Below are 41028 nucleotides of genomic sequence, written 5' to 3' on the forward strand. Positions count from 1 at the left end.
CCGGCGTGATCGCGGGCATCGGCCGCGTCCAGGGGCAGGACGTGATGGTGGTGGCCAATGACGCGACCGTCAAGGGCGGCACCTATTACCCGATGAGCGTGAAGAAACACCTTCGCGCCCAGGAAATCGCCGAGGAATGTCATCTGCCATGCCTCTATCTCGTCGATTCGGGCGGTGCCAACCTGCCCAACCAGGACGAGGTCTTTCCCGACCGCGACCATTTCGGCCGCATCTTCTACAACCAGGCCAGGATGAGCGCGAAGGGCATCGCCCAGATCGCGGTGGTCATGGGTTCCTGCACGGCGGGCGGGGCCTATGTGCCCGCCATGTCCGACGTGACGATCATCGTCCGCGATCAGGGCACGATCTTTCTGGCCGGTCCGCCCCTGGTGAAGGCCGCGACCGGCGAGGTCGTCAGCGCCGAGGATCTGGGCGGCGGCGATGTCCATACCCGGCTGTCCGGCGTGGCCGACTACCTGGCCGAGGATGACGCCCACGCGCTGGCCATGGCCCGTCGCGCCGTGGCCAACCTGAACCGCAGGCTGCCCGATGACGTGGCCTGGCAATCGGCCGAACCGCCCGCCTTCGACCCCGACGAGATCCTTGGCGTGGTTCCGGCCGATCTGCGAACCCCCTATGACATCCGCGAGGTGATCGCGCGCATCGTGGACGGATCGCGCTTTGACGAGTTCAAGGCCCGCTTCGGCGAGACGCTGGTCACGGGCTTTGCCCATGTCGAGGGCTGCCCGGTCGGCATCGTCGCCAATAACGGGGTGCTGTTTTCGGAAGCCGCCCAGAAGGGCGCGCATTTCATCGAATTGTGTTCACAGCGCTTGATCCCTCTGGTCTTCCTGCAGAACATCACCGGTTTCATGGTCGGCCGCAAATATGAAAGCGAGGGTATCGCGCGTCACGGCGCCAAGATGGTCACGGCGGTGGCCACGACCTCGGTTCCAAAGATCACGATGCTGGTCGGCGGCAGTTTCGGCGCCGGCAATTACGGCATGGCAGGCCGCGCCTACAGCCCGCGCTTTCTGTGGACCTGGCCCAACAGCCGCATCTCGGTCATGGGCGGCGAACAGGCGGCGGGGGTGCTGGCCACGGTCCGGCGCGAGGGCGTGGAACGGCAAGGCGGCACCTGGTCGGCCGAGGACGAGGCCGAATTCAAGCGCCCCACGATCGAGATGTTCGAGCGTCAGTCGCATCCGCTTTACGCATCCGCGCGACTGTGGGACGACGGCATCATCGATCCGCGCAAGACCCGCGACGTGCTGGCGCTGTCGTTGCGCGCAGCGCTGAACGCGCCCATCCAGCCGACGCGCTTTGGCGTCTTCCGGATGTAGGGGGCGATGATGGGTGCCTCCGGCGGGGATATATGGGGACCGAAGACGGGCAGGAGGGCAGGATGATCAGGGTCTGGCAGGGCGATATCACGACGCTCGACGTCGATGCGATCGTGAACGCCGCCAACCAATCGCTGCTGGGCGGCGGCGGTGTGGACGGCGCCATCCATCGCGCGGCGGGGCCCGACCTGCTGGACGAATGCCGCAAGATCGGCGGCTGTCCGACGGGCGAGGCGCGGATCACCGGCGGCTACCGTCTGCCCGCGAGGCATGTCATCCACGCCGTCGGACCGGTCTGGCGCGGCGGCGATGCGAGCGAGGACGATCTGCTGGCCTCGGCCTATCGCAGCGCGCTGCTGCTGGCGCGGCGGCACGATCTGGCCAGCATCGCCTTTCCGGCGATCTCGACCGGCGTTTACGGCTTTCCGGCCGATCGCGCCGCCAGGATCGCCGTGCAGACGATCCGTTCGCATCGCGGCGGGCTGGCGGTGACGCTGGTCGCGTTCGATCCCCGCTCGGCCGGTCCGCTTGAAAGGGCGCTGGCATGAACGGTTCCTCCTTGTCCGGAAACCCTGCGGCAGTCCGGGGGCGCAAGGTCCCAAGCCGCGCTGCCACAGAACAAGGCCAGCCATGTTCCAGAAGATCCTGATCGCCAATCGCGGCGAGATTGCCTGCCGCATCATTGATACCTGCCAGCGCATGGGCGTCTCGACCATCGCCGTCTTTTCGGATGCCGACCGCGCCGCGCGCCATGTCTCGATGGCCGACGAGGCGGTGCATCTGGGCGGGCCGGCGCCCGCCGACAGCTATCTGCGCGGCGAGGCGATCATCGCCGCCGCCGCGGCGACCGGCGCCCAGGCGATCCATCCGGGCTACGGCTTTCTCAGCGAGAATCCCGATTTCGTCGAGGCTGTCGAGGCGGCGGGGCTGGTCTTCATCGGGCCGTCCTCCCGCGCCATCCGGGCGATGGGATTGAAGGACGCGGCCAAGCGGGTGATGGAAGAAGCGAGCGTTCCGGTCGTGCCCGGCTATCACGGTGCCAATCAGGATCCCGGCCATCTGGCCCAGCAGGCGGAGCGGATCGGCTATCCGGTTCTGATCAAGGCCGTGGCGGGCGGCGGCGGCAAGGGAATGCGCCGTGTCGACGATCCGAAGGATTTCGCCGATGCGCTGGCCTCGGCCCGGTCCGAGGCGCGGACCGCCTTTGGCAATCCCGACGTGCTGATCGAGAAATACGTGCTGCAACCGCGCCATATCGAGGTGCAGGTCTTCGGCGACGGCCACCGCGCGGTGCATCTGTTCGAACGCGATTGTTCGCTGCAACGGCGCCACCAGAAGGTCATCGAGGAAGCACCGGCCCCCGGCATGACGCCCGAGATCCGCAAGGTGATGGGCGCTGCGGCGGTTCGTGCCGCCGAAGCCATTGGCTATGCCGGGGCGGGCACGATCGAATTCATCGTCGATGGCTCGGAAGGGCTGCGCGAGGACAGGTTCTGGTTCATGGAGATGAACACCCGGCTTCAGGTCGAACATCCCGTGACCGAGGCGATCACCGGCATCGATCTGGTCGAATGGCAGTTGCGCGTCGCCAGCGGAGAGCCCTTGCCCGCCAGGCAGGACGCGCTGACCATTTCGGGCCACGCCTTCGAGGCGCGGCTCTACGCCGAGGATGTGCCGGCGGGTTTTCTGCCGGCCACGGGGCGGCTGGCGCGGCTGGCCTTTCCTCAGGGCGCGCGGATCGAGACCGGCGTCAGGCAGGGCGATACGATCAGCCCCTATTACGACCCGATGATCGCCAAGATCGTCACCCACGGGCCCACGCGGGCGGTGGCGTTGCGGGCGCTGGAATCGGCCCTGGTCGATACCGAGGTGGCGGGATCCGTCACCAATCTGGATTTCCTCATCGCGCTGACCCGGCATGACGGCTTTCGCGCGGGCCAGGTCGATACCGGGCTGATCGCCCGCGACCTGGATGATCTGGTCGCCGCCGCGGAACCCGATCCGGCGGCCCGCGTGCTGGCCGTGATCGGCCTTGCCGGGCTGGCCGATCCGCAGGCGCGGGGCGGCGCGACGCTGTGGCAGCCGCTGCGCCGCACCATTGCCTGGGATGGCGGCCAGGCCGTGCTCGAGGTTCTGGGACCGGGCCGCGCGCGCGTGTCGCTGGACAATCAGCCCCACGAGGTGCGCTGGCAGGGCGACCGCTGGTGGGTCGATGATGCGTTGCGGCGCAACCGCATCGTCACCCATGATGCCGGCGTCAGCGTCTTTGGCGGCCGGACGGTGCATCTGGTGCCGCGCGATCCGCTGGCGCGCGACGCGGCCGCGGCCGGCGGCGACGCGCTGACCCTGTCGCCGATGCCGGGATTGGTGAAATCGGTCCATGTCTCGGTCGGTCAGCCGGTCAGGACCGGCGACCGGCTGGCGGTGCTGGAAGCGATGAAGATGGAACATGCGCTGACCGCCGCCCGTGACGGCATCGTGGCCGAGGTGCTGGCAGCCGAAGGCCAGCAGGTCGAGGCCGGCGCCGCGCTGATCCGGCTGGAAGAGGAGGCGTCGTGATCCGGCTGCATCATGTGCCCGGCTCGCGTTCGATGCGGGTGCTGTGGCTGATCGAGGAACTGGGGCTTGATTGCCAGATCGTCGTCTGGTCGCTGACCGACGGATCCCTGCGCAGTCCGGAGTTTCTGGCGCTGTCGCCCGCCGGTCGGATCCCTGCCTTGCAGATCGACGGGCGCGCGATCTTCGAATCCGGCGCCATCGTGCAATACCTGACCGAGCGCGAGGGACGGCTGGCGCCGAAACCGGGCGAGTTCGCGCGCGCGGATTTCCTGGAATGGGTCAGTTTCGCCGAGACCCAGGCCAATATTCTTCAGGCGCTGAACATCCAGCATATCTTCCTGCGCCCAGACAGCGCGCGGTCGTTGCCGCTGATGAAGCTGGACACCAGGCGGCTGGCGGTGACGGCGCGGGCGCTGGAAGGGCATCTGTCGCGTCAGGACATGCTGCTGGCAGGTGGCTTTTCGGCGGCTGACTGCATGATGGGTTTCAATATCGAAGCCGTGTTCCGGTTTCTGCCAAAGGCCGAATTCCCGGCACTGGCGGCCTATCGCGACCGGATGACGGCGCGGCCCGCCTATCGCCGTGCGTTGGACAGGGCGGGCGGCGACAGCATCTATCAACGCGAATTCTACGAGCTGCCCGATGCCTGATCACGCCGAGATCTTCGAGATGGGACCGCGAGACGGGTTGCAGAACGAAAAGCGGCTGATCCCGGCGGCGCGGAAGATCGCGCTGGTCGATCTGCTGTCGCTGGCGGGATTCCGGCGCATCGAGGTGACCAGCTTCGTCAGCCCGAAATGGGTGCCGCAGCTGGGCGACGCGGCGCAGGTGATGGCAGGCATCGCGCGGCGGCCGGGGGTCCGCTATGCCGCGCTGACCCCGAACATGAAGGGCTATGAGGCCGCGCGCGAGGCAGGCGCCAGCGAGGTCGCGATCTTCGCCAGCGCCTCGGAGGGGTTCAGCCGCGCCAATCTGAACGCCGGCATCGCCGAAAGCCTGGACCGTTTCGCGCCGGTCGCGCGGGCCGCGCGCGATGACGGGATCCCGGTCCGCGGCTATGTCAGCGTCGTGACCGATTGTCCCTTCGACGGCCCGACGCCGCCGGGCAATGCGGCACGGGTCGCGGCGGCGCTGCGCGAGATGGGCTGCTACGAGATCAGCCTTGGCGACACGATCGGCCAGGGACGCCCCGAGACCATCGACGCGATGCTGTCGGCGGTGCTGGACGAGGTTCCGGCAAACCGGCTGGCCGGACATTATCACGATACTGCCGGTCGGGCGCTGATGAATATCGACGCCAGCCTCGCGCGCGGGCTGCGGGTCTTCGACGCGGCGGTGGGCGGCCTTGGCGGCTGCCCCTATGCGCCCGGCGCCAAGGGCAATGTCGCGACCGAAAAGGTGGCGCGGCATCTTGAGGCCCTGGGCCATGCGACCGGGCTCGACATGGCGGTCATCGACAGGGCCGCGGCGATGGCGCGCGACATGCGAAAGGAAGCCGATGTCTGAAACGATCCGGATCGAAACCGATTCGCGCGGTGTGGCGACGCTGTCGCTGGCGCGACCGAACAAGCATAACGCCCTGTCACAGGCGATGATGGAGGATCTGACCCGCGCCGCGGCCGGGCTGGGCGCCGATCCGGCAGTGCGCGTGGTGGTGCTGGCCGGAGACGGGGCCAGCTTCTGCGCTGGCGGCGATCTGGCCTGGATGAAGGCGCAGATCGCCGCCGAGGCGGAAACCCGGCGCGCTGGCGCAAGACTGCTGGCGGGAATGCTGTCGGCGCTGAACACGCTGCCGAAGCCGCTGATCGGGCGGGTTCACGGCAATGCCTTCGGCGGCGGGGTGGGGATGATGTCGGTCTGTGACATCGCCATCGCCTCGCTGGAGGCGAAATTCGGTCTGACCGAGGTGAAGCTGGGGCTGATCCCGGCGACCATCGGTCCCTATGTCCTGGCGCGGATGGGCGAGGACAAGGCCCGTCGCGTGTTCTTCTCGGGCCGGATCTTCGGGGCCGAGGAGGCGGTGACGCTGAACCTCGCGGCCCGCGCCGTGCCCGCCGGCGATCTTGACGCCGCGGTCGAGGCCGAGGTGGCGCCGTTCCTGCTGGGCGCGCCGGGCGCCATTGCGGCGGCCAAGGCGCAATGCCGCGCGCTTGGCCCGCGCATCGACGCCGCCGCGATCGAGGACAGCGTCGAGCGGCTGGTGGCGGTGTGGGAGGAAAGGGAGGCGGCCGAGGGGATCGCCGCCTTCTTCGACAAGCGCAAGCCCGACTGGCAAGTGCCGACTTCGCCCGCGTCCTGACACGGTGCCGCGCCGCGCCGGCTCGCCTCCGGGCGCCTGTCAGGCCCTGCGCAGACTTTCGGTCAGCGGTTGCCGGAGATGGGGCGATCTTCACGCCGGGAAGAAGGCTCAGCCGCCGGTATGGCTCATGTGGCGGGGCATCTGGCCCGCCACGTGCTGGCGGGAATAGTCGAAATCGTGGCCCTTGGGCTTGCGGGCGATGGCGCCGCGGATGGCCTCGCGCAGGGGGGCGTCCTCTGCGCTGGCGCGCAGCGGCGCGCGCAGATCGGCACGATCCTCCTGGCCCAGGCACATGTAAAGCTCGCCCGTGCAGGTCACGCGGACACGGTTGCAGCTTTCGCAGAAATTATGCGTCAGCGGCGTGATGAAGCCGATCTTCTGCCCGGTTTCGCGCAGCCGGACATAACGGGCCGGACCCCCCGTGCGTTCGGCCAGATCGACCAGTGTGAAACATTCGGCCAGACGGGCGCGCAGATCGGTCAGCGGCCAATACTGGTCCAGGCGGTCCTCGTTGCCCAGATCGCCCATCGGCATGACCTCGATGAAGGTCAGGTCATGGCCCTCATCGCCACACCAGCGGACCAGATCGAACAATTCGTCGTCGTTCACGCCCTTCAGCGCGACGGCGTTGATCTTGACCCGCAGCCCGGCCGCGCGGGCGGCGCGGATGCCCTCCAGCACCTGCGGCAGCCGGCCCCAGCGGGTGATGGCGGAGAACTTGTCGGCATCCAGCGTGTCCAGCGAGACGTTGACCCGGCGAACCCCGCAATCCACCAGTTCCGGGGCGAAACGGGCCAGCTGGCTGCCGTTGGTGGTCAGCGTCAATTCGTCCAGGCCCGCGCCCAGATGGCGCGACATGGCGCCGAAAAAGCCCATGATCCCGCGCCGGACCAGCGGTTCGCCCCCGGTGATGCGCAACTTGCGCACGCCAAGATCCACGAAGGCGGAACAAAGCCGGTCCAGTTCCTCCAATGTCAGCAATTCGACCTTAGGCAGGAACTGCATATGTTCGGACATGCAATAGACACAGCGGAAATCGCAACGATCCGTCACCGATACCCGAAGATAGGTGATCGGACGGGCAAAAGGGTCGATGAGAGGCGCGGCTTGCATGTCGTCCATGAGCTTCAATCTAGGCGTCTCGGCGCCGGTGCACAAGCATCCGCCGATCACGCAACCGCCGGTGGACGCAGGCGGCGGGGCTGGTCTAACCTGCCCGCGCCACGCCATCCAAGGAACGTCCCGATGCGAATGACAACCCCCGCGATCCTGTCCGTCATGGTCCTTGCCGCCTGCCAGCCCCTGGCGACGACGACAGGTGATCGGCCGTCAAACACGGTGCAACCGGCCAGGATCGAAAGCGATCTTTCACCACAGCAGGTGGCCGCAGCGACCGCGATCACGCGCGCACCGCCACCGCCGCCCTCGGCGCGCGCCTCGGCCCGGCAGCTGGATACGACGACTGCCGAACAAAAGGCCGCCGCCGCCGGGGCGCCCGAGGCGGCCGAGACCAGGCTGGGCAGCACCGTCGCCTCGCTGGGCGATCCGACGCAGGGCGGGTTCTGGATCAAGACACCGCTGGTCAAGGCGCGCGGCATCGGGCGGATCGTGAATCCCGCCAACGGCAAATCGGCCAAGGTCGATCTGATCCCGCTGGCGGGCGGTGGGTCGGGCAGTCAGGTCTCGCTACCGGCGCTGCAACTGATCGGCGTGTCGCTGACCGAACTGCCGACGATCGAGGTCTACAAATCCTGACAAGCCGCCCGGTGCGCCTGTAATTCGGGTCCCTCGGGCGCGACACGCGACATCGGTTGCCGCGGGATCACATCTTCCATGACCGGGCGTTCCGCTCCGGCCGCGAGAAAACCCTGGCTGCGACGGCAAGAAGGCGGTGGCAGCGGGCTTGCCCGGCGGCTAAAAGGCCCTCGCAACGAACAGGTGTCCCATGTCCCATACCGCCGAACCGTGTCCCATGACCTCGCGTCGCAGCGGCCCGCTGAAGGGCGTGGCGCAGGTGCCTGGCGACAAGTCGATCAGTCACCGGGCGCTGATCCTGGGGGCGTTGTCGGTGGGCGAGACGCGGGTAACCGGCCTTCTGGAAGGGCAGGACGTGCTGGATACGGCAAGGGCGATGGCGGCTTTCGGCGCGCAGGTCGAACGGCTGGGCGCGGGCGAATGGTCGGTGCATGGCGTGGGCGTGGGTGGCTTTGCCGAACCCGAAGGCATCATAGATTGCGGCAATTCCGGCACCGGGGTGCGGCTGATCATGGGGGCGATGGCCACGACCCCGATCACCGCGACCTTCACCGGCGATGCCAGCCTGTCGCGGCGCCCGATGGCGCGGGTCACCGATCCGCTGTCGGCCTTTGGCGCGCAGATCACGGCGCGCGAGGGCGGACGGCTGCCGATCACCATCCAGGGCGCCGCCGATCCGGTTCCGCTGCGCTATCGCACGCCGGTCGCCAGTGCGCAGATCAAGTCGGCCATCCTTTTGGCCGGCCTGAATTCGCCCGGCGAGACGGTGGTGATCGAGGCCGAACCCACGCGCGATCATTCCGAACGGATGCTGGCGGGGTTCGGCGCCCAGATCCGGACCGAAACGACGGATCAGGGCCACGTCGTCACGCTGGCGGGCCGGCCCGAGTTGCGGGCGCAGCCGGTCGCCGTGCCACGCGACCCATCCAGCGCGGCCTTTCCGGTGGCGGCGGCGCTGATCGTGCCGGGATCGCAGGTCCGGGTGCCCGGTGTCAGCCGCAATCGGACGCGCGACGGGCTGTATGTGACGCTGCTGGAAATGGGCGCCGACATCGCCTTCGAGAACGAACGCGAAGAGGGCGGCGAGCCGGTGGCCGATCTGGTCGTGCGCCACGGGCCGCTGACGGGCGTGACCGTCCCGGCGGACCGCGCCGCCAGCATGATCGATGAATTTCCGATCCTGTCGGTCATCGCCGCTTTCGCGGAAGGCAGGACGGTCATGAACGGGGTTGCGGAATTGCGGGTCAAGGAAAGCGACCGAATCGACGCGATGGCGCGGGGACTTGCGGCAAACGGCGTCGAGGTCGAGGAAACCCGCGACACGATGGTCGTGCACGGCATGGCGACGGTGCCCGGAGGCGCCAGCGTGGTCACGCATCTGGACCACCGGATCGCGATGTCCTTCCTGATCCTCGGGCTTGCGGCCCAGGCCCCGGTCAGCATCGACGATGCCAGCCCCATCGCCACGTCCTTCCCCGATTTCCTGCCGCTGATACAGGGCCTCGGCGGCGATCTGGGCTAGGTCTGCTCGTCAAGCTTGGCTTCGATATTGTTGCCGTCGGGATCCAGCAGAAAGGCCGCGTAATAGCCCGGATGATAATCGCGCAGGCCGGGCGCGCCGTTGTCGCGTCCGCCCGCGGCAAGCCCGGCTGAATGAAAGGCCGCGACCTCTTCGCGCGAACGGGCGCGAAAGCACAGATGAAGGCGGCTGGGGGGTGTGATGTTGTCGGACTGATCCAGATAAAGCGGGCCGATCTCCAGCCAGTCGCGACCGCGGCGGATGTCCGCGCCCCGGCCCAGGGCGTTCAGGATGGCCACATAGAACGAAACGCCCCGGTCGAAATCGGACAGGCGCAGATGGATATGGTCGATCAGGTCGCTGTCGTCGTGCATGAATGGCTCCGGTCGGCAAAACGCATGACCGGGACAAAGGTTCAGCACCGAATCCTGTCCGCAAAAGCGTCATCCTGTTTCGGCGCGTCCCATCACATATGGCAGGCGGCGTTCGTCCCGGACTGCGCCAGGTCGCGCCGCCAAAAGAGAACAGCCCGTCCTTGATTCTGCCGCTTCCACGGGCGGGCCTGGAGGGATGGGATGCTGGTAGGCCCGGAGGGACTTGAACCCCCAACCAAGGCGTTATGAGCGCCCTGCTCTGACCAATTGAGCTACAGGCCCGTAGCGCGCGATCTGACTAAAGCGGCCGGCAGGCGCGGTCAAGCGCGTTGGCCCGTTGCCCAGAGCCCCGCCATCCGCTATCGGGGGGCGCGACATTCCAGCCGGGGACGGGCCGATGACGAAGAACGGGATCAGCTATCGCGATGCAGGCGTGGATATCGACGCGGGAAACGCGCTGGTTGATCGGATCAAACCCGCGGCAGCCGCCACCGCGCGGGCCGGTGTGATGGACGCGCTTGGCGGCTTTGGCGCCCTGTTCGACCCGGCCGCCGCGGGCTATGACGATCCGGTCCTGGTGGCCGCGACCGATGGCGTCGGCACCAAGCTGCGGATTGCCATCGACACCGGGCATCTGGATGCGATCGGCCAGGATCTGGTCGCGATGTGCGTGAACGATCTGGTCTGTCAGGGTGCCGAGCCGCTGTTCTTTCTTGATTATTTTGCGACCGGCCGGCTTTCGGTCGATCAGGCCGCGCGGGTCGTCGAAAGTATCGCGCGGGGATGCCGGATGGCCGGCTGTGCCCTGATTGGTGGCGAGACGGCGGAAATGCCCGGCATGTATCACGATGGCGATTTCGACCTGGCCGGTTTCGCCGTCGGCGCGATGCGGCGTGGCACCGCCTTGCCCGCCGATGTGGGATTGGGCGATGTGCTGCTGGGCCTGTCCTCGGACGGGGTTCATTCCAACGGCTATTCGCTGGTTCGCAAGGTCGCAAAGCGCGCCGGCCTCGGCTGGGACGATGCCGCGCCTTTCGCCCGGGGCTCGCTGGGTCAGGCGCTGCTGGTGCCGACGCGGCTTTATGTCAAACCCGCGCTGGCCGCGATCCGCGCAGGCGGGGTTCACGGGCTGGCCCATATCACCGGCGGCGGCATCACCGAAAATCTGCCGCGCATCCTGCCCCGGGGCCTGGGCGCCCAGATCGACCTTGGCGCATGGCCCTTGCCGCCGGTCTTCGGCTGGCTGGCACAGGCGGGTGGCATCGGGCGGGACGAGATGCTGAAAACCTTCAACAGCGGAGTGGGCATGGTCCTGTCGGTCGCCGCCGACCGCGCCGACGCGCTGACCGCGGTGCTGGCCGATCAGGGCGAGCGCGTCCACCGGATCGGCCGCGTGACGGAGGGCGAGGGGGTGCGCTACAGCGGAACGCCTGCGTGAAGCGCGTTGCGATCCTGATCTCTGGCGGCGGATCGAACATGGTCCGGCTGGCCGAGGACATGACGGGCGATCATCCTGCGCGGCCGGTTCTGGTCGTCTCGAACGATCCCGCCGCCTCGGGCTTGGCCAGGGCCGCCGCGATGGGCATCCCGACCGCCGCGATCGACCACCGCGCCTATCCCGGCGACCGCGCGAGGTTCGAGGCCGCGCTGCTTCGCCCGCTGCTTCGGGCGCGGCCCGACATCATCTGCCTCGCCGGCTTCATGCGCGTTCTGACCCCTGATTTCGTGCAGCTTTTCGCCGGTCGGATGCTGAACATCCATCCTTCTCTGTTGCCAAAATACCCCGGCCTGCACACCCATGCCCGCGCCATCGCTGCCGGCGATGCCGAAGCCGGCGCGAGCGTGCACGAGGTGATCGCCGATCTGGATGCGGGTCCGGTTCTGGGGCAGGCACGGGTGCGTGTCGAGCCCGGCGACACGCCCCGCAGCCTTGCCGCGCGGGTGCTGGCGCAGGAACATCGCCTCTATCCGGCCGTGCTGCGCCGTTTCGCCGCAGGCGACCGGACTCCGCTGATGCTCTAGCGTCGCGGGCGCAGCCGGTTCATCAGCCCGTCCTTCAGAACGAAGTGATGATAGAGCGCGGCGGCCACATGCAGTCCCGCCAGTACCAGCAGCAGGTCCGTCAGCAACACGTGCAGGTCGCCCGCGCGGCCGATTCCGCCGAACCAGGCGGCCAGCCCGGCCAGCGGGATCGCGATCAGCACGATATGGAGCAGGGCGTGAATCAGCACCGCGACCCTGTCCAGCCCGGCACGGCCGTGCGGAGCGGCCGGCGCGCGGCGGCGCAGGGCCAGCCGCCAGATCGTGATGGCCAGGATCGTCACGCCGACGACCAGATGGGCCAGGGCGACCGGCCCCAGAACCTTATCACCGCCGCGCATGAGCCGGCCGAAGGCCTGTCCCATCGGCCCGTTCCACAGATATTGAAAGATCACCAGCAGCACGATCGTCCAGTGCAGCACGATCTGTTGCGTCGTATATCGGAACATCGGTGTTTTCCTTTTTCGTCAGGATCGAGATGGCGGTCAGGCCGGGTTCTCCAACGGAACGCAAAAGCCGGACGTCATGGCAGCCACAGGGCCGACAGGGCGGTGAGGGGATCGTTCTCGGACCAGATTTCCGCGCCGATGCCGATGAAATCCGTCACCGGCGACAGATCCGCGATCAGGGCGCGATCAATCGCGCCCTCGGCAACGACCGGCACCTCGATCATCTCGGACCACCACTGGAACAGGTCCAGCGGGGCGGGGCCGCCGCGCCCAAGCGCGGTGTCGCCGACCGGGCCGAAGCTGACGTAATCCGCCCCCGCCTCGGCCGCGTTCATCCCCTCGTGTCGCGAGGTTCCGCAGAAGGCGCCGACGATGGCGTCGGCGCCCAGATCCTTGCGTGCGGCGCGGACGCCGCGCGCGCCGTCGGTCAGGTGCACCCCGTCAAGCCCGTGCCGCTGGGCCAGCCTGACATGATCTTCGATCACCACCGCCACGTCACGGTTATGGGCGATCTCGCGCGCCAGATCGGCGAGGCGGCCCAGTTCGTCCTCTTCCGCGCCCGCGCGGATGCGCAGACAGGCGGGGGGAAAGCGGTCCATCACCTCGGTCAGCAGCGGCCCCAGGGCCGAGGCCTGCGCGCCGGCGGGGGTCATCAGGTAAAGCTGCGGCGTGTCGGTCATGGGAAACTCCATCGGTTCCCCTGCAGATAGCGCAGCTTGCCGCCCGCTGCCAGACGGACTATGCGGACGGCCATGCAGCACGATCCGCGCCAGCCCGTCATCATCCTGGTTCGCCCGCAGATGGGCGAGAATATCGGCGCCGCGGCGCGCGCCATGCTGAATTTCGGCCTGACCGAGATGCGGCTGGTCGATCCGCGCGACGGCTGGCCCAACCCCAGGGCCATTGCCATGGCCTCGGGGGCGGCAGGGCAGGTGCTGGATCATGCCCGGATCCATCCGACCCTGGCCGAGGCGATGGAAGGGATCGATTATGCTTTCGCCACCACCGCCCGCGGCCGCGAACTGTCGAAGCCGGTCTTCACCCCCGCCGCCGCGATGGACAAGGCGCGCCGTCATGACGGCCGCAGCGCGATCGTCTTCGGCCCCGAACGCGCCGGGCTGGAAAACGACGACGTGGCGCGTGCCAATGCCATCGTCACCGTGCCGGTCAATCCGGCTTTTCCGTCGCTTAACCTGGCGCAGGCGGTGCTGCTGATGGGCTATGAATGGGGCCGCGACACTTTGCCGCCCGAGCCCGCGCCGCATCGGCGCAAGGCCGATGCCGAGTGGCTTGCGGATCGGGTCGAGATCGAACGGCTGGGCGATCACTACGAGGAAAAGCTGGCCCAAGCGGGGTTCTTCTTTCCCGAAACCAAGGCCGCGGCGATGCGGCTGAACCTGCGCAACATGTGGTCGCGGCTGGTGCTGACGCGCGGCGATGTCCGCATCCTGCACGGCGTCCTGCGCCAATTGACCCGCCGCTAGGCGCGACCTAACCTCCGCCCCAGTTGAAGGAGCCGATCATGGCCAAGCGCCCCGTTTTCGAGGAAGTCTCGGACCCAGGTGCCAGCACCCGCCCGGTGACGCGGACCGGCATCATCGACGCCGCGCCGCGCGGCGCGCGCCGGGCGATCCGGGTCTGGCTGATGGTGTTGTTCGTCATGGTCGCCGCGATGATCGCGCTTGGCGGCGCGACGCGGCTGACCGGATCGGGCCTTTCGATCACCGAATGGGCGCCCGTCACCGGCGCGCTGCCGCCGATGGACGCGGCCCGGTGGCAATCCGAATTCCAGGCCTACCAGCAGATCCCGCAATATCGCGAGGTCAATCCCGACATGGATCTGGCTGGCTTCAAGCGAATCTATTGGTGGGAATGGTCCCATCGCCTGCTGGGCCGCACCGTGGGACTGATCTGGGCGCTCGGCTTCTTCGGCTTTCTGCTGACCCGCCGCATACCGGCGGGCTGGACGCAGCGATTGCTGGGAATCGGCCTTCTGGGCGGGCTTCAGGGGGCGATCGGCTGGTGGATGGTCAGTTCCGGTCTGGCCGAGGGGATGGTGCGCGTGGCCTCTTACCGGCTGGCGACGCATCTGGGGATCGCCTTCATCATCCTGGGTCTGATTGCCTGGTATGTGCTGATGCTGGGCCGGTCCGAAGCGGACCTGCTGCGAGCAAGGCGCGCGGGCGAGCGCAGGCTGTTCGGCATGGCCACCGGCCTGATGCATCTGGCCTTCGTGCAGATCCTGATCGGCGCGCTGGTCGCGGGCATCGATGCGGGCCGCCAATATACCGGCTGGCCGACCATGGGCGGCGAATGGATCCCCTCTGCGATCTGGGATTCCTCGCTGGGTTGGCGCAATCTGTTCGAAAACCCGGCCCTGGTGCAGTTCGTCCACCGCATGACCGGCTATCTGCTGGCGATCTTCGCGGTGGTGGTCTGGCTGCGCGCGCGGCGTTCGCCCCATCCGGTGACGCGCGGGGCCTTTACCGCGATGATCGTCATGGTGGCGGTGCAGGTGGGCCTGGGCATCATGAACGTGATCAACGCCTCGCCCCTGTCGCTGGCCCTGACCCACCAGCTGGGCGCGGTGGCGCTGTTCGTGCTGATCATCCGGGCCCGCCACCACGCCCGCTACCCGCATCAAACCTCGCTGAGGGGGAAAACCCGATGAGCGCCCTGGACGAATTGCTGAGCTTTCAGCGTCAGACCGAAGCCCTGTCCTCGGTCGCCGAGCGGCTGGGCTGGGATCAGGAAACCGTCATGCCGCGCGGCGCGGTGGAACAGCGGGCCGAGGAAATGGCCGCGATGGAATCGGTGCTGCACGAACGCCGCACCGATCCGCGCCTTGGCGAATGGCTGGACGCGGCCCGCCCACAGACCGGGCCCGACATCCGCATCGTCGAGTTGATCGGTCGCGACTATGCCCGCAGGATCCGCATCCCGGCCCGCCTCGCGACCGAACTGGCGCGCGTGACCTCGCTGGCGCAAGGCATCTGGGCCGAGGCGCGTGCCAATGACGCGCCCGAGGACTTTCTGCCGACGCTGGATCAGGTGCTGCTGCTGAAACGCGAGGAGGCCGCGGCGCTGGCCGATGGCGGCGATCTCTATGATGCGCTGCTGGAGGATTACGAGCCCGGCACGACCGGGGCCGAAATCGCCGGCCTGTTCGACGCGATGCGGCCGCGCCTGGTCGCGCTGCGCGAGGATGTGCTGGGCGCCGAGCGCCAGCCCCAGACGCTGCAGGGGCATTTCCCGCAGGAAACCCAGCTTCGGCTGGCCCGCACCTGCGCGACGGCCTTCGGCTATGACTGGACGCGGGGGCGGATGGACATGGCGGTCCATCCCTTCAGCAGCGGCCGCTGGCAGGACAGCCGCATCACCACGCGCGTGGTCGAGCCCGAGCCGTTCAACTGCATCTATTCCACCATCCACGAGGTCGGCCATTCCAGTTATGAGCTTGGGATCGACCCCGACTATGCCTTCACGCCGCTGGGACGCGGCGTCTCGATGGGGGTCCACGAAAGCCAGAGCCGCATCTACGAGAACCAGATGGGGCGCGGCCGGGCCTTTGCAGGCTGGCTGTTCAACCGCATGTCGGATGCCTTCGACGGGTTGAACATCCAGGATGCCGATGCCTTCCACGCGACCGTCAACAAGGTCACACCGGGCTATATCCGCACCGAATCCGACGAAATCCAGTATAACCTGCACATCATGCTGCGCTTCGACCTGGAACGCGACCTGATTTCCGGGCGGCTGGACACGCGCGATCTGGTCGAGGCGTGGAACGCCCGTTTTCTCGGGGATTTTGGCGTTGCGGTGAACCGGCCCGCCAATGGCCTTTTGCAGGACGTTCATTGGTCGGTTGGCCTGTTCGGCTATTTCCCGACCTATGCGCTTGGCAATGTCTATGCGGGCTGCCTGAACGCCGCGATGCGCGAGGCCGTCCCGGATCTGGACGCTGCACTGGCCCAGGGCGACGCGGCGCCGGGGGTCGAATGGATGCGCGAGAACGTGCAGCGCCATGGCGGTTTGTATCCGCCGCGCCACTTGATCGAACAGGCAACCGGCCGACCCGTCACGCCCGAACCGCTGCTGGATTATCTGGAAGAAAAATTCGGTCGTATCTACGGGCTTTGACGGGCGCCATCCCGTCCGCGCGGAAATGGGGCCGCCACGCCTGGCGGTTGCGTCCGGCCGCGTGATCTGTCAGGCCCTGTTCCATCACGGTGTTTTTACCAAAGAAGGGGCGAAGCCATGGCAACCGGAGTCTGGATCAGCCTGATCCTCTATTTTCTGCTGATGCTGGCCATCGGCGTCTACGCTTGGCGGAAATCGACCTCCAGCTCCGAGGAATACATGCTGGGCGGACGCAACCTGCCACCGGCGGTCGCGGCGCTGTCTGCCGGCGCCTCGGACATGAGTGGATGGCTGCTGCTGGGCCTGCCCGGCGCGCTTTATGCCGCCGGGCTTGTCGAATCCTGGATCGGGATCGGGCTTTTCGTCGGCGCGCTGGTCAACTGGATCGTGGTGGCGCCGCGACTGCGCGAACAGACCGAACGCTACGACAATTCGCTGACCATTCCCGGATTTCTCGCCAACCGCTTCCCGACGCAAGCCCTGACGCTTCGCGTCATCTCGGCCGTGGTGATCGTGGTGTTCTTCGCCGTCTATACCGCATCGGGCCTGGTCGGCGGCGGCAAGCTGTTCCAATCGGCCTTCGGCGGCAATTATCAGGCGGGCGTGTGGCTGACGCTGGGGGTCGTGCTGGCCTATACGGTGATCGGCGGCTTCCTTGCCGTCAGCCTGACCGATTTCGTCCAGGGCTGCATCATGATGCTGGCGCTGATCATCATGCCGCTGGTGGTGCTGATGGGCCCTGGCGGCGGCGGCTTCGATCAGGCGCGCGAGACCCTGGCGGGGGTCGATCCCGAATTTCTTTCGCTGACCCGGGGGCTGACCGTGGTGGGCTTTCTGTCGGCGGTGACCTGGGGGCTGGGCTATTTCGGCCAGCCCCACATCATCGTCCGCTTCATGGCGGTGCGCAGCGTCCGCGAGGTGCCGATGGCCCGCAATATCGGAATGGGCTGGATGGCGATTTCGCTGCTGGGTGCGGTCGGTCTGGGCATTTTCGGTCGCGCCTATGTGGTGCGCAACGGCCTGACCGTCGAAGACCCCGAGACGATCTTCATTCTGCTGGCCGATCTGCTGTTCCATCCGCTGGTTACGGGCTTTCTGTTCGCCGCCCTGCTGGCCGCGATCATGAGCACCGTCAGCAGCCAGCTTCTGGTCTCGTCCAGTTCGCTGACGGAAGATTTCTACCGGCTGTTCTTCGATCGCGACGCGGACGAGAAGATGCTGGTCATGGTCGGTCGCATCGCGGTGCTGGCGGTCGGCATTGTCGCGGCCTTCATCGCCCGCGATCCGAATTCAAGCGTGCTGTCGCTGGTTTCGAATGCCTGGGCCGGGTTCGGCGCCGCCTTCGGACCGCTGATCATCCTGTCGCTGACATGGTCGCGCATGACCGGACTGGGCGCGGTGGCCGGGCTGGTCGTGGGCGCGGTGACGGTCATGATCTGGATATGGGCGGGCCTCAATTCCAGCTTCCTCGGCGGACCGGGCGTCTACGAGATCATTCCGGGTTTCCTGCTGGCGGGACTTGCCATTATCGGCGTCAGCCTGATGACCGAGGCCAGGGGCGAATTCCGGCCCTTGACCGGAGGCTGAGCGCGCGATCGCGCCGCCGCCGGTGCGATTCCTGTCCCAGGCGGACGGCCGGGTGCTACTCGGCCGCCTTCGCCATCGGATTGTTCGGATGCGTCGTCCAGTTGGCATAGTCGGCGCGCCGGATGCCCGTGCGCCTGTCCAGCTCGCCCGGCTCCAGTTCGCGCATGGTGATGCAATCCTCGACCGGGCAGACATCGACGCAGAGGTTGCAGGCGACGCATTCTTCCTCGATCACCTCGAAGATGCGACCGGGCTTCATCGCGATGGCCTGGTGGCTGGTATCCTCGCAGGCGGCATAGCAGCGCCCGCATTTGATGCAGGCGTCCTGGTCGATCACCGCCTTGGTGACATAGTTCAGGTTCAGGTAGCGCCAGTCGGTGACATTGGGGACCGCCCGTCCGATCAGGTCCGGCAGGCCCATTTCGTGGCTGTCCAGATAATCGCGCAGCCCGCTGATCATGTCCTGCACCACCTTGAAGCCATAGGTCATCGCCGCCGTGCAGACCTGCACATTTCCCGCCCCGAGCGCCATGAATTCGGCCGCGTCGCGCCAGGTCGTGATACCGCCGATGCCGCTGATCGGCAGCCCGCGCGTGTCCGCGCCGCGCGCGATTTCCGACACCATGCTCAGCGCGATCGGCTTGACTGCCGGCCCGCAATACCCGCCATGCGCACCCTTGCCGTCGATCGTGGGCTGCGGCGCGAACAGATCCAGATCGACCGAGGTGATGCTGTTGATCGTGTTGATCAGACTGACCGCGTCGGCCCCGCCGCGCCGGGCAGCCTCGGCCGGTTTGCAGATATCGGTGATGTTCGGCGTCAGCTTCACGATGCAGGGCATCCGCGAATATTGCTTGACCCAGCGTGTCACCATCTCGATATAGTCCGGCACCTGTCCGACCGCGCTGCCCATGCCGCGTTCGGACATCCCGTGCGGGCAGCCGAAATTCAGTTCGACCCCGTCGGCGCCGGTATCCTCGATCTGGCTCAGGATCCTGCGCCAGCTATCCTCGTCGCAGGGCACCATCAGGCTGATGACCAGTGCCCGATCGGGATAGTCGCGCTTGACCTGCTTGATCTCGCGCAGGTTCACCTCCAGCGGGCGGTCGGTGATGAGTTCGATGTTGTTCAGGCCCAGAACCCGCCGGTCATTGCCATGGATCACGCCGTATCGCGGGCCGTTGACGTTCACGACGGGCGGTCCCTCGCTGCCCAATGTCTTCCACACGACCCCGCCCCATCCGGCCTGAAAGGCCCGTCGGACGTTGTATTCCTTGTCGGTGGGCGGGGCCGAGGCCAGCCAGAACGGATTGGGAGACTTGATCCCGATAAAGTCGCTGCGCAGATCAGCCATCGCTTGTCCTTCCTTCCAACGGGCCAGACGGGCCGGGCCTATTTCAGCTATTTGCGGTCGATGGGGCAATCCTTGTCTTGGCCGCGCGGTCCGGCAGCAGCCGGATCATCGTGACCCCACCCCGCAGCAGGCCATAGACGAAAAGACGGTTTCTCGATCATGGCCGGTCCTTCCGTCATGGCGACAGGCTCAGGTGAATATCTTCCGCGGCATCGCGGCCCTGGGCCACCGCCGTCACCGTCAGGTCGTCGCCGCCGGCCGCGCAGTCGCCGCCCGCCCAGACCTTGTCGAGGCTGGTCCGGCCGGGGCCGGTGACGGCGATCTTGCCGCCCTCCAGCGCCGGCGATCCGGGCGCCTCGTCCAGCCGCTGTCCGATGGCGCGAAACAATTGGTCGGCCTTCAGCCGGAATCGCTGGTCGGTCATGACCAGACCTTCGGGACTGTCCTCGGTATAGCAGAATTCCACCTCTGCGACAGCGCCGTCGCCATGGATTGCCACCGGCGCGGCGTTGTGGATGATGCGCACGCCGGATGCGCTGGCATGATCCTGTTCGTGCCGGCTGGCGGTCATCCGGTCCTGCCCGCGCCGATAGACCATGGTCACGTTTTCGGCCCCCAGCAGTTTCGACTGCACGGCGGCATCGATCGCGGTCATTCCGCCGCCGATCACCACGACATCCCGGCCGACGGCCAGGCCGGCCAGATCCGCGGCCTGCCGCAGTTCGGCGATGAAATCCACCGCGTCGCCGACATTGCCGATTCCTTCATCGCCGGTCCGCAGGGCGTTCGTGGCGCCAAGGCCGATCGCCAGGAAAACCGCGTCGTAGTCCGCCGTCAGACCTTCCAGTGTCAGATCGCGGCCAAGGGCCTTGCCGGTCTCGATGGTGATCCCGCCAATGCCCAGCAGCCATTCGATTTCCGCCTGGGCAAAGCCGTCCACGGTCTTGTAGCTGGCGATGCCGTATTCGTTCAGACCGCCGGGCTTGTCGCGCGCCTCGAAGATCACGACCTCATGGCCCTTGGCCGCCAGCCGATGCGCGCAGGACAGGCCCGCAGGTCCCGCGCCGACGACGGCGATCCGCCTGCCGGTCGGCGCGCCCCGCCGGAACGGATGGCCCGGCCTGGCCATCAGCCCATCGGTGGCGTGGCGCTGCAGCGCGCCGATCTCGACCGGTCTGCCCTCGGCCTCCATCCTGACGCAGGCGCCCTCGCACAGGTTTTCGGTCGGGCAGACGCGGGCGCACATACCGCCCAGGATATTGGCGTGGAAGATGGTCATCGCCGCCGCATCCGGCGTTCCGGTCGCGATCTGGCGGATGAACAGCGGAATGTCGATGGCGGTGGGACAGGCCGTTATACAGGGCGCGTCGTGACAGAAATAACAGCGATCGGCGGCGACCTGTGCCTCGTGCGCGGTCAGAGGCGGGGCAATGTCGCGGAAATTCAGCGCCAGATCCTCGGGCGCAAGACGGCCCGGGACGATGCCTGGCGACAACCTGGCTTGGGACATTCGTGTCTCCTGGCTCACCTGTTGGTCAGGTTCAGGCTGGCACAGATGCGTTTTTTTATCAAATGGTAAAATCAACCCGCCCGAGTCGCGTCCCGGATCGAGCCCGGAAGGTCCAGGATGGCCGCCAATCCGCCCGTCGGCGCCCGTTCAAGCCGCAACTCGCCGCCGTGCAGCGCGGCCAGGTCGGCGACGATGGCAAGGCCCAGGCCGGCGCCGGGAGGGCCTGTTTCGTCCAGTCGCGCACCGCGGATCAACGCGCGCGGCGCGTCGGTTTCGGCCAGGCCGGGGCCGTCATCCTCGATGGCGATCAGAACCCGCCCTTGTCCTGCGCTGATGCGAAAGACCAGACATGAGCGGCCCCATTTCACCGCGTTCTCGGCCAGGTTGCCGATCATCTCTTCCAGATCCTGCCGTTCGCCGAAGAAGTCGGCAGCGGCAGCGGCAGGGTCCAGGATCCGCGCGGTCATGCCCTTGTCGGCCATCGGGTGACGCAGCACGATGAGGATGTCGTCGATCACCTGGGCAATCGCGGTGCGCTGTCCCAGGGTCGCGGGCTGGGCCGCACGGGCGCGCCGCAGATGCCAGCCGATCAGCCGGTCCATGCGCGCGATCAGCGCCTGTCCGCGATGATCGCCCGGCAGATCGTTGGCCAGCGCCGCCAGCGGCGTTTTCAGCGAATGGGCCAGATTGCCCAGATGCCGCCGCGACCGCGCCAGGAGGGTGGCGTTCTGGTCCAGCGCGGCGTTGATCTCGGCCGTCAGGGGGCGCAGTTCCGACACGTCGGGCAGGGGCAGGCGATGGGTCCGGCCCTCGCGCACCCGACGCAGATCGGCGCCCAGCGAATCGAGGCTGCGCAGCCCGACGGCCACCTGAACGACGGTGCCCCCCGCCAGCCCAAGACCCAGGATCGCCAGCGAAATCGCCAGAGGGCGCCGGATCTGGCGCAGGCTGGCGCGGATTTCGTCAGCCGGCGCTGTGACGGTCACGGCGACGCGGGCATCGCTGTCGGGGATGGTCAGTTCTTGCCGCGACACCCGCAGATGGGCGCCATCCGCGCCGCGTCCCGGCCGGCCGGCATAGCTGCCCGGCGGGCCTTGAAGCCGCCCGTCCAGCAACGAGGGCGATCGCGCCACCGCCCGGCCGTCCGCTGCAACCTGCCAATACCAGCCGCTGAAGGGCAGGCCGAAGCGGGCGTCGGCGGGCGGCGTCGCGACCGCAATCCGGTTATCGGCGCCGACCTCGAGTCCGGCGATCAGCGAATCCGCAGCCGCCCTCGTTTCGGCGTCGAAACGGTCGGTGACGAAATCGTCCAGCAGATTCGAGATGACCAGGAACGCCGCCAGCAGGGCCGCCCCAAGCCAGACCGCCGCCAGAACCAGCAGTCGCCCCCGGATCGAGCGCATCATGGGAGCGCCCGCAGGACATAGCCCTCGCCCCGCCGCGTCTGGATCAGGCCGTCGCCGATCTTGCGGCGAAGGCGGCCGATCACGACCTCGATCGACTTGAAGTCGCGATCGGTATCGGCCTCGTAGAGGTGGTCCGACAATTCGGTCCGGCTGACGACGCGATTCTGGTGGTGGATCAGATAGGACAGGATGCGCGCCTCGAAGGCGGTCAGTTTCAGTGCCACGCCGTCGCGGGTGATGACGCCCAACTGGCTGTCCAGCCGCAGCGGGCCTGCGGCGATCACGGAGCGGGCATGACCGGCCGCGCGCCGGATCAGGGTTCGCGCGCGCAAAACGACCTCGTCCAGGCGGAAGGGCTTGACGGCATAATCGTCGGCGCCCGCGCGAAAGCCCGCGACCTTGTCGGTCCAGTCGCCGCGCGCCGTCAGGATCAGCACCGGCATGTGGATTCCCTGTTCGCGCCAGCGGGTCAGAACCTCGATCCCCGACAGGCCCGGCAGGCCAAGATCAAGGATCGCCACGTCATAGCATTCGGTCGCGCCCAGAAACTCTCCGGCCTCGCCGTCGCCGGCATGATCGGTCACAAAGCCCGCATCCTTCATCGCCTGCGAAAGCTGCCCGGACAGAACCGGGTCATCCTCGACAATCAGCGCGCGCATTCAATCCTCGTCATCATCTGTCAGCTAGGGCCGGTCCTTGCCGCGACGCAGCGCCTGCAATTGTCCGCGACCGGCCACTTCCAGAAAACGACCGGTGCGGGCATCCAGCCGGATTCGCAGAAGGTTGCCTTCGGGCGTGAGGAGGCGGAATTCATAGACCAGCGCCGCACCCAATTCGTGTTCCCGGGGGCTGGGGCGGCGAATCTCGGCCCCGACAAGGCGGCCGGCATAGCGGTCGCTGACGCGCCGGGCCAGACGGTCGAAGGGCAGCGGCTGAAAATCCTGCGCCATCGCGGCGGGCTGGCGGGCGAGGGGAAGGGAAAAACCGGCCCCGAGGGACAGGATGGCGATCAGCAGCAGGGGCAGGACATTGCGGCGCATGGATCATCTATGCCGACTTGCCACCCAATGGAAACCAAATGGCCGGTTGGTCCTTGGTTCGGCATGATTGTCCTAGAACCGATTCGTCCCGGCCATGCAAAGGCCGGAGAGTTGACGAAAGGAAAGACGATGAGAAGAATTCAACTGGGAACCTCTGCCGTGATCCTGGCGCTGATGGGCGCGATCGGCACCGGCGCGTTGGCGCAGGACCAGGCCCCCGCCACGGCGCAATCCAGTCCGCAGACGCAGCTGCCGCAGGTTTTGGGCGCGTTGAACCTGACCGACATCGCGACGCGCGAGGCCCGGCACGGCGGCAACCGCATCGAGGGCAACCTGCCCGGAGGCGGTGAGATCCAAGCCGTCATCGACGAGAGCGGCAATCTCGTCATGGTCGATGTGGACGACGCCGCGATGCCGCAATCGCTGATCGACGCGATGCTGCCGCAGAGCGTGCGCGACAATGCGGTTTTCGGCCAGTTCGCAACGATCGGCAAGCTGGCCACGATGGATTCGCGCGTGATGATCGGCGGCGAGGATGCGGATGGAGAGGATCTCCGCGCGGGTTTCGACGCCGAGGGCCGGCTGTTGCGCTTTGGCCGCGAGGATGGTGACGGCCGGCGTTTCGGGCGCGGTCCGGAACGCGGTGAGCACGGCGGCAAGGACGAATCACGTAAGGGTCGCGGCCCGGGCATGATGGGCGGCCATGACGGCGACAGGGAAGGTCCGCGCGGCGGTGATCGTCGCGGTGAACGCCCCGGCGAGGGGCCGGGCCGGGCGCCGATGATGGATCGCGCGGCGATCGACAAGGTGCTGGGCGATGCGGGCTACACCGATCTGGCCCAACCCCGCCGCGCCGGTCCGCGCTTTGCCCTGGATGCAACCAATCCCGCGGGCGAACAGGTCACGCTGGAAATCGACGCCAAGGGCGACATCCTGCGCGAAACCGCGCGCTAGGACATGAAGCGGCGGTCCCGACGGGGGCCGCCGCGCCATTCGATGATAGAGGCGTCAAACGATATAACGGTCGCGCCGGTGATTGATCGCGATCACCAGGTTCAGGACCACCGCCCCCAGAAAACTCCAGGCGACAGTGATCGGGTCGCGCAGGCTCAGCGCGATCAGGAACAGGGCCGCGTCGAACGCCATCTGCACCCAGCCCGCGCGGAACCCGGTCGCGTCCTGAATGTAGAGCCCGACGATCCCGATCCCGCCCAGCGACGAGCCGTGCCGGAACAGCGCCAGCAAGCCGGCACCGGTCAGGCAGCCGAACAGCACCGCGCCCACGGCCGGATGCACGGGTCCGAATTGCATCAGCGAGGGCAGGACCATGGTCAGCACGGATAACAGCGCCACCGCGGCAAAGGACTTGGCCACGAAGACAGGGCCGAAACGTTTCCAGCCCAGCCAGTAGAAGGGCAGGTTGACGACAAAGAAGACCGGGCCGAATTCCCAACCCGTCGCATAGGAGATCAGGATCGCCAGCCCCGCCGTCTGGCCGGTCACGAAGCCCAGATGGGTCAGCAACAGAACCCCGATGGCGGCCATGAAGCTGCCGAAGGCGATGCCTTGCGCATCTTCGAGGGACGAATGTTTCCGCGTGTCCGGTTTCATGACCGCTGTCTCGCCCGGCTTGCCGGGATCCGCAAGAGGCGGGGCTTGTCTCTCGAAGCGTCGAACGGGACGCGGCCAAGCTGGGCCGGGCCGGGTCACCTTGATCGGGACAGACTGCGCGACGATCCCCCCGGTTCGTCTGAGGCCGTCCAGTTCTCCGCGCGAAATGATCGTCGTCCTTGGCCCCTTGCGGCAGGTCCGGCGCGGAGCTCGACCCGCGCCGGACCTGTCATCATTTCATTGCCTTGTCGGTCACTTCCGCCGACCAGGCCCCTTCGGGTTCCCTGGAGATCACCGGGTCCGAGCCCCCCGACATCAGCGTATCGACCGTGCGCTGATAATCGGCCTCGTCCAGCGATCCGTCGGATCCTTCCAGAAGCTTCGCGATCTCGCCCATCATGCGGGTCTGATGCGCGATGGTCTGGGCGCCGGTCTCGTCGTTTTCCAGCACGATCTCGGCCGCTTCCTGCGGGTTTTCCGCGGCATAGGTCCAGCCCTTCATGCTGGCGCGCACGAACCGGGCCAGCTTGTCCACCATCGCCGGATCCTGAAGATTCTGCTCCAGCGTATACAGGCCGTCCTCCAGCGTGGCGACGCCCTGATCCTCGTATTTGAAGGTCACCAGATCTTCGGGCGTCAGCCCCGCATCCAGAACCTGTCCGTATTCGTTATAGGTCATGGTGCTGATGCAGGCGGCCTGCTTTTGCAGCAGCGGATCGACGTTGAAGCCCTGTTTCAGGACGGTGACCCCGTCGGGTCCGCCATCGGTGGACAGGCCCAGCGTGTTCATCCAGGACAGGAACGGATATTCGTTCCCCGAGAACCAGACGCCCAGCGTCTTGCCCTTGAAATCGGTCTTGGGATCGGTGATGCCGCTTTCCTTGAGACAGGTCAGCATCATGCCGGATTTCTTGAACGGCTGGGCGATGTTGACGATCGGCAGGCCCTTTTCGCGTGCGGCCAGGGCTGCGGGCATCCATTCGACGGTGACATCGGCGCCGCCGCCGGCCAGAACCTGCGTCGGCGCGATGTCCGGTCCGCCCGGCTTGATGTTGACGTTCAGATCCTCTTCGTCGTAGAAGCCCTTGTCCTTGGCCACGTAATAGCCCGCGAACTGCGCCTGCGTGACCCATTTCAATTGCAGGGTCAGGTCTTCCGCCGCCTGGGCGGCGCCGGCGATCAGCGCAAGGGCGCCGGCCGAAAGCATCAGTTTCTTCATCATACACCTCTCTGTTGGAGCGGTCAGCCCCGTTGATTGCGCTGCGACGGGTGCCAGAACGTCACCTTCTTCTCGATCAGCGCGACAATGCCATAGAACAGCGATCCGGCGATGGCCGCCACAAGGATTTCCGCCCAGACCAGCGGCAATTCCAGCCGCCCGACGGCAGTCGCGATGCGAAAGCCCATCCCCCGGGTCGGGCTGCCGAAGAATTCGGCAACGATGGCACCGATCAGCGCCAGCGTCGTGGTGATCTTCAACCCGTTGAACAGGAACGGCATCGCGGCCGGCAGGCGCAGCTTCCACAGGCTTGCGCCATAGGGCGCGGCCCAGGTCGCCATCAGGTCGCGCTGCATCCGGTCGGTGGCGGCCAGTCCCGCGACCATGTTCACCAGGATCGGGAAGAAGACCATGACCACGACCACGGCGGCCTTGGATTGCCAGTCGAAGCCGAACCACATCACCAGAATGGGTGCGATCCCGACGATGGGCAGGGCGGCGACAAAATTTCCGATCGGCAGCAGCCCGCGCTGCAGAAAAGGGCTACGGTCGATGGCAATGGCGGTCAGGATCGCCGACAGGGCGCCGATCAGCCAGCCGCTGAGCGCGCCCTTGACGATGGTCTGCACGAAATCGGTCCACAGGATCGCGGTATTGGCGGCAAAACCGGCAGCGATCTGGCTGGGCGCCGGCAGAATGACCGAGGGTACGGCATAAAGCCGCACGACCATCTCCCACAGGATCAGGATCGTCGCGCCGAAGATCACCGCGACGAGAAGACGTGTCGTTCTGGTGTCGAACCGGGCCAGCCAGATGTTCAGCGCCCAGCCGGCCAGCCAGACCAGAAGGATCTTCAGCAGCGTCATCGGGCCAGCCCCATCCGGCGCAGAGCGATCTTCTCGACCGCGCCGATCGCGATCACCAGCCCGGCAGCCAGTGCTGCCGCGGCAAAAAGCGCCGACCAGATCTGCACCGTCTGCCCGTAATAGCTGCCCGACAGCAGGCGTGCGCCCAGGCCGGAACTGGCGCCCGCCGGCAATTCGCCCACGATGGTGCCGACCAGCGCCGCCGCCACGCCCACCTTCAGGCTGGCGAACAGATAGGGCATCGACGAAGGCAGCCGCAGCCGCCAGAAAATCTGCGAAGGCGAGGCCGACCAGCTTTTCATCAGATCCAGCTGCATCGCGTCGGGTGTCCTCAGCCCCTTTACCATCCCGACCAGGACCGGGAAGAATGACAGCCAGGCCGCGATTACCGCCTTGGGCAGAAGCCCGGTGATCCCCGCGCTGGCAAGGACGACGATCACCATCGGCGCGATGGCCAGGATCGGCACGGTCTGGCTGGCCACCGCCCAAGGCATCACCGACTGGTCCATCGCGCGGTTGTGCACGATGCCGACCGCCAGCAGGATCCCCGCCGCGGTGCCGATGGCAAAGCCCGCCAGCGTCGCCGACAGCGTGACCCAGCCGTGCCAGACAAGACTGCGTTTCGAGGTGATCTTCTGCCCCGCGATCCCGTCCCACAGACCGGCGGCCACCTGATGCGGCGCGGGCAGGACGGGGCGATCCAGGCTCAGCGTCCGGACGACGAATTCTCCAGTGCTCAGCACCGTCTCGCTGCGCGCCGCCTGATCCCGCACCCATTGCGCGTTCAGGCCGACGGCGCCGGCATACCAGATCGCGACGATGGCCAGCAGGACGGCCAGGACGGGCAGGGTGCGGCCCTTGGCGGCCCGGCGCAGCATTCCTCCGCCGCGCATCTCTCCGATGGCGGCGTCAGTCATCGCCGTGCCCGTCCCGCAGCGCCTCGCGGACCTCGTGCGCCAGCGCAATGAAGTCGGGCGTGTCGCGGATGTCCAGCGGGCGATCGCGCGGCAGGGAACTGTCGATGATCCGGGTGATCCGCCCCGGCCGCGGCGACATGACGACGATGCGCGTGGACAGATAGACGGCTTCGGGGATCGAGTGGGTCACGAAAGCGATGGTCTTTCCGGTCTTGGCCCACAGATCCAGCAGTGCCTCGTTCAACCGGTCGCGGACGATCTCGTCAAGCGCGCCGAAGGGTTCGTCCATCAACAGGATATCGGCATCGAAGGCCAGCGCGCGGGCGATGCTGGCCCGCTGCTGCATCCCGCCGGACAATTGCCACGGATATTTCGCCCCGAACCCGGCCAGATCGACCAGTTCCAGGACGCGGGCCGTCCGCTGCCGCCGGTCGGCGCGTGGAAACCCCATGATCTCAAGCGGAAGGGAGATGTTCCCCGAAATCGTTCGCCACGGATAAAGCCCCGGCGCCTGGAACACATAGCCATAGGCCCGGGCCTTGCGCGCGGCATCCGGTTCCATGCCGTTGACCGACAACCGTCCCTCGGTCGGTGTCTCCAGCGCGGCGATGGCGCGCAGAAGCGTGGTCTTCCCGCAGCCCGAGGGGCCGATGAAGCTGACGAAATCGCCCTGGCCGATGGTCAGGTCGACATCCTTCAGCGCGTGGACCGGGCCGTCGGCCGTCTGGAAGGTCAGGCCGATCTCCTGCGCCCGAATGACCTCGTTCATGCCGACCTCTTCAGTCCACCAACCGCGCGGATGTCCTGCCCGCTGACAGCGGCGCTGGCCTCCGGACCCCGAAAGGCGATCGCCGCGGCGAACCGGCCCTCACGAGGTTTCCGAGAGCGAGGGCCATGACCGGAATGGTTGACCATCGCGCCGATCCGTCGCCCTCGGTCCATCGCGCCGTTGACAGGTCGGGCCCTATGTTCGTTTGCCTGGTTCGAGCCGCCGCCCCCGATCTTGCCCGGCAGCGCCTTGTCCTCGCCCGGGTTCCCGACGGCCAAGCCGTTGGCAGTCCCAGGTCTTGCAGCGGTCGCATCCGGCACGGACCGGCCGGTGGCAGGCAGGGCACCCTTCACAATCACACCCCGCTGGCGGGGATCCCCGTCCGTTCCACTGGCCGTGGCGCAGTCAACTCTTTCCACTGCGACAGCGCCCGATTGACCGTTCCGCGCGGCTCGCGGGCGACGAATTCACCATGGCCCTCGCGACTGTCCAGCTTGCCCTCGGTCACCGCCACCACGCCGCGCGTGATCGTGTAGCGCGGCAGGCCCTTCACCTTCTGTCCTTCGAACACATTATAGTCGATCGCCGATTGCTGGCTGCCGGCGCTGATGGTCTTTTCGGCTTCGGGATCCCAGACCACCAGATCGGCATCGCTGCCGACCAGCACTGCGCCTTTCTTCGGATACATGCCCAGGATCTTGGCGCTGTTGGTCGAGGTCGCCGCGACAAATTCGTTCGGCGTCAGGCGCCCGGTACCGACGCCGTGGGTCCACAGCATCGGCATCCGATCCTCAAGACCGCCGGTGCCGTTCGGGATCTTGGTGAAGTCGCCGACGCCATGGCGCTTCTGCTCGGTCGTGAAGGCGCAATGATCGGTCGCCACCACCGACAGGCTGCCCGATTGCAGCCCCGCCCACAGGCTGTCCTGATGGCGCTTGTCGCGGAAGGGGGGCGACATGACACGGCGCGCCGCGTGATCCCAATCCTTGTCGAAATACTCGCTTTCATCCAGCGTCAGATGCTGGATCAGCGGCTCGCCCCAGACCCGTTTGCCCTGCTGACGCGCGCGGCGGATCGCCTCGTGACTATCCTCGCAGGACACATGCACGACATAGAGCGGCACACCCGCCATGTCGGCGACCATGATCGCGCGGTTGGTGGCCTCGCCCTCGACCTGCGGCGGACGCGAATAGGCATGCGCTTCGGGGCCGGTATTGCCCTCGGCCAACAGCCGCGCCGACAGTTCCGCCACCACATCGCCGTTCTCGGCATGGACCATCGCGATCCCGCCCAGATCGCCGACGCGGCGAAAACTGGCGAACAACTCGTCGTCATTCACCATCAGCGCGCCCTTGTAGGCCATGAAATGCTTGAAGCTGGTGATGCCGCGATCAACGATTTCGGCCATCTCGTCAAAGACCTGCTGACCCCACCAGGTGACGGCCATGTGATAACTGTAATCGCAATGCGCGCGCCCGGACTTGTTGTCCCACATCTGCAGTGCGTCCAGCAGTCCCTGACCGGGCGAGGGCAGGGCGAAATCCACGACCATCGTGGTCCCGCCGGCCAGCGCGGCCCGGGTGCCGGATTCGAAATCGTCGGCGGAATAGGTGCCCATGAACGGCATTTCCAGATGCGTGTGCGGGTCGATCCCGCCCGGCATGACATAGCAGCCGGTCGCGTCCAGTTGCGTGTCGCCGGTCAGACCCTGACCGATCGCCGCGATCCTGCCACCCTCGATCAGCACATCCGCCTCATAGGTCAGATCGGCCGTCACGATGGTTCCGTTTCTGATAACCGTGCTCATCACCAGCCTCTTCTTCGTTGTCCAAATACCCCGGGGGTCCGGGGGCGGCGCCCCCGGCCTCCGTCCGCCTCAGCGGACAACCTCTGCCGCATCCAGCACCGCGTGCAGCAGCACGTCGGCGCCGGCCTTGGCCCATTCGGGGCTGATCTCTTCGGCCTCGTTATGCGACAGCCCGTCCACACAGGGGCACATGATCATCACCGTGGGCGCCACGCGATTGATCCAGCAGGCGTCGTGGCCCGCGCCGCTGACGATATCCATATGCGAATAGCCCAGCCGCCGGGCCGCGTCGCGCAGCGATTGCGCCAGCCCTGCGTCGAATGTCACCGGATCGAAATGGCCGACCGGCTCGATCTCGATTCCAAGACCAAGATCCTTTGCGATTTCAGTCGCTTCCGCCTCCAACTTCGTCCGCATCGAGGTCAGCTTGTCCAGATCGGGGCTGCGGAAGTCGATGGTAAAGACCGCGCGGCCGGGGATCACGTTGCGGCTGTTGGGATAGACATTGGCCTGGCCCACCGCACCGACGGCGTCTGGCTGATGTTCCATCGCGATCCGGTGAACGGCCTCCGTGATGCGTGCCATGCCAAGCCCCGCGTTCATCCGCATCTCCATCGGGGTGGACCCGGTATGCGCGTCCTTGCCCAGCAGCGTGACCTGCAGCCACCACAGACCCTGGCCGTGGGTGACGATGCCGACCTGCTTGCCCTCGGCCTCCAGAATCGGACCCTGTTCGATATGGTATTCGAACATCGCATGGATCGGACGCCGGCCCGGCTCCTCGTCGCCGCGCCAGCCGATCCGGTCCAGTTCCGCGCCGAATGTCCTGCCTTCGGCATCCTCGCGGCTGTTGGCATAATCCTCGTCATGGATCCCGGCAAAAACTCCCGAGGCCAGCATCGCCGGTGCGAAGCGAGTCCCTTCCTCGTTGGTCCAGTTCGCCACCACGATGGGCCGGCGCGTCCGGATCCCCATGTCCCGGATCGAGCGGATCACCTCCAGCCCCGAAAGCACGCCCAGAACGCCGTCATATTTGCCGCCGGTCGGCTGGGTATCCAGGTGGCTGCCGATATAGACCGGGTCCAGATCGGGCTCCTCGCCCTCATGGCGCATGAACATGTTGCCCATCCGGTCCAGGGCCATGTTCATCCCCGCCTCCTCGCACCACATGCGGAACAGGGCGCGGCCTTCGGCATCGGCGTCGGTCAGCGTCTGGCGATTGTTGCCGCCGGCGACGCCGGGGCCGATCTTGGCCATCTCCATCAGGCTGTCCCACAGCCTGTCGCCGTCGATCTTCATGTTGTCGGCCACGGCCGTTCCGGTCAGGGTCATGTCTCGTCCTTCCTGTCTGGCCGCCGCGTCTTGCCGCGCGGTCGGCTGAGTGGCGTCTGTTACTTAAGTTCGACCTCGATAAAGCTCATCGGGGCGGCGCCGCCATTGGCGACGTTGTGTTCGGTTCCTCTGGGCCGGGAATAGGCGCTGCCCGCCGGGATCGTGCTGTCCGTCGTCTGCCCGCCGGGCAGGTCAAGGCGCAACCGGCAATCGGTCAGCGTGACAATGACGTATTCCATGTCGTGAACATGCCAGCCGGTTTCGTCGCCCGGCGCAAAGTCATAGCGCGTGACCCGAACCCTGTCGTCATCCATCAGGACCGAGGAGGCGGGCGTGCTCATGCGGTGGCCTTCAGGACATCGGCGAGGGTGTCGATCAATTCATCGATCTGGTCCTTGCTGATGATCAGCGGCGGCGACATCGCGATGATATCGCCGGTCACGCGGATCAGGATCCCGGCCTCGAAGGCTTTCACGAAAGCGTCGAAGCCGCGCTTGCCGGGCTGGCCCTCGATCGGGGCCAGTTCGACGGCGCCGATCAGGCCCATGTTGCGGATGTCGATCACATGAGGCAGGCCGCGAAGGGCGTGCAGCGCCTCTTGCCAATGCGCCTCCAGCTCGGCGGCGCGGGTCAGCAGCCCTTCCTCGGCATAGGTGTCCAGGGTGGCGATCGCCGCCGCACAGGAAACCGGATTGCCGGAATAGGTATAGCCGTGGAACAGCTCGATCACATGGTCGGGGCCCTGCATGAAGGCGTCGTGGATCGCGGCCGTGGTCAGCACCGCGCCCATCGGGACGACGCCGTTGGTCAGGCCCTTGGCGCAGGTGATCATGTCGGGCAGAACGTCGAAATGCTGCGCGGCGAAGGGGCTGCCGAGCCGGCCGAAACCGGTGATGACCTCGTCGAAGATCAGCAGGATTCCGTGTCGGCGGGTGATCTCGCGCAGCCGCTGCAGATAGCCCTTGGGCGGCAGCAGCACGCCGGTGGAACCGGCCATCGGCTCGACGATCACCGCGGCGACGGTCTCGGCGCCATGCAGGGCGATGATGCGTTCCAGTTCATCCGCAAGATCGGCGCCGTGTTCAGGCTGGCCTTTCGTGAAGGCGTTCCGGGGCAGATGCGTATGGGACAGGTGGTCCACGCCGGTCAGCAGATTGCCAAAGAAGCGGCGGTTGTTGACGATGCCACCGACCGAGATGCCGCCGAAGCCGACGCCGTGATAGCCGCGCTCGCGTCCGATCAGGCGCGTGCGCGCGCCGTCGCCGCGTGCACGGTGCCAGGCCAGCGCGATTTTCAGGGCGGTATCGACGGCTTCGCTGCCGGAATTGCAGTAGAACACATGTTCGATGCCGTCAGGCGCGATATCGACCAGGCGGTTGGCCAGCTCGAACGCCAGCGGATGACCCATCTGGAAGGCGGGGGCATAATCCAGTTGGCCGATTTGCGCCTGCACCGCCTCGGTGATGCGGGGCCGGCAATGTCCCGCGTTGCAGCACCACAGACCCGCGGTTCCATCCAGGATCGCGCGGCCATCGGCGGCGGTGTAGTGCATGTCGCTGGCCGCCACCAGCATGCGCGGCTGCGCCTTGAACTGACGGTTGGCGGTGAACGGCATCCAGAAGGCACGCAGGTCGTTCGGGGCGGGCTTGCGGTCGAGCGGCATCGGGGAACCTCTGCAAATTATTGACCAAAAGGTCAGGATCAGGCTAGCACGGGGCCAGAGCCAGTCAAGCACGCAGAGATGCCGCATGACAAATCGGGCCCCGATGCCCAAGTTTGGATCATGCCAGATCGGATTTGCCAATGACAGATCAGCCTGAACCGCAGCGGACCAGGATCCAGCAGAAGAACCGCGATCTTATCCTGGAGGGCGCGCTGACGGTCTTTTCGGAAAGCGGTTTCCGCGGCGCGACCATCGACCAGATCGCCGAGGCGGCGGGCCTGTCGAAGCCGAACGTCCTGTATTACTTTGCCTCGAAGGACGAGATCCACCGCACCCTGCTGACCACGCTTCTGGATCTGTGGCTGGCGCCGATGCTGAACCTGGATCCCGACGGCGATCCGCTGGACGAGGTTCTGGGCTATGTTCACACCAAGCTGCGGATGTCGCGCGATTATCCTCGCGAAAGCCGGCTTTTCGCCTATGAGATTTTGCAAGGTGCGCCGCATCTGGGCGATATTCTTGGCGGCAGGCTGCGCGATCTGGTCAATGACACCGTGGCGATTCTGGCTGGCTGGATCGCGGCCGGGCGACTGAGCCGGGTCGATCCGCACCACCTGATCTTCTCGATCTGGGCGCTGACGCAGCATTATGCGGATTTCGAGGTTCAGGTCCGCGCGGTCCTTGGCCCTGCCCAGGATCCCTATGTCGGAGCCGACGCCTATCTGGACAATCTCTATCGTCGGATGCTGGCAGTCTAGGACGGGCCGGATCAGGTGGGGCCGGGCGCCGGCCCGGTCAGCATCGCGGTTGCGGTAGAGATCAGCGCCAGATTATGGCGGGCCGCCGCGATGAAATCATCGACCTCGCCGGTGATCCAGTCCTTGGTGGCGACATTGGTTGCGGCAACGATGGCCGCGGCCAGAATTTCGACCAGACGGGGATCGGCATCCGGCATCCGCCGCTGAAGCAATTGCCGCATCTGCGCCCGCCGCGCCAGGATCGCGCTGTTGCGCAGGGCCTCCAGCTTGGGATCCGTTTCGGCCAGCGCGAAGATGTGGCCCAGCATCTCGCGTTCGTCCAGAAAGCGGCCGAGATGGGTGGTGATCAGCACGCGCAGATCCTCGATCAGCGGGCCGGTGCCGTTGACGAATTCCTCGCTGGCCTCGGCCGGGTAATCGGGCGGCGGCCCCATGATCGCCGCCTCCTTGTAGGGATAGTAGTTAAAGAAGGTCCGGGTGCTGACGCCGGCAAGCCGGGCGATCGCATCCGTGGTGACATTCGCCAGACCGTCCCTGACCGCCAGTTCGACGGCAGCGGCCTGGATCTTCTTGGCCGCACGATACCGGCGTGTTCTGTAAGGCATGGACGATCCCGTTCGTTTCCAAAGCGTTGTTGAAGCGTCCTGGAATGCGTCTTGCGGGTCAAGCCTCGCGTGCGCAGGCCGGACAATTGCGCCGGCAAGACGCAACTCCGCGCGAGGAAGCCGCGCGGCGCCGAAGACGAAGGCGCCACCCGCGTTTTCCGCGAGCGGCGCCTTCGTCTGCCATCATTGGCAACGATCCCGGATCACGCGCCCCATTGGCGGATCGGGCCGCAATCCATGTGAACGAAGTTCGAGCGGCTGTATTTGCCGACCCCCCCCGCCCTGCATGCAACCGCCGCCTTGAACATCTGCGCGACCGAACGCGACTTGAGCCGCATGTCCGCAGCCTTGCCGGACATGTGCAGAGAGTTCTTGGCGACACCAGAAGACGTCCGGCGCAGCATCGCGTTGGTCTGCGGCGAACGATAGCCCGACAGCATCATGTAGGGTTCGTTCGTCTGCAGCAGCCTGTGGGTCGCTGCGGCGACATCCATCGCGCGCGGGTCGATGCCGATCGCGGTCCCGGTTCGCCAATCGCGCATGAAGATATTGATTTCATTCAGTGCTTCGCGAATATACTTGCCGTTGACCCAGTAAACGGTGTCGATGCTTTCGCCAGTCCGTCCATTGTACATGCGCACGCGACGCATGTCGCCCGCGCCACGGAGAAAGCCGAAGGCATTCGCCATCACGGGTGCCGCCGTGACTGTCGTGGCCGCGAATACGCCCATGAGTCCCCGGCGGGAGATGAGGTCCATTGTCATGTCAGATCGCCTGTCCTGCTTCGTTCTTGCGGCCGCGTTCTTCCGCGACATTCTCGAGATTTAGTCTCGATTGCCTAACAATATGTCAAAATGCTGTGCGTCGGGAAACCGCTTTGGTCGCGAAAGCGGGCGTTTTTTCCACCATAGGCAGAAATTCGCTCATCTTGCGGCGGTGTTGCGAATTGTCATCGCAAGCGTTGCGGCAAGGCAACAGGACCGATGTGATGGCGGTGAAATTTCCCTCTGGCTCGATTGAACGGACCGGACGCGGCGGATTGTCCAGTCATATTAGCCGAAAAGTGCGTTGCTGTGGGCGCGGGCTGCAGCAGCAACCGTGGCAAAGCGTCGCGAAAGCTCGGTTCAACCGCAAGTTGTCCGGGCGCTCAGGGCGCATGACAAGGCCGCGTCTGTGGCCAAAGCGCCACGAACGGAACCTGCAGGCGAGAGGTTGCTTGGCCCGACATCATCAAATCTGCCGCGACGTGGCTCGCATATCCGTGACGCCGTGGCGCCTGGGCCCCTGGAAAGGGCCGTCTGGATTAACGCGCCGTGAAGGATTAAGTCGCTGTCCAGCGAAAGGAGACGACGCATGGCCTTGACCGTCGGAGAGCTTGCCCGGGCGCTGGACGCGCAGGGTTGGGGCGATCTGTCGCTGCCGGTGACCGGCGCCGCCGAGCCCGCGAACACTGTCCCCGTCGGTCCCGAGGGCGGTCTGATCGCGATGGCGATGGCGCCGAAATATGCCGACGGCCTGAAGCCCGGCAGCATGGCGATCCTGGCCCAGGGCATGGATCCCGAGGAGTACGGGCTGCGGGCCGCGATCTTCGCGCCCCGCCCTCGCCTGCTGCTTGCCGGGCTGACCCGCACCTTCGATCCCGGTCCGGACATCGCGCCCGGCATCCACCCCACCGCGGTGATCGACCCGACGGCGCGGATCGGCGCCGGTGCGGCGATCGGCGCCTTCGTGGTGATCGGCGCGGATGTGGTGATCGGGCAGGGCGCGCGGATCGCCTCGCATGTCTCGGTCGGACGCGGGGCGCGGCTGGGGCGCGAGGCGTTGCTGCGCGAAGGGGCGCGGATCGGTCATGGTGTCAGCGCCGGCGACAGGCTGATCATGCAGCCGGGCGCGGTGATCGGCGGCGACGGCTTTTCCTTCGTCACCCCGGAGGAATCGGGGATCGAGGAGATCCGACGCTCTCTGGGCACGCGCGAGGGGTTCGTCCCGCAGCACTGGACGCGCATCCATTCGCTGGGCGGGGTCGAGATCGGCGACGATGTCGAGATCGGCGCGAATGCCACCATCGACCGTGGCACGATCCGGGCCACGCGGATCGGGCGCGGCACCAAGATCGACAATCTGGTCCAGATCGGCCACAATGTCGTTGTCGGTGCGGACTGCCTTCTTTGCGGGCTGGTCGGCATTGCCGGGTCGAGCCGCGTGGGCGACCGGGTGATCCTGGCCGGGCAGGTCGGCGTCAGCGACAATATCGAGATCGGCGACGACGTGATCGCAGGCGGGGCCACGAAGATCTTCAGTCGTGTGCCGGCGGGCCGGGTCATCCTGGGCAATCCGGCCGTGAAGATGGAAACCCAGATGGAAATCCAGAAGGCCGTCCGGCGGCTGCCGCGTTTTGCACAACAACTGGCAAAGCTTCAGGAAACTGTTACACGATTGTTGGACAAGGGCTGAGCAGGAGGCCATATGACCGACCAGATCGAATCGCGCATTCGCGAGATCGTCGCAGAACAGGCGATGCTGGATCCCGAACAGGTGACCAGCGAGGCCACGCCCGAGGAACTGGGGATCGACAGTCTGGGACTGGTCGAATCCATCTTCGCGCTGGAAGAGGAATTCGACATCTCGATCCCGTTCAATGCCAATGAGCCCGAGAAATCGGATTTCGACATCTCGAACATGGGCACGATCATCGCGGCGGTCCGGCGGCTGGTGGCCCAGAAAGCCGCATGAATCCGAAGAAGACGGGAAAGGGGGCGGCCGCGCCGGCCATGCCCGATCGGCTTGCCGCCCCTGCTGCAACGCGCCGGCCCGACGACGGATTGCGCCGCGTCGTCATCACCGGGGCGGGCACCATCAACGCGCTTGGCCACGATGTCGCCTCGACGATGCAGGCCTTCCGCGAAGGGCGTTGCGGCATCACGCAGCTTGATTTCCGCGATGTGGACCGGCTGTCGATCCAGATCGGCGGGCAGGTCCATGACTGGCGGGCCGAGGATTATTTCAACCGCCAGCAGATCGTGCTTTATGACAAGTTCACCCAGTTCACGCTGCTGGCCGCGAAACAGGCCGTCGCCCAGTCCGGGCTGGATTTCGAAGGTGCCCTGGGCCTGCGTTCGGGGGTCGTGCTGGGCACGGCGGGCGGCGGGCTGAACACCTGGGACGAGAATTACCGCCATGTCTATGAGGAGGGGAAGAACCGCGTTCATCCCTTCGTCGTGCCGAAGCTGATGAACAATGCGGCGGCCAGCCATGTCAGCATGGAATTCGGCTTGCGCGGCCCCGCCTTTACCGTGGCCACTGCCTGCGCCAGCTCGAATCACGCGATGGGGCTGGCCTTCCAGATGGTGCGGTCGGGCGCGGCAAAGGTGATGCTGACCGGCGGGTCCGAGGCGATGCTGTGCTTTGGCGGCGTCAAGGCCTGGGAGGGGCTGCGCGTCATGTCCCGCGACGCCTGCCGCCCCTTCAGCGCCAATCGCAACGGCATGGTCCAGGGCGAGGGCGCTGGCGTCTTCGTCTTCGAGGATTACGACAGCGCCCGCGCGCGCGACGCCGAGATTCTGGCCGAGGTGGTGGGATTTGCCATGTCCTCGGACGCGCAGGATATCGTCATGCCCTCGGCCCAGGGCGCCGAGCGCGCGATCACCGGTGCCTTGCAGGATGCGCGCCTGAATCCCGATCAGGTCGGCTATATCAATGCCCATGGCACCGGCACTGCGGCCAATGACAAGACCGAATGCGCCGCCGTCGCCCATGCCTTCGGTCATCACGCCGACCGGTTGATGATCTCGTCCACGAAATCGATGCATGGCCACGTGATCGGCGGCACCGGCGCGGTGGAAATGCTGGCCTGCATCATGGCCCTGCGCGATGGCGTGATCGCGCCGACGATCGGCTATCAGGAACCGGATCCGGAATGTGCGCTGGACGTGGTGCCGAACGAGGCGCGCGAGGCGCGGGTCGAAGCGGTCCTGTCCAACGCCTTCGCTTTCGGCGGGCTGAACGCAGTCGTCGCCCTGCGCCGGGTCTGAACACGGTCGGGCCCATATCGCAACGCCGCGCCCGGCGGGCACGGCGATCTGGCATTCGCAGGTATGCGATCAGTTGCCCGAAGGCGCGCTTTCCGTTTCGGCCGGGGCGGCACCGTTCGAGGTTGCGGGCGTTGATGCATAATCGGTCAGTTCATCGAACGCCGCCGTGAAACCGGTCAGCGAGAGGGTCAGCTGAACCGGCTTTTTCGGATCGGCGCCAAAGGGCAGCAGGCTGACGACGGCCTTGTTTCCGCGCTTCAATGCGGTCAGTTCGGCATCGGTGAAACCCATGCGCGACACGCAGCCGACAGAGGCGCAGAAGCTGAACGGATACCCGCGCGACTTGCCATCATCGACCGCAAAGCCAAGCCCCTCGATCAGGTCGGTTTCCAGCGGTGCCACCAGCGTCGCGCCAGCCGCGACATCGCCGTTTTTCAGCGGGATCACCGTGATTTCCGCCACGGAATTGTCATTCTGATCCTTCATCAGCTGATACAATTCGCACGGATCCTTGCCCTGCTGGGCCTTGACGCAACGAATGGTCCAGTCCTGTTTCGTCGATTTGACATAGTAGCTTCCGGCCTTCGGCGCGCCATCATCAGCGGGCGCGGCCGGGGTGGCGTTGTCCTGGCTCGCTGTTGCGGCGTCTGCGGCGGGCGCGGTCTCGCCTGTCGCGGGCGCCTGCGGCGCGGCGGTTGTTTCCGGGGCCGACGTCGCGGGCTGGGTCGCCTCGGCCGGGGCGGCGGCATCCTGGGCGAAGGCCGGTGCGGCGATCACGCTCAGAGCCAGGATCAGCGCCTGCGAAGATTTGTTGAGCATTCTCGTGTCTTCCCTTTGCTCGATGCTTTGACGCCGCCTAGCACGTCCGACGCGCTTTGTCAGGCCGCAACCGATCCGTCAGCGTCACAGGGCTTCACCTTGGCGTGCGCGTCGCGCCAGTGGCGGCTGACGCAGGGTAAGGTGTTCCCGACTTGTGTCTTGCGCGCCGGGACCGCAGCCTGACGCAACGGGACAATCACGGCTGGCACCCGGGCGCGCGACATGCGAAAGGGCCGCAGTTTTCTGCGGCCCCTGAACGCATTTGCGTTTGCTCCCTGCCGGACTGGCCGGTCATCATTGGCCGCACGCTAGTCGCGCGGCCGTGATCCGTCAACAGTCCAGAAGGACAGTTTCGATCACAATTCCACCGGGCTCTTCGGGCTGGGCTGATGCACGCCTCATCCGGACGAAAAAAGCCGCGCCCGAAGGCGCGGCAGTCCAACAGGGAGGAAGGTCCGACGTCCACGATCGTGACCCCGGACGATTCGCATACTGACACATTTTCCTTAAGATTGTATTGTCGCAACGCACGCAGCCTGAACTGGCGGCGGAAAAACGCAAAAACGGGGGCGGGGCATGACCGGGGTGCTGGACGCAGAGGCAAATACGATCTTCGTCGGCGGCGGCGGCCCATCCTATGCCAACCCGCAATCCCTGCTGATGAAATACGCCAACCGTCACGGCATGATCGCCGGTGCGACCGGGACCGGCAAGACCGTGACCCTGCAGACCCTTGCCGAAAGCCTGTCTTTGGCCGGTGTGCCGGTCTTTCTGTCGGACGTGAAGGGCGACCTGGCCGGATTGTCGCAGTCCGGCAGCGCCGAGGCCCGACTGCACGAGGCGTTCAGCAAACGCGCCGGTCAGATCGGGCTGGACCTCGATTATCAGCCGTTCCCGACCGTTTTCTGGGATGTCTGGGGCGAGAAGGGACATCCCGTCCGTACCACCCCGGCCGAAATGGGGCCTCTGCTGCTGTCGCGTCTGCTGGATCTGACCGAGGCACAGGAAGGGGTGATGAACATCGCCTTCCGCGTCGCCGACGAACAGGGGCTTGCGCTGCTGGACCTGAAGGATCTGCAATCCATGCTGGTCTGGGTCGGCCAGAACGCGACGGAACTGTCGCTGCAATACGGCAATGTCGGCACGGCCAGCATCGGGGCGATCCAGCGCGCGCTTCTGGTGCTTGAAAACCAGGGCGCGGGCAGGCTGTTTGGCGAGCCCGCGATGGAATTGTCCGATCTGATCCGGCAGGACGA

41 protein-coding genes and 1 tRNA gene are annotated in these 41028 nt (G+C 66.4%); 20 read left to right on the forward strand and 22 right to left on the reverse strand.

Annotated features, from left to right (window positions below; translation table 11 throughout):
- The 6 genes from B4L36_RS13365 to B4L36_RS13390 all read left to right on the forward strand — a co-directional run.
- On the forward strand, window positions 1-1343 hold a 1343-nt coding region (locus B4L36_RS13365; RefSeq protein ID WP_292958144.1), incomplete at its 5' end, for a carboxyl transferase domain-containing protein.
- A 62-nt stretch (window positions 1344-1405) separates the two neighbouring features.
- Window positions 1406-1891, forward strand: a complete 486-nt coding sequence (locus B4L36_RS13370; protein WP_292958146.1) for an O-acetyl-ADP-ribose deacetylase — start codon at window positions 1406-1408, stop codon at window positions 1889-1891.
- A gap of 82 nt (window positions 1892-1973) precedes the next feature.
- Complete coding sequence (locus B4L36_RS13375; protein ID WP_292958148.1) at window positions 1974-3902, forward strand: biotin carboxylase N-terminal domain-containing protein; 1929 nt, start codon at window positions 1974-1976, stop codon at window positions 3900-3902.
- A complete protein-coding gene (locus B4L36_RS13380; protein WP_292958150.1) occupies window positions 3899-4552 on the forward strand; it encodes a glutathione S-transferase family protein in 654 nt (217 codons plus the stop codon). Before B4L36_RS13375 ends, B4L36_RS13380 begins: the two co-directional genes overlap by 4 nt.
- On the forward strand, window positions 4545-5408 hold the full coding sequence (locus tag B4L36_RS13385; RefSeq protein WP_292958152.1) for a hydroxymethylglutaryl-CoA lyase: 864 nt from the start codon (window positions 4545-4547) through the stop codon (window positions 5406-5408). Before B4L36_RS13380 ends, B4L36_RS13385 begins: the two co-directional genes overlap by 8 nt.
- Entirely contained in the window at window positions 5401-6201 is an 801-nt protein-coding gene (locus tag B4L36_RS13390) for a crotonase/enoyl-CoA hydratase family protein (protein WP_292958154.1), read from the forward strand. The genes B4L36_RS13385 and B4L36_RS13390 overlap by 8 nt, the downstream gene beginning before the upstream one ends.
- A 108-nt stretch (window positions 6202-6309) precedes the next feature.
- On the opposite strand, the gene moaA is transcribed toward B4L36_RS13390, so the two are convergent.
- Window positions 6310-7323 (reverse strand): GTP 3',8-cyclase MoaA, encoded by a 1014-nt coding sequence (moaA, locus tag B4L36_RS13395; protein ID WP_414692188.1) that lies wholly within the window; start codon window positions 7321-7323, stop codon window positions 6310-6312.
- 123 nt (window positions 7324-7446) lie between these two features.
- Here moaA and B4L36_RS13400 point away from each other — a divergent pair, with 123 nt between their 5' ends.
- Entirely contained in the window at window positions 7447-7956 is a 510-nt protein-coding gene (locus B4L36_RS13400; protein WP_292958156.1) for a hypothetical protein, read from the forward strand.
- Window positions 7957-8146: 190 nt separating this feature from the next.
- Window positions 8147-9478 (forward strand): 3-phosphoshikimate 1-carboxyvinyltransferase, encoded by a 1332-nt coding sequence (gene aroA, locus B4L36_RS13405; RefSeq protein ID WP_292958158.1) that lies wholly within the window; start codon window positions 8147-8149, stop codon window positions 9476-9478.
- On the opposite strand, the gene B4L36_RS13410 is transcribed toward aroA, so the two are convergent.
- On the reverse strand, window positions 9475-9849 hold the full coding sequence (locus tag B4L36_RS13410; RefSeq protein WP_292958160.1) for a VOC family protein: 375 nt from the start codon (window positions 9847-9849) through the stop codon (window positions 9475-9477). The genes aroA and B4L36_RS13410 overlap by 4 nt on opposite strands.
- A gap of 205 nt (window positions 9850-10054) precedes the next feature.
- Window positions 10055-10131 (reverse strand) — tRNA-Ile (locus tag B4L36_RS13415).
- 115 nt (window positions 10132-10246) lie between these two features.
- On the opposite strand from B4L36_RS13415, the gene purM reads away from it, so the two are divergent.
- Both purM and purN read left to right on the forward strand, forming a co-directional pair.
- Window positions 10247-11287, forward strand: coding sequence for a phosphoribosylformylglycinamidine cyclo-ligase (gene purM / locus B4L36_RS13420; RefSeq protein WP_292958162.1), 1041 nt, complete (start codon window positions 10247-10249; stop codon window positions 11285-11287).
- Entirely contained in the window at window positions 11284-11871 is a 588-nt protein-coding gene (gene purN / locus B4L36_RS13425) for a phosphoribosylglycinamide formyltransferase (protein ID WP_292958164.1), read from the forward strand. Before purM ends, purN begins: the two co-directional genes overlap by 4 nt.
- Here the strand turns inward: purN and B4L36_RS13430 are convergent.
- Window positions 11868-12338 carry a cytochrome b gene (locus B4L36_RS13430; RefSeq protein WP_292958166.1) on the reverse strand — a complete coding sequence of 157 codons (471 nt, stop codon included), beginning with the start codon at window positions 12336-12338 and terminating at the stop codon, window positions 11868-11870. The genes purN and B4L36_RS13430 overlap by 4 nt on opposite strands.
- 74 nt (window positions 12339-12412) lie before the next feature.
- Window positions 12413-13018, reverse strand: a complete 606-nt coding sequence (locus B4L36_RS13435) for a thiamine phosphate synthase (RefSeq protein ID WP_292958168.1) — start codon at window positions 13016-13018, stop codon at window positions 12413-12415.
- Window positions 13019-13090: 72 nt separating this feature from the next.
- Here B4L36_RS13435 and B4L36_RS13440 point away from each other — a divergent pair, with 72 nt between their 5' ends.
- The 4 genes from B4L36_RS13440 (at window position 13091) to putP (ending at window position 18065) form a co-directional block, all read left to right on the forward strand.
- Window positions 13091-13822 (forward strand): RNA methyltransferase, encoded by a 732-nt coding sequence (locus B4L36_RS13440; RefSeq protein WP_292958170.1) that lies wholly within the window; start codon window positions 13091-13093, stop codon window positions 13820-13822.
- Window positions 13823-13860: 38 nt separating this feature from the next.
- Window positions 13861-15009 carry a heme A synthase gene (gene ctaA, locus B4L36_RS13445; RefSeq protein ID WP_292958172.1) on the forward strand — a complete coding sequence of 383 codons (1149 nt, stop codon included), beginning with the start codon at window positions 13861-13863 and terminating at the stop codon, window positions 15007-15009.
- Complete coding sequence (locus B4L36_RS13450) at window positions 15006-16478, forward strand: carboxypeptidase M32 (protein ID WP_292958174.1); 1473 nt, start codon at window positions 15006-15008, stop codon at window positions 16476-16478. Before ctaA ends, B4L36_RS13450 begins: the two co-directional genes overlap by 4 nt.
- 117 nt (window positions 16479-16595) lie before the next feature.
- A complete protein-coding gene (putP, locus tag B4L36_RS13455; protein WP_292958176.1) occupies window positions 16596-18065 on the forward strand; it encodes a sodium/proline symporter PutP in 1470 nt (489 codons plus the stop codon).
- Between the two features lie 55 nt (window positions 18066-18120).
- On the opposite strand, the gene preA is transcribed toward putP, so the two are convergent.
- From preA to B4L36_RS13480, 5 genes are all read right to left on the reverse strand, one after another.
- Window positions 18121-19419, reverse strand: coding sequence for an NAD-dependent dihydropyrimidine dehydrogenase subunit PreA (preA, locus tag B4L36_RS13460; protein ID WP_292958178.1), 1299 nt, complete (start codon window positions 19417-19419; stop codon window positions 18121-18123).
- A gap of 175 nt (window positions 19420-19594) precedes the next feature.
- A complete protein-coding gene (locus tag B4L36_RS13465) occupies window positions 19595-20929 on the reverse strand; it encodes an NAD(P)-dependent oxidoreductase (RefSeq protein ID WP_292958180.1) in 1335 nt (444 codons plus the stop codon).
- A gap of 71 nt (window positions 20930-21000) precedes the next feature.
- Window positions 21001-22335, reverse strand: a complete 1335-nt coding sequence (locus tag B4L36_RS13470) for a sensor histidine kinase (RefSeq protein ID WP_292958182.1) — start codon at window positions 22333-22335, stop codon at window positions 21001-21003.
- Window positions 22332-22994, reverse strand: coding sequence for a response regulator transcription factor (locus tag B4L36_RS13475; protein WP_292958184.1), 663 nt, complete (start codon window positions 22992-22994; stop codon window positions 22332-22334). The genes B4L36_RS13470 and B4L36_RS13475 overlap by 4 nt, the downstream gene beginning before the upstream one ends.
- A 24-nt stretch (window positions 22995-23018) precedes the next feature.
- Complete coding sequence (locus B4L36_RS13480; protein WP_292958186.1) at window positions 23019-23375, reverse strand: PepSY domain-containing protein; 357 nt, start codon at window positions 23373-23375, stop codon at window positions 23019-23021.
- A gap of 129 nt (window positions 23376-23504) precedes the next feature.
- On the opposite strand from B4L36_RS13480, the gene B4L36_RS13485 reads away from it, so the two are divergent.
- On the forward strand, window positions 23505-24329 hold the full coding sequence (locus tag B4L36_RS13485) for a hypothetical protein (RefSeq protein ID WP_292958188.1): 825 nt from the start codon (window positions 23505-23507) through the stop codon (window positions 24327-24329).
- Window positions 24330-24383: 54 nt separating this feature from the next.
- Here B4L36_RS13485 and B4L36_RS13490 read toward each other — a convergent pair whose 3' ends face one another.
- The 9 genes from B4L36_RS13490 to B4L36_RS13530 form a co-directional block, all read right to left on the reverse strand.
- Window positions 24384-24986, reverse strand: coding sequence for a YitT family protein (locus B4L36_RS13490; protein ID WP_292958190.1), 603 nt, complete (start codon window positions 24984-24986; stop codon window positions 24384-24386).
- Between the two features lie 232 nt (window positions 24987-25218).
- On the reverse strand, window positions 25219-26205 hold the full coding sequence (locus B4L36_RS13495; protein WP_292958192.1) for an ABC transporter substrate-binding protein: 987 nt from the start codon (window positions 26203-26205) through the stop codon (window positions 25219-25221).
- A 23-nt stretch (window positions 26206-26228) separates the two neighbouring features.
- Window positions 26229-27071, reverse strand: coding sequence for an ABC transporter permease (locus B4L36_RS13500; RefSeq protein WP_292958194.1), 843 nt, complete (start codon window positions 27069-27071; stop codon window positions 26229-26231).
- Window positions 27068-27949 (reverse strand): ABC transporter permease, encoded by an 882-nt coding sequence (locus B4L36_RS13505; protein ID WP_292958222.1) that lies wholly within the window; start codon window positions 27947-27949, stop codon window positions 27068-27070. The genes B4L36_RS13500 and B4L36_RS13505 overlap by 4 nt, the downstream gene beginning before the upstream one ends.
- A gap of 31 nt (window positions 27950-27980) precedes the next feature.
- On the reverse strand, window positions 27981-28757 hold the full coding sequence (locus B4L36_RS13510) for an ABC transporter ATP-binding protein (protein ID WP_292958196.1): 777 nt from the start codon (window positions 28755-28757) through the stop codon (window positions 27981-27983).
- A 355-nt stretch (window positions 28758-29112) separates the two neighbouring features.
- Window positions 29113-30564: a dihydropyrimidinase gene (gene hydA / locus B4L36_RS13515; protein ID WP_292958198.1), complete on the reverse strand. Its 1452-nt coding sequence runs from the start codon at window positions 30562-30564 to the stop codon at window positions 29113-29115.
- 69 nt (window positions 30565-30633) lie between these two features.
- Window positions 30634-31896 (reverse strand): Zn-dependent hydrolase, encoded by a 1263-nt coding sequence (locus B4L36_RS13520; RefSeq protein WP_292958200.1) that lies wholly within the window; start codon window positions 31894-31896, stop codon window positions 30634-30636.
- 59 nt (window positions 31897-31955) lie between these two features.
- Window positions 31956-32237 carry a cupin domain-containing protein gene (locus B4L36_RS13525; protein ID WP_292958202.1) on the reverse strand — a complete coding sequence of 94 codons (282 nt, stop codon included), beginning with the start codon at window positions 32235-32237 and terminating at the stop codon, window positions 31956-31958.
- On the reverse strand, window positions 32234-33559 hold the full coding sequence (locus B4L36_RS13530) for an aspartate aminotransferase family protein (protein ID WP_292958204.1): 1326 nt from the start codon (window positions 33557-33559) through the stop codon (window positions 32234-32236). The genes B4L36_RS13525 and B4L36_RS13530 overlap by 4 nt, the downstream gene beginning before the upstream one ends.
- Window positions 33560-33699: 140 nt before the next feature.
- On the opposite strand from B4L36_RS13530, the gene B4L36_RS13535 reads away from it, so the two are divergent.
- Window positions 33700-34317: a TetR family transcriptional regulator C-terminal domain-containing protein gene (locus B4L36_RS13535; RefSeq protein WP_292958206.1), complete on the forward strand. Its 618-nt coding sequence runs from the start codon at window positions 33700-33702 to the stop codon at window positions 34315-34317.
- Between the two features lie 11 nt (window positions 34318-34328).
- Here the strand turns inward: B4L36_RS13535 and B4L36_RS13540 are convergent, their stop codons facing one another.
- Together B4L36_RS13540 and B4L36_RS13545 are read right to left on the reverse strand one after the other, a co-directional pair.
- Window positions 34329-34922, reverse strand: coding sequence for a TetR/AcrR family transcriptional regulator (locus tag B4L36_RS13540; RefSeq protein WP_292958208.1), 594 nt, complete (start codon window positions 34920-34922; stop codon window positions 34329-34331).
- Window positions 34923-35125: 203 nt separating this feature from the next.
- Window positions 35126-35686, reverse strand: coding sequence for a YcbK family protein (locus tag B4L36_RS13545; protein WP_292958210.1), 561 nt, complete (start codon window positions 35684-35686; stop codon window positions 35126-35128).
- A gap of 589 nt (window positions 35687-36275) precedes the next feature.
- On the opposite strand from B4L36_RS13545, the gene lpxD reads away from it, so the two are divergent.
- The 3 genes from lpxD to B4L36_RS13560 all read left to right on the forward strand — a co-directional run bounded on the left by lpxD (window position 36276) and on the right by B4L36_RS13560 (window position 38953).
- Entirely contained in the window at window positions 36276-37376 is a 1101-nt protein-coding gene (gene lpxD / locus B4L36_RS13550) for a UDP-3-O-(3-hydroxymyristoyl)glucosamine N-acyltransferase (RefSeq protein WP_292958212.1), read from the forward strand.
- A 12-nt stretch (window positions 37377-37388) separates the two neighbouring features.
- Window positions 37389-37655 carry an acyl carrier protein gene (locus tag B4L36_RS13555; RefSeq protein WP_292958214.1) on the forward strand — a complete coding sequence of 89 codons (267 nt, stop codon included), beginning with the start codon at window positions 37389-37391 and terminating at the stop codon, window positions 37653-37655.
- Between the two features lie 89 nt (window positions 37656-37744).
- The gene (locus B4L36_RS13560; protein ID WP_292958224.1) at window positions 37745-38953 is read left to right on the forward strand and encodes a beta-ketoacyl-[acyl-carrier-protein] synthase family protein; all 1209 of its coding nucleotides are present in this window, start codon (window positions 37745-37747) and stop codon (window positions 38951-38953) included.
- Between the two features lie 69 nt (window positions 38954-39022).
- On the opposite strand, the gene B4L36_RS13565 is transcribed toward B4L36_RS13560, so the two are convergent.
- Window positions 39023-39772, reverse strand: a complete 750-nt coding sequence (locus B4L36_RS13565) for an invasion associated locus B family protein (RefSeq protein ID WP_292958216.1) — start codon at window positions 39770-39772, stop codon at window positions 39023-39025.
- Window positions 39773-40348: 576 nt separating this feature from the next.
- Between B4L36_RS13565 and B4L36_RS13570 the strand changes: the two genes are divergently transcribed.
- The coding region (locus B4L36_RS13570) for a helicase HerA-like domain-containing protein (protein WP_292958218.1) at window positions 40349-41028 on the forward strand (680 nt) is incomplete at its 3' end.

Source organism: Paracoccus sp. UBA889, assembly GCA_002294185.1.
Classification (GTDB): domain Bacteria; phylum Pseudomonadota; class Alphaproteobacteria; order Rhodobacterales; family Rhodobacteraceae; genus Paracoccus.

Excerpts from the sequence above, each read along its gene's own strand:
- B4L36_RS13370 (WP_292958146.1), top strand. The coding sequence starts at position 1,406 with ATGATCAGGGTCTGGCAGGGCGATATCACGACGCTCGACGTCGATGCG.
- B4L36_RS13375 (WP_292958148.1), top strand. The coding sequence starts at position 1,974 with ATGTTCCAGAAGATCCTGATCGCCAATCGCGGCGAGATTGCCTGCCGC.
- B4L36_RS13385 (WP_292958152.1), top strand. The coding sequence starts at position 4,545 with ATGCCTGATCACGCCGAGATCTTCGAGATGGGACCGCGAGACGGGTTG.
- B4L36_RS13390 (WP_292958154.1), top strand. The coding sequence starts at position 5,401 with ATGTCTGAAACGATCCGGATCGAAACCGATTCGCGCGGTGTGGCGACG.
- moaA (WP_414692188.1), bottom strand. The coding sequence starts at position 7,323 with ATGGACGACATGCAAGCCGCGCCTCTCATCGACCCTTTTGCCCGTCCG.
- B4L36_RS13400 (WP_292958156.1), top strand. The coding sequence starts at position 7,447 with ATGCGAATGACAACCCCCGCGATCCTGTCCGTCATGGTCCTTGCCGCC.
- aroA (WP_292958158.1), top strand. The coding sequence starts at position 8,147 with ATGTCCCATACCGCCGAACCGTGTCCCATGACCTCGCGTCGCAGCGGC.
- B4L36_RS13410 (WP_292958160.1), bottom strand. The coding sequence starts at position 9,849 with ATGCACGACGACAGCGACCTGATCGACCATATCCATCTGCGCCTGTCC.
- purM (WP_292958162.1), top strand. The coding sequence starts at position 10,247 with ATGACGAAGAACGGGATCAGCTATCGCGATGCAGGCGTGGATATCGAC.
- B4L36_RS13430 (WP_292958166.1), bottom strand. The coding sequence starts at position 12,338 with ATGTTCCGATATACGACGCAACAGATCGTGCTGCACTGGACGATCGTG.
- B4L36_RS13435 (WP_292958168.1), bottom strand. The coding sequence starts at position 13,018 with ATGACCGACACGCCGCAGCTTTACCTGATGACCCCCGCCGGCGCGCAG.
- B4L36_RS13440 (WP_292958170.1), top strand. The coding sequence starts at position 13,091 with ATGCAGCACGATCCGCGCCAGCCCGTCATCATCCTGGTTCGCCCGCAG.
- ctaA (WP_292958172.1), top strand. The coding sequence starts at position 13,861 with ATGGCCAAGCGCCCCGTTTTCGAGGAAGTCTCGGACCCAGGTGCCAGC.
- B4L36_RS13450 (WP_292958174.1), top strand. The coding sequence starts at position 15,006 with ATGAGCGCCCTGGACGAATTGCTGAGCTTTCAGCGTCAGACCGAAGCC.
- putP (WP_292958176.1), top strand. The coding sequence starts at position 16,596 with ATGGCAACCGGAGTCTGGATCAGCCTGATCCTCTATTTTCTGCTGATG.
- preA (WP_292958178.1), bottom strand. The coding sequence starts at position 19,419 with ATGGCTGATCTGCGCAGCGACTTTATCGGGATCAAGTCTCCCAATCCG.
- B4L36_RS13465 (WP_292958180.1), bottom strand. The coding sequence starts at position 20,929 with ATGTCCCAAGCCAGGTTGTCGCCAGGCATCGTCCCGGGCCGTCTTGCG.
- B4L36_RS13470 (WP_292958182.1), bottom strand. The coding sequence starts at position 22,335 with ATGATGCGCTCGATCCGGGGGCGACTGCTGGTTCTGGCGGCGGTCTGG.
- B4L36_RS13475 (WP_292958184.1), bottom strand. The coding sequence starts at position 22,994 with ATGCGCGCGCTGATTGTCGAGGATGACCCGGTTCTGTCCGGGCAGCTT.
- B4L36_RS13480 (WP_292958186.1), bottom strand. The coding sequence starts at position 23,375 with ATGCGCCGCAATGTCCTGCCCCTGCTGCTGATCGCCATCCTGTCCCTC.
- B4L36_RS13485 (WP_292958188.1), top strand. The coding sequence starts at position 23,505 with ATGAGAAGAATTCAACTGGGAACCTCTGCCGTGATCCTGGCGCTGATG.
- B4L36_RS13490 (WP_292958190.1), bottom strand. The coding sequence starts at position 24,986 with ATGAAACCGGACACGCGGAAACATTCGTCCCTCGAAGATGCGCAAGGC.
- B4L36_RS13495 (WP_292958192.1), bottom strand. The coding sequence starts at position 26,205 with ATGAAGAAACTGATGCTTTCGGCCGGCGCCCTTGCGCTGATCGCCGGC.
- B4L36_RS13500 (WP_292958194.1), bottom strand. The coding sequence starts at position 27,071 with ATGACGCTGCTGAAGATCCTTCTGGTCTGGCTGGCCGGCTGGGCGCTG.
- B4L36_RS13505 (WP_292958222.1), bottom strand. The coding sequence starts at position 27,949 with ATGCTGCGCCGGGCCGCCAAGGGCCGCACCCTGCCCGTCCTGGCCGTC.
- B4L36_RS13510 (WP_292958196.1), bottom strand. The coding sequence starts at position 28,757 with ATGAACGAGGTCATTCGGGCGCAGGAGATCGGCCTGACCTTCCAGACG.
- hydA (WP_292958198.1), bottom strand. The coding sequence starts at position 30,564 with ATGAGCACGGTTATCAGAAACGGAACCATCGTGACGGCCGATCTGACC.
- B4L36_RS13520 (WP_292958200.1), bottom strand. The coding sequence starts at position 31,896 with ATGACCCTGACCGGAACGGCCGTGGCCGACAACATGAAGATCGACGGC.
- B4L36_RS13525 (WP_292958202.1), bottom strand. The coding sequence starts at position 32,237 with ATGAGCACGCCCGCCTCCTCGGTCCTGATGGATGACGACAGGGTTCGG.
- B4L36_RS13530 (WP_292958204.1), bottom strand. The coding sequence starts at position 33,559 with ATGCCGCTCGACCGCAAGCCCGCCCCGAACGACCTGCGTGCCTTCTGG.
- B4L36_RS13535 (WP_292958206.1), top strand. The coding sequence starts at position 33,700 with ATGACAGATCAGCCTGAACCGCAGCGGACCAGGATCCAGCAGAAGAAC.
- B4L36_RS13540 (WP_292958208.1), bottom strand. The coding sequence starts at position 34,922 with ATGCCTTACAGAACACGCCGGTATCGTGCGGCCAAGAAGATCCAGGCC.
- B4L36_RS13545 (WP_292958210.1), bottom strand. The coding sequence starts at position 35,686 with ATGACAATGGACCTCATCTCCCGCCGGGGACTCATGGGCGTATTCGCG.
- lpxD (WP_292958212.1), top strand. The coding sequence starts at position 36,276 with ATGGCCTTGACCGTCGGAGAGCTTGCCCGGGCGCTGGACGCGCAGGGT.
- B4L36_RS13555 (WP_292958214.1), top strand. The coding sequence starts at position 37,389 with ATGACCGACCAGATCGAATCGCGCATTCGCGAGATCGTCGCAGAACAG.
- B4L36_RS13565 (WP_292958216.1), bottom strand. The coding sequence starts at position 39,772 with ATGCTCAACAAATCTTCGCAGGCGCTGATCCTGGCTCTGAGCGTGATC.